This window comes from Acetobacter fabarum, from assembly GCF_029069195.1.
Lineage (GTDB): Bacteria > Pseudomonadota > Alphaproteobacteria > Acetobacterales > Acetobacteraceae > Acetobacter > Acetobacter fabarum_A.
This window is the reverse complement of record NZ_JARDYK010000006.1, coordinates 57,672-115,085: the sequence shown is the minus strand read 5'-3', so window position 1 is coordinate 115,085 and position 57,414 is coordinate 57,672. Positions and strand designations below refer to the sequence as shown.

Genomic DNA, 57,414 nt, shown 5'->3' with positions numbered 1-57,414 from the left:
ACGTATATTACACTGGGTATTGTGGTGGAAACCACCATATCCTCCCTGTTTCAGTACCAGCTTGGCCTGCGGGCCAGAAACAGGCTCGCCACCAATTTTGTACAGGCTCTTGATGGTGCGGTACCAGCTCTTGTGCGCCTGCTGGGGGGGGACCGCCGCGCGGTTGCCAATTCTCCCGCTGTGTTTACGACCATTGTGGGTCTGAGTGATCAGGTCGAGTTTGCGGAAGTGGAAATGGGCGAGCACCAGCATGAGGGTGACCATGCCCGGGCAGCCCTTGCCGCCATAGCGGTGCTGATGTCGCGCGGGCTGGACCTTGGTGCCCTGCTCTCCATGCCCGAAAGTCAGGGCAGGGAATATTTACAGGTTGCGGGGCAGGTGGCCGGTTTTTTAAAGACCATTCCCCAACGCCTGTCTGATGAGTCGCCCGTGGCCCCGGTCCTGCGGGACCTGACCGCCCTGCGTGCGACCTGCACCCAGCTTGCCGCCACCTGCCTTGAGCAGGAAATGATCGCGGCCACCAACCCGCCCATTGACGCGGCACAGGAGAGCAGCCTCTCGCGCGAGGGGCAGCTGCTCCACAAGCTGGGTGCCATTCTGGACGAATTGCAACAGGCTATCGAACAGTTCGAGATGAGCCGCAACCCGAAGCCGCATGACCATTTTCGATACCCCATGCGCAGCTACCGGGACTGGCGCATGGCCTTTACCAACAGTTTGCGTGCATCGGTGACCATTTTTGCTTCGGGGGTGATCTGGGTTGCCACGGGCTGGACCGACGGGCTGACCTTCATGATGTTTGTCTCCATTGTCTGCGCCCTGTTTTCCACGCTGGAGCAGCCCGCACTGGCCACGCAGGCGTTTTTGCATGGCACGGTTTTTGTTGTGGGCATGAGCGGGCTGCTCGACCTGTGGGTTATAGCTCAGCCAACAATTTACGAAACACTGGCCCTTTGTCTGGCCGTGCCCATGCTGGTGGGGGGGCTTGCCTTTGCCTGGACCCCGCTCGTACTGGCAGCGGTTGCGTATAACCTGTTCCTGCCCATTCTCATCGGTCCGATGAATCAGGGCCGGATGGATGAAATCCTGTTTTTCAACACCGCCCTGCCGCTGTTTCTGGCCATGGTTTTTGCCATGTGGATGTACCGTCTTTTCCTGCCGTTTGATCCGGATGGTCTGCGGTGGGATCTGCGCGTGAGTATTCTGCGCCGTCTGCGCAGGCTGGCCCAGAACCGCGCCCCCCCTCCCATGACCGAAGTGATCGGCCGGGGGGTGGATGGCTTTGTCAGACTGGCATCCATGACAACAGATGACGGAAACACCTACGTGCGGGACCAGTATGTGAGTGGTGTGCTGTCGGGTATGACCATAGAACTCAACCTCCTGCGCCTGCGGGTTATTCTGGCACGTAATATTCTGCCAGATGACGCACGGCACGCCACACAGGCAATGATGAACCGCATGCAGCAGTTTTCGGGCCGGTATGGTGGGCAGTATGGGCGTACAGCGCGGGCGGCCAGTCTGGCGGTGGAATACCTCTCGCGCATGGAACAGGCCGAAACCAACCTGTCCGTGCGCGAGGAAATGTTACGTGTGCTGGCCAGCCTGCATGTGATTGCAGCGGAACTTAAAGAGAATCAGGCGTTTTTTGACGCATCCTCCCCTTATCTGGACAGAGCGTTTATCTGACGCAATGTGGACCAGTTACGGGGGGAGCGGGCATAAGGGAGAAACATCATGCCAGATGCAGGAGTTGCATGGGATACCGTGCGGGCCAGAGCTTTGCTGCGCACCATGTTTGATGCCGCTGTAGCCAGTGCCGATCCGTTTGTGGTGCTGGCCGAACACCTGCCCCCCAAACCCCGAAGACGTTGCGTTGTGGTTGGAGCGGGCAAGGCCTCGGCTGCAATGGCTGCGGCTCTGGAAGCCGCCTGGCCTGATGTGCCGCTTGAAGGTGTGGTGGTCACGCGTGATGGGCATGCTGCCCCCACCCGCCATGTGCGTATTCTGGAAGCCTCCCACCCCGTGCCCGATGCGCGGAGTGAGGCAGCTGCCCGCGCCATTATGCATGCCGTTGCGGGGCTTGGGCCGGATGATCTGGTGATCGCCCTTGTATCGGGCGGGGGGTCGTCCCTTCTGGCCCTGCCCGCGCCGGGGCTGACGCTTGAAGATAAACGCCTTGTTGGGCGGCAACTGCTGCATTCCGGTGCGACCATTACGGAAATGAATACCGTGCGGCGGTACCTGTCCGCCATCAAGGGTGGGCAGCTGGCGCAGGCTGCCTACCCTGCACAGGTGCTGACACTGGTGATCAGTGACGTGCCGGGGGATGATCCATCGGTCATTGCCAGTGGGCCAACCGTACCATCATCGGGCACGGTGGCGGATGCGCTGCGGATTGTGGAACGGTATGGGCTGGACCTGTCCCCCGCCGTGCGTGGGGTGCTCGAACAGGCTGTGGTGGACCAGCAGGACCACAAACCTGTGGCGGACCCGCGTAACCGTGTGGCGCTGATTGCAACCCCGCTTAGGGCGCTTATGGCTGCAGCGGACGTTGCACGGCAGCAGGGGGTGACGCCTCTTGTTCTGGGCGATGCTCTGGAGGGGGAAAGTCAGGTGGCCGGTATTCTGCTGGGTGGCATGGCGCGTTCTGTTCATGCGCATGGTCTGCCTGTTTGTCCGCCTGCCGTGCTGTTAAGCGGGGGGGAGACAACAGTGACCATCCGCGCGGGGGAAGGGGCTGGCAAAGGCGGACGGAACACGGAATTCCTGCTCTCCTGCGCGCATTTTCTGGGTGGGGAGAGTGGTATCTGGGGACTGGCAGGCGATAGTGATGGCATAGATGGCACGGAAGATGCCGCCGGTGCCATTTTTGCGCCAGACACACTCGCCCGTGCAGCGCAGGCAGGCTGCCTGCCCGACCCATTCCTGCATCATCATGACAGCTACAGTTTTTTCAAGGCAGTGGGTGATCTGGTCATGACCGGGCCAACGCTGACCAATGTCAATGACATCCGTCTGCTCCTGATCACCTGAAAAACCTGTGTCTAGTCCTGCAACGCGCGGGCGACCTCGTGGCGCAGGGCAGGAAGGACGGTTGCCCCGAATGCGGGCGTACGCCGTTCCCACGCCCCTGTGCGCCATGAAGGATGGGGCAGGGGGAAATAGGTCGGCAAGAACTGTTCAAACCGGGTAACCCGTTCAAACACCCCGCCTTTGCCCAGCACGTAATTCTGCGCATAGGCACCTACCAGCAGGGTGAGCCGGATATTGGGCAGATGTTCCAGAAGACGTTTCCGCCACAACGGTGCGCATTCCGGCCTTGGGGGGCGGTCTCCCCCTTTTGGCAGTACGCCGGGGTAGCATAGCCCCATGGGTACAATGGCTATTTTTTCCGTATCGTAAAAAAGAGTGCGGTCCATGCCCAGCCATGCCCGCAGGCGATCGCCCGAGGCATCGTTAAAGGGAATACCCGTCTCATGGACTCGGGTGCCCGGAGCCTGCCCCGCAATCAGTAACCGTGCGCGGGGCGAGATATGGATTACCGGATGTGGTCCAAGTGGCAGCGCATGGGCGCAGGCCGAGCAGGCCCGCACCTGCTGGAGCAGGGCCTGTAACTTATGGTCCTCTTCTGTGTGCACCAGAATCTGGGTTCCTGCTGGTTTTGGGTGGTTGCACGGGTGTTTCATCTGCACTGGAGCGGGTGAGGCATCTTTGTATGTAGGGTCGGGAAATCTGGAAAAAAGGGCTGGAATATCTCCTTCCTGTATTTCTCCATGATTATGGGAGCACGGTTCCGGGGGTGGAGGAGCAGTATGGCTTCAAGCCATAAAAAAGCACCGCAGTGTTGCCACTGCGGTGCTTTTTGTAGTCTGGCCCATGACGTGAGCCGCAGAGGGAAAGGTCGGTAAACCTTACTGTTCTGCGTCCACCCCGGTATGGGTCTGTGGGGCAAAGGTCCAGCCAGCGCCGTAAGGCTGTGGCATGAACAGACCCCAGGTTGCCGTGGCGGACGTGGGATCAGCCCATCCGGTGGTCGGGATCGGAGCATGGTCCAGACGGAGTTTCTGAACGTCAGCTGCCGTTACGTTGGCCGGAGCCTTGTTGCCCCAGGCGGAGCGGACAAAGTTGACCACATCCGCCATCTGCTGGTCGGACAGAACGCTCTTGTAGTCCGGCATGGCAACGGCGGAAGGTGCCCAGTTGGTGGGCGGCAGAACACCACCGGCCATAACAATATGGGCAATGGAGGTCGGGTCATCCCCAACAACAACCGGGTTGCCAGCCAGCGGCGGGAACATCCGTGCAACACCACCACCATCGTTACGATGGCACGCCGCGCACTGTTCAACATAAACCCGGGCACCCGGGTTGTTGGCCGTGTTGCCAGAATCCAGAGCCTGCGCCGTGGACGGATCGTACGTGTAATCCCCCCGTGACGGCGGAACCGGTGGCAGGGCCTTCAGGTATTTTGCAATGGCGTGCAGGTCGGAATCCGTGAAGTACTGGGTGCTCCAGCCAACCACGTCGGCCATGCCGCCAAAGACTGCGGCGTGGTCGGTACGGCCGGACTTGAGGAACTGGAAGATGTCCTCTTCAGACCAGCGACCCAGACCTACAACCGGGTCGTTGCGCAGTGTCGGCGCAATCCAGTTGTCGATCGGAGCGCCACCGCCCAGGAAGTCCGGACCACCGGAAGCATCCAGAGCCTTCTCCTGCATGGCAAAGCCACGCGGCGTATGGCACATGCCGCAATGTCCCGCACCCGTTACCAGATACTCGCCACGGGCGATATCCGCATCCGTGCCCGGAGCAGGCGTAAAGTCCTTGGGGGCTGGTGCGAACATGGAACGCCAGATGGCCAGCGGCCAGCGCATGGACAGCGGCCAGCTGATGCCTGCCTCACGGTTTTTCTGGGCAACAGGCTGCACACCGTGCATGAAGTAGGCGTAGAGCGACTTTACATCGTCCTGCGTCATGCGGGAGAAGGCCGGATAAGGCATGGCCGGATAAAGCGTGCTGCCATCCTTGCGGATGCCGTGGCGCACGGCTTCATCAAATTCCTGCAATGTGTAGGTGCCAATCCCGTAGGTGGGGTCAGGCGTGATGTTGGTCGAATAGATCATGCCGATGGGGGTTTTGATCGCCAGCCCGCCTGCAAATTTCTGACCATTCAGTGCCGTGTGGCAAGCCACGCAGTCACCAAGACGGGCGACATATTCGCCCTTTTTGATCAGGTCTTCATCCGCTCCCTGCGCGTGTGCCAGGGAGGTTCCTGCCAGAAGCCCGACAGTGACCGCTCCAAGAGCGGCCTTGAGTCTGTTCATCATCATTTTTACCACTGTATCGCTTGTGTACCGAATGACGTCATGACTGCCGCTTATTGGGGCGTAATGCCCACGACAGGGGTCTGAGGAACTCCCTGAGCGTTCTTGCGGGCATCCGCTTCGCGCTGGTAGGTCTCGTTCGCCCTCTTGATGAGGTACTGACGAATGGATTCGATTTCTTCAGGCTTCATGCTCGTGTCAAAACGGTCCATGCCGTAAGCGGTCAGCGCACCACGGCCCACTACGTTGTAGAACGCATCATCGTGGCGGATGGCACCGGACCAACGCAGGTCAGGGAGCACACCCGAGCCTTCACCGTTGTCGCCGTGGCAGGTCTGGCAGTAGGTCTGATACTGGAAGTAGCCTTTGGCGGCTTCCTTGGTATCATATTCTGCAGGTGGTTTGACAGGGAGGAAGCCCAGTTCGTTCATGGCGGGCAGCTGGGCTTTGCCATCGAGCGAGAACACGGCCACGTAGGAGTGGTTGACGGTCCAGCCCGACGTCCGGCCCATGGCACCCATGGAGATCGGGTAGATGCCGCCCCAGCCCACTTCAACCGCAACATACTGCTTGCCGTTTACGCTGTAGGTCACGGGCGGAGCAATAATGCCGCTCTGTGCGTCAAACTTGTAAAGGTCGGCACCGTTGGTCGCGTCGTAGGCGTGGAATTCACCGTTGGCCAGACCCTGGAAGAGCAGGTCGCCGCCAGTTGCCAGAACACCACCGTTCCATGGGCCTTTGTGGTCGATCTTCCACACGGTTTCCATTTTGACAGGATCCCATGCGAGCAGTTCGCCCTTGAGGTCTTTCAGGTAAGCGGAGCGGGCTTCGGGCGAGTCTGGCAGACCGGTCTTGGTCATGTCCAGACCGAGGTTCCACGAATCCGGGTGGGGTTTGAAACCGCCCACCTGATTCTGATAGCCAAACGGAATCTGGTGCGCAGGCAGGTAGATCAGGTGAGTCTTGGGGCTGTACGCCATAGCCATGAAGTTATGGGCACCCAGCGGGCCGGGAATACCGTACCAGAAGTTGCCATTCAGGGTCCACAGGCCTTCAGGCTTGTAGATCGGGCGGCCGGTCAGCGGGTCCAGGCCACTGGCCCAGTTTTCGTACGTGTAGTTATTGCCAGCCAGGAATTCACCCGTCTTGGCGTCCAGCATGTAGAAGAAACCGTTCTTGGGGGCCTGCACAACAACGTGGCGCATTTCACCATTGATCGGCACATCAAGGGTCATGACCTGCTGAACAGAGGTGTAGTCCCACTGGTCCATGGTTGTGGCCTGGAAGTGCCAGACATATTCGCCCGTTTCGGGCTTGACCGCCACAATGCTGCCCAGGAACAGGTTGGTGCCTACCCCTTCGGAGCGGTATTTGTAGTTCCAGGGGGAGCCGTTACCAACGCCCAGATAGACCAGATCGGACACGGGGTCATACACAATGGAGTCCCATACGGTACCACCACCGCCCTGACGGACCCATGCCCCGTTGGGGCCCCATGTCCGGTAGGCTTTGGTCATCAGAACGTGATCCGACGCAGCATGGTCGGGTTCGTTCTTGTTGTTCGGAACCGTGTAGAAGCGCCATTTCAGCTTGCCGGTTTCCGCATCAAAAGCGGAGACAAAGCCACGCGCACCAAATTCCGCGCCACCGTTGCCGATGAGCACAAGACCCTTGGCAATACGGACAGCGCCGTCAACCGTATAGGAGCGCTGCTTGCCCAGAGAGGCATCGGCAGGAATGGTGTTGATTTCCCATACCTTTTTGCCGGTTTTGGCGTCCAGCGCAATCAGGCGGCCATCGAACGTGCCAAAATAGACCTTGCCATTCCAGTAGCCCGCGCCACGGTTAACCGTGTCACAGCAGCCCTTGTCGGCAACAATGCCGGGCACCTTGGGGTCGTATTCCCACAGCAGCTTGCCGGTTGCCGCATCAAGGGCTTTCATTTTGGACCAGTTGGTCGTGGCATACATGATGCCGTCCACAATCAGAGGCGTGCCTTCCTGACCGCGGTTGCTGTCCAGATTGAAGTACCAGGCCAGCTTGAGGTTACCCACATTGGAGCGGTTGATCTGATCCAGCGGGCTGTAGCGCTGTTCAGAGTAGGTGCGTCCATAGGACAGCCAGTTTTCGGGGTGCTCATCGGCATGGATGATGGCTTGTCCCGTGTCACTCTGACTGTCGGCACGGGCAGGAGCTGCTGCGTAAGGTAGGGCAGCGGCACAGATTGTTCCAGCCGCGAGAATTCCTAGCAGCGAACGTCTCTTGGCGGAGGCGGGGCGGGTCATGCGTTCATGTCCTCGACTGTGTATCAAGATGAGGAAAAATAGAGCCGGAAATCCGGTTTCTCACACATCAGCCAAGGCGGGCGCTGTATGTCAATCACGCCGAGAGAATAGCTGCATCCCCACGTATTCGTTCCGTGTAGAGATCAGGGGCGCGAAAGATCGGTTCCAGTGTGTGCCGGGGCGGGAACGGAACGATGGAAAAACAATGTTATAACAAGTTGGAGGGGGGGGTGAACCCCTCTGCAAACTGGTATTCCGCCATCACTTCCAAAAAGGGGTTTTCGCGGTTTTTTCCAGTCTTGAACACGGTGAATTCGCAAACTTCTTCCGTCCGGGCAAAGAGATGACGGTGGGTTGCAAGCCATAAACTGCACACATCGGGGTCTACATCGGTTATGTCTGCCAGAGCGATGCCTGAGGGGAGGAGGGAGCGCGTCGAGGGGACGCCAGCCAGTCGCGCGTGGTTTCTGATTTTCACGGAAAGGTGATCTATAACAGAGGCTTCTACCGTGGCTTCCAGCATGATTCGGTTCTGTTTCAGACTCACATCAAAACCCGTATGTCGCAGCCCGGCCGGGGCAGGTAGATGGAGAGTGTACAGTGTCTGGTCCAGTTCCTCCCAGACCTGGGGCTGCATGCGTCCAAAGGCCACAAGAGGCAGGTAGAGCAATGGCATGGGCTTCCAGTCCCGGGATGGCAGGAAGTCCTGAAAACCGCGGAGGAAAAGACGCATCTCCATTGGGAGCGGAAGACCGGCGATAAGGTGCATATCCGGGCCTTGTGGCTGGGGGCAGGAGGAAGCAGGCTACGAACCGGACGGATTGTCGGCAGGCCTTATATTATATGATGTGTCATACCCTTGACGGAAAGACAGGGCAGCCACAAGTATAAAGCAAAGCCAGCTTGTCTGGATAAGGAGTGTAGAAAACCATGTCGTTTAGTCGCGACTACCGTTCCCCCGCATCAGCGTCAGGCTGGAACGATCAGGCCAGTCTGGACGCTGGGCTGCGCAGCTACATGCTGCGTGTTTATAACTGGATGGCATCTGGCCTTCTGCTGACCGGGATTGTGGCTTACGTCATTGCCAACACCGGTCTGAGCAGCCTGTTTTTTCAGGTCTTCCAGACTGCTGCGGGTCCATTGCCGCGCCCCACTTTGCTGGGTGATCTGGCAATGCTGTCTCCGCTGGCGTTTGTTCTGGTCATGTCCTTCGGGATAAACCGCCTGTCTCTTCAGGGTGCGCAGGCGCTGTTCTGGGCGTTCTGCGCCGCCATGGGCGCCAGTCTGGCCAGCGTATTCGTTGTCTATACCGGGACCTCCATTGTCCGTGTGTTTCTGGTAACGGCCTGCATGTTCGGTGCGACATCCCTCTGGGGTTACGTGACCAAGGCGAACCTGATGCAGTTCGGGTCGTTCCTGGTGATGGGGCTGTTCGGTCTGATGATCGCCGGTCTGGTCAACCTCTTCCTCAAAAGCCCGACGGTGTATTACCTCTACAGTATTGCGGGTGTGTTTATCTTCACGGCGTTCAGCGCCTTTGATGCCCAGCGGATTCGGGTTACCTACCCGCAGTTTGCTGCGTATGAAGGCCCGGAAATGACCGCCAAGCGCAGCGTTTATGATGCGTTGAGCCTATACCTGAACTTCATCAATCTCTTTCAGTTCCTGTTGCAGTTCATGGGTGTTCGCAATTCCAGCGACTGACGTTCCAAGACAGCTTTCTTGGTTCTGCCAAAAGCAAAACCCGGCCCGTCATGGCCGGGTTTTTTGTATGGGCAGTTATGCTTGGTTCGAATGATGGCATGAAAATCAAGAATGGGTGCAAAAATGGTCCTGATTTCAATTCTTTAAGTTGTAACAGGGAAGTGAGGTTTTGTGCGGTCTCTAACAATATGAAATTTCAGACTAAATTTTGCCATTATTGAATTTATTGAAATATACAGAAACATTGCGTGATGTTCTGTTTGGATCATTCAGCCGCCTCAAAAATAGGCAAAAGCCATGCTCACAGCGGCTAACTGATTGTGACGAAAGGCAGATGGAACTTTTCTGACGTTTGAGAATCCCCGCGTAAGGAATAAAGTAGGCGTAATGCGTTTCCGTTGAGCATGGAGGGCTGCGCCTTAAGCAACATATTCGGGGTATTCATCTTGGATAACCAGAATGTGTGGCTGGTGCGGAGCAGAAAGGGCTCTTTATGCCGGAACGCGGTTTTTCTTGCTGTTGTCAGGCTTCTGTGGCAGCAGGACAAAAGTCTTTGTGAGGCTAAGTTGATGTCAGAACCAAGAGGCGTGCGATGAAAAACAAGTTACTGGCGAGAACGGCGCGATTGGGCGGCCTATCGTCAGCGTTGCTGCTTGCCGGGTGCGAACTAGACGTTCTGGACCCGAAAGGCCCGGTGGGAGAGGGGGTTAAATCTCTTATTACCACCTCTGTGATCGCAATGCTGATCGTAGTGGTTCCGACCATTATTCTGACACTCTGGTTTGCCTGGCAGTACCGCCAGTCCAACACGAGTGCCGAATATCTGCCGAAATGGAGCCATTCCAACAAGATTGAAGTGGTGATCTGGGGCATTCCAGCTCTGATTATTCTGTTTCTGGCAGTGATTACCTACCAGACCTGCCATTCTCTGGACCCCTACAAGCGGCTTGAGGCAGAAGCCAATACCAAGCCGCTGCATGTTCAGGTTGTGGCGCAGGATTGGAAATGGCTGTTCATTTACCCCGAACAGGGAATTGCAGTGGTTAATCAGCTGGCTATGCCGGTCAACACGCCTGTTGATTTCGACATCACCTCTGATTCTGTGATGAACTCGTTCTTCATCCCGCGTCTTGGTTCCATGATTTATGCAATGGCAGGCATGCAGACCCAGCTTCATCTGCTGGCAAGCGAGCCGGGCGATTACATGGGTGAATCCGCCAACTACAGTGGACGTGGTTTCTCGGACATGCGCTTCCATGCTCTGGCGATGAGCAATGACGAATTCAACGCCTGGGTCGAAAAGGTGCGTGCATCTTCCGAACAGCTGGATAGCCAGACCTATCCTAAACTGGCTGCACCGAGCGAAGCGAACCCTGTCGAATATTTCGCGCATGTTGAACCCGGCATGTTCAACACGATCGTTGCCAAATACAACAACGGCATGGTCATGGACAAAAGCACTGGCAAAATGATTCAGGTGCAGCAGTCCGCGATGTCCGACATGAATATGAAGGAATAGGATCTATGCTAGGGAGACTATCGCTTTCGGCCATCCCGTTGGATGTGCCGATCCTAGTAGGTACGTTCATCGGCGTTCTCATTGTCGGTGTCGCGGTACTGGGACTGATTACCTATTACGGCAAATGGGGCTACCTCTGGAAAGAGTGGTTTACCACTGTCGATCACAAGCGTCTGGCTGTCATGTACATTGTACTGGCGCTGGTTGCTCTGGCCCGCGGTTTTGCGGACGCCATCATGATGCGTACCCAGCTTGCGCTGGCTTACGCGGGTAACCCCGGTTATCTGCCTCCGCATCACTATGACCAGATCTTCTCCGCGCACGGGACGATCATGATCTTCTTCCTGGCCATGGCGTTCATGACCGGTCTGTTCAACTTCATTGTGCCGCTGCAGATTGGCGCACGTGACGTGGCTTACCCGTTCCTGAACAACCTGAGCTTCTGGATGACGGCTGTTGCGTTCATACTGGTGAACATTTCCCTGTTCATTGGTGAGTTCTCACAGTGCGGCTGGCTGGCTTATCCCCCGCTGTCCGAAATGCAGTTCAGCCCGGGCGTGGGCGTTGACTACTATATCTGGGCAATCCAGATCTCTGGTGTTGGCACGCTGCTGACCGGTGTGAACTTTTTTGTCACCATTGTTAAGATGCGCGCTCCAGGCATGACCTGGCTGAAGATGCCCGTGTTCACATGGACGGCTTTCTGCTCTTCCATTCTGATCATGGCAACCTTCCCCGTGCTGACGGTCGCTGTCGCCCTTCTGGGTCTGGACCGTTACTTCGGTATGCACTTCTTCACCAATGATGGTGGCGGCAACCAGATGCTGTACCTGAACCTGATCTGGGCTTGGGGCCATCCGGAAGTTTACATTCTTGTTCTGCCAGCCTTTGGTGTGTTCTCCGAAGTTGTGCCTGCCTTCTCTGGCAAGCCGCTCTTCGGTTACAAGACCATGGTTTATGCAACCTGCTCCATCATGGTGCTGTCCTTCCTCGTGTGGGTGCATCACTTCTTCACCATGGGTGCTGGTCCGGACGTAAATGCCTTCTTCGGCATTGCAACCATGATCATCTCCATCCCGACCGGTGTTAAGCTCTTCAACTGGCTGTTCACCATGTATAAGGGTCGCATCCAGTACCATGCCTGCATGTATTGGGCTGTTGGCTTCATGGTGGTGTTCACCATCGGTGGTATGACCGGTGTTATGCTGGCTATCCCCGGTTCCGACTTTGTGCTGCACAACAGTCTGTTCCTGATTGCTCACTTCCATAACGTGATTATCGGTGGTGTGTACTTCGGTTACGTCTGCGGCATGAACTTCTGGGCACCGAAGGTTCTTGGCTTCAAAATGAACGAAGCCTGGGGCATCCGTGCTTTCTGGTTCTGGCTCGTGGGCTTCTTCTTTGCCTTTATGCCGCTGTATGTGCTCGGCTTTGAAGGCATGACCCGCCGTATAAACCACTATGACAACCCGGCCTGGCATCCCTGGATGCTGATCGCTGAAGTTGGCGCAGTGCTCATCCTGTTCGGTGTTGTTTGCCAGCTGATGCAGATTTTTGTCTCCATCCGCGACTGCAACAAGCCTGAAAACCGTGACTTCACGGGCGATCCCTGGAACGGCCGTACGCTGGAATGGTCCACGTCCTCTCCTCCGCCGGTGTATAACTACGCCATTGTTCCGCATGTCAGCTCGCTTGATGCTTATATGCACGACAAGGAAAACGGCATTGATACCCGTCAGGCTGGCGCTCAGTACGAAGCAATCCATATGCCGAAAAACACGGCAGCTGGTATTTCGGCTGGTGCTTTTGCCCTGATCTTCGGTTTTGCCGCCGTGTGGTACATCTGGTGGCTGGCAGCCATTGGCCTTGTGGGTGTGATCGCAACGATCATTGCACGCAGCGCTAACAAGGATATTGACTACTATATCCCTGCCGAAGAGGTTGCCCGGATCGAAAACGAGCACACCCGTAAACTGATGGCACAGGCAGCAGAATAATGGCACAGAACACAACTGTTCCGACCGCAGGCCACGACGAACATCACCACGAAAATACGGTGGTGTTCGGGTTCTGGGTCTATCTGATGACGGACTGCATTATCTTTGGCTCCCTGTTTGCCACGTTTGCAGTTCTGCGTAACCAGTTCAATGGTGGGCCAACCCCGCACGAACTGTTTGAGTTTGGTGGGCTCGGGCTGGAAACAGCCCTCCTGCTTCTCTCCTCCATTACTTATGGGTTTGGCATGATTGCTGCCCATAAGACCCAGATCAGCTCGGTTATCATGTGGCTTGGCGTCACATTCCTGCTGGGTCTTGGGTTCGTTGGTCTGGAAGTGCGTGAATTTGCGCACATGATCGCGGATGGTGCTGGCCCTGACCGCAGTGCGTTCCTGTCTGCGTTCTTTACGCTGGTCTCCACCCACGGTCTGCACGTGACGTGTGGTCTGATCTGGATTGTTACCCTGATGGTTCAGCTGATGGGGACAACTGAAATTCCGGAACGCATGATGAACAAGCTCACCTGCCTGAGCCTGTTCTGGCACTTCCTGGATATCGTCTGGATCTGTGTTTTCACCTATGTCTATCTGGCGAGCATGATCTGATGAGCAATCCGAACACATCCTCCTCGGGCGAGAGCCACGGTAGCGTATCTTCGTACCTTATCGGCTTTGTTCTTGCCGTGATTCTGACGGTTCTGTCGTTTGGTGTGGTCATGAGCCACAGCCTTGCGCCAACCGGCACGCTGGCAGTGCTTTCTGTTCTGGCACTTGTTCAGGTTCTGGTGCACCTGCACTACTTCCTGCACATGGGTGGTGACTCTGAAAAGCGTTGGAACAACATTGCGTTTGTTTTCACCATCGCTTTCGTGTCCATCCTTATTGTCGGCACGGTCTTTGTCATGGCGAATACGTCCATGAACATGATGTCTCGCTGATATCATGTCGCTTCGCTGCTCTGGCTCAGGCCGGGGTGGCGGTCAGCAATAAAAAACCCCGGGGCTTAGGCTCCGGGGTTTTTTATTGGTCCTGTTGCCAGTCGGTCTCTGTGTGCAGGTGGTGCTGCGGCTAGCAAAAACTGCGGTCAACAAAAAAGGCACCGGAAAATCCGGTGCCTTTTTTGTTGAGTCAAACCCCTTGAATCTGGTGGGGTTTCAGTCTTTGTGCGGTTCGGGGGAGAGCAGCTCTGCCTTGTTGGGCTTGTCTTTCCAGTCCTGCGCATCAGCCGGTGGGGTGCCCTTGCGCGTAATGTTGGGCCACTGGCTGGCATACTTTGTGTTGATTTCTGCCCATGCTGCTGACCGGTCGTCGCTATCGGGGAAAATGGCTTCGGCCGGGCATTCTGGTTCGCATACGCCGCAGTCAATGCATTCGTCCGGGTTGATAACCAGAAAATTTTCACCGGCGTAGAAGCAGTCAACGGGGCAGACTTCCACACAGTCCATGAATTTGCAGCGGATGCAGTTTTCAGTGACCACGTAGGTCATTGCCATCTCCGAAATTATCTGGCGGTCGAGTGGGCTCGCCGCATGGGGTCAGATGGCCAACCAGCCGGTCGTGCCACCAAGGATGGCGCAGATATGATGGGCTTTTTGCACTATGGCAACCCGCTTGGACAAAAGGGAGCGCTTCAATGCCCGCAGGGCTGCTCCTACATTTGGCTCCGTAATGTGCGCAGAATGGCAAAAGGACTGTTATTTTGGGCAGTTTGTAGGTGTGTGCCGTGTCGGGAGCGGCGGGAGTGCGGTTTTCTTTTTTCTGCGCAGCGTGTTGGTAAAACCATAAAAGGAGCGGGCGGCCCGGCGTAACGCGGGGGTAAGGGGGCGGGGGGCTGCAGGCGAATTCCCAACCCCTTGAGCACAGAAGGCAGGTCTTTTTTGCTGATTCCCAGGCGGGATGCCATGGCGGGCGGCAAAGGTTTGGGGGAGCGGGCGCACAAGGTGCGCATGTCATGGACGAGACTGGCTGCAATATCGAGTCGAACCAGCGTGTTGTGGCTGAGCAGCCAGCCAAGGCTGGTCAGCAGTTCCTGCGTAGCAGGTGGTAACGGTGCGTTCAGGCGCACGGAAACCGCATCGCCGGGCAAAGGCTGTGTGACAGACTGACCTGTATAGAGGTGTAGCAGCAGGCTGCGTAGCGTCATGGCGTGAGGTTTGAGCAACGGCGCGCAGAACGCCAGCGTGCCGTGGAGCCGTATGGCCAGCCGCTGGAGCAGCAAGGCTTCCGGCGGAGGAAGAACGGGAGGGGTGGACAGGGTGGCAACGCCTCCATTTTCCATAACCGCATGCACAATACCGCGAAGCAGGGGGTAGGCTGCCACGGCCTGTTCCGCGCGAAAGAGCGGGCTGAGGGTCTGTGTAAGAACGGTGGTTATAAATTGCGTCAGCCGCTCGCGTATTCTGGCCTTATGAGCGGATTCCAGAAACTCCGTATCTTCAATATGGATCACCGGGTGCAGGACCGAAGGGCCTTTGCGTAAATGGGCGATCTGCTCCTCACGCCATAGGATGTGGCCAGTTTGGTTATCCAGCGTGATCTCGCTCTCAGGGGCCTGCAGAAAACGGGCAACAAGCCGGGGGATCTCGCTCCGGGCCGCACGCCGTGCGGCTTTGAGCAGAAGAGGCTGATCCGAGCGGGCGGCATCGGGGTCGGGCACAAAGGCAAAGCCGTGCATATGCCCTACGTCATGCCCTTCCACGCGTACTTCCCCTGCCTTGTTAATGGCGCAGAGCAGGGGGGCTCCATCTGCCTCTTCCAGCCTGCGGGCCAGACTGGCGGCGCGCTTGTCCACAAATCGGCTGGCCAGCCGTTCATGCAGGGCATCGGAGAGTGTGTCTTCGAGCATGCGGGTGTGGCGTTGCCAATGCTGGGCGTTTTCCACCCAGTCGGGGTGTGCCGCAACATAGGACCATGTACGAATGCCCATCAGGCGGTGCATCAGGTCTTCTATTTCGCCGCCTGCATGTTCCAGACTGGTGAGCCGCCCTTTGAGCCAGGTGGAAGGTAACGGCCCGTCTTTGGCCAGAATACTAAAAAGCTGGCCGCACAGGCGGATATGGCTGTCCAGCCCCAGTTTGCGAAAATCCGGTATCTGGCAGATTTCCCACAACAGGCGGGTACGCGCAGCGGTTGTGGCCAATGTGCGCACGGCAGGGGTCTGCATGAGCGCGCTGAGCGTCTGCATGTCGGCTGCGGGCTCGGCAGGGCGCAGGTTGGGGTGTGGGGTCTTCTGGCACAGACTGGCGTACAACGCCTGCGGAGAGGCAAAGTCGAGCTTGCTGCTACGCCACCACAAAAAGGGAAGCGGCTCAAATTTATGGGTTTCAACTGCCTCGGCCATGGCGTCTGGCAGGGGAGGGCACTCTCCGGTGGTGCCAAACGTGCCATCCCGCGTGCCACGACCAGCGCGGCCGGCAATCTGGGCAATTTCCGCTGCTGCCAGCATGCGGTGGCGCTGCCCGTCAAATTTGGACAGGCCCGCAAAGGCAATATGGTCGATATTCATGTTCAGCCCCATGCCAATGGCATCGGTGGCAACCAGATAATCCACCTCGCGGTTCTGGTACAGTACTACCTGCGCATTGCGGGTGCGGGGGGAGAGCTGGCCCATGACCACCGCACACCCGCCCCTTTTGCGCCGGATCAGTTCGGCAATGGCGTATACTTCGGCCATGGAAAAAGCGACAATGGCCGTGCGTGGTGGCAGGCGCGACAGGCGGGTGTGGCCAGTATGGCTCAGGCTGGACAGGCGCGGGCGGGTTTCAATGCTGATGTCGCGGATCAGGCTGCGCATGAGCGGGGCAATGGTATCAGCCCCAAGGAACAGGGTCTCGGACCGGCCACGGGCGTTGAGCAGACGGTCGGTAAAAATATGACCGCGTTCGGGGTCGGCGCAAAGCTGGATTTCGTCCACCGCCACAAAATCTACCGGATGGTTCATGGGCATGGCCTCAACCGTGCAGGAGAACCAGCGGGCCTGCGAGGGAATGATTTTTTCCTCCCCCGTTATCAGCGCGACCGAGCGGACCCCTTTAAGCCGCACCATGCGATCGTAGTTCTCACGCGCCAGAAGTCTGAGGGGGAAACCGATCACACCGGACGGGTGTGCCAGCATCCGCTCTAGTGCCAGATGCGTTTTGCCGGTGTTGGTCGGGCCCAGAATGGCGCGAACCGGAGCCCGATCGGCATATTGGGCCGGGTGCAGGGCAGGAGCTATCAGGCGGGAGGGAACCTTCATATCATGCATGGTCCGCTGCCCGGTCCCGAAAAGCAAGTCGGCAATGCGTGTAATCTCCCCGTTGCATGATGGAAAAGGGAGGCGCAGGGTGTGGGTAAAAGGAGGAATGCCATGCCTGTTCATGATCTGGACTGCCTGTGCGTTGCGCGCAGACGGAAGACACTCTGCACAGTTTATGCCGTGCGGGCCTGTGAGCGAGAGACATGGGTGGCATTGGCAGGCGAACCTGCGGTCCGCTTTGCCCAGAGCTGCGGCTTTGTCGCGCGGGCGGGGCAGCTTGTGCTGGTGCCTGGCCCCGGGGGCAAGGTGCAGGCGCTGTTTGGTCTGTCCGAAAAAAATACCACGCCGCGTGACCCGTTTGTATTTGGTCGGCTTGCTCAGGACCTACCCGCAGGGGACTGGACCGTGCAGGTGCCAGAGGATGTGGTGCGGGATGATGTTATTCTGGGTTTTTGTCTGGGCGCTTACTGCTACAGCCTGAAAACCGACGAGCAGGGAGAACACCCCCGGCTTGTGGTTACGGCGGCTGAGCGCAAGGGTCTGGCTGCACAGATGGCGCGCGCCATCTGCTTTGCGCGTGACCTGATCAATACCCCCGCCAATCTGCTTGGGCCGTCTGAACTGGCGCGTGAGGCCAAGGCCGCGCTTCGCCCGCTGGGAGCTGAGGTGGAGGTGATCAAGGGGGCAGTGCTGGACGAGGCTTATCCGCTGCTGGCGCATGTTGGCAATGGCTCGCAGCGTGCGCCCAGAGTGGTCGTGGCGCGCTGGCACGGTACACATGCAGGTAAGGATGCGCCGCTGATCTCCCTTGTTGGCAAGGGCGTGTGCTTTGATAGCGGGGGGTATGACATCAAACCCTCCAGCGGCATGCTGCGTATGAAAAAGGATATGGGTGGGGCTGCTACCGTGCTGGCGTTGGCTTATCTGGTTATGGCGCAGGATTTGCCCGTGCGGCTGGAACTGCGGCTGGGATGTGTGGAAAACAGTGTGTCCGGCCATGCCATGCGTCCGCTGGATGTTATTCGGAGCCGTTCGGGCCTGACGGTGGAAATTGGTAATACCGATGCCGAAGGGCGGCTGGTGCTGAGTGACCTGCTGCATGAGGCGGGCGAGAGCGAGCCTGACCTGCTGGTGGACGTGGCGACCCTTACAGGTGCTGCCCGTGTGGCATTGGGGCCGGACCTGCCTGCCCTGTTCTGCAATAATGACGCTACGGCCATACTGTTCGCGGAAGCGGCGGAACACGAGGCGGACCCCCTGTGGCGTCTGCCGCTCTGGCAGGGCTATGCAGGCTGGCTTAAAAGTACGGTGGCGGACCTGAACAATATTGCCTCCCGCCCCATGGCAGGAGCAGTTACAGCGGCCCTGTTTTTGGAACATTTTGTAAAACCAGACCAGCGCTGGGTGCATATCGATAGTTATGCATGGAATGATTCCAGCAGACCCGGACGGCCAGAAGGGGGAGATACCCCAGGGATTCGCGCACTTTTCCGTGTAATACGTTCTCTTTGTGGAACGAATCGGATGGAAAAAAGTTAGGGTTTTTACAAACCACTCTGGCGTAATATTTTTTTGTGACAGTGCTTTAAAAAATCGTTTCGGTGTCTATATAAAGCCCATCAGATTCATTCCGGTTTGCATATGGGCCGGAAAAACACTACCGGGCGGGCCAAGGCCCTGGTTCCCGGCACAAAAGGAAGTTGAACGTCATGGCACAGGCCGCGGAAAAGGCAGAGGATCTGGTCAAGACCCTGCGGGATACCATTGTTGCACTGGTGCGTGGAGAAGGGCCGGACCTGTCTGCCCGTCAGCTCGCTGTGTTCCTGACCTGCTATCTGGATGAGAGCGGGCATACGGTGCGCGGTCTGGCGGCAAGCCTGAACGTGTCCAAGCCAGCCATTACCCGGGCACTGGACCGTTTGACCGAACTGGATCTGGCGCGCCGCAAGGTAGACCCGCTGGACCGCCGCTCCGTGCTGGTGCAGCGTACCCCTAAAGGGGCTTCCTACCTGAAGGAAATTCGCTCCATTATGGGCGCAGCCGTGCATGATGCGACCCAGAACACCCAGCAGGAAGAAAAAGTGGCAACGGTGCGCCGCCTGCGTCGTGTTGCTGTAGCCTGATCAGCCGCCTTTACGTTTATACATTTACGCAAAAGGTTGCCGCGTTGCAGGCCTCGCACCATTCCAGAATGGGCACGGGGCTGTAATCGGCAACTTTTTTGCATGGAAAGCGTTGTTGTCCCTGATCCGTGTCAGATGTTTGCAACTGTCAGGTTGCAAACAGTCTTCTGGACACGCCTGCAAAGGGAGTTGTTCCATGCGTTTCTTTTCTTGTGTTGCTGCTGCTGCCACTCTGGCTGTGTCTGTTGCAGGCGTACCTGCCGCATATGCCGCTGACGCCATGGGTGCACCCACGGCCAAAATTACCCTGACCGCCAAATCGGCCGATATAGGGCTGGGCTATACCTGGGGTGAGGGAAAGTTGACCTATGGCGGCAAAACGCATGCTTTTTCCATTACCGGTGGAACCATAGCCGCTGTCGGTTTTTCCAAGATCGAGGGAACAGGAACGGTTTATAACCTGCACCGCCTGAAGGATTTTAGCGGCACCTATGCCGCCGCCCATGGTGAGGCCACGCTGGGTCAGGGGCTGGGGGGAGCTGTTCTGGAAAACAGGAATGGCGTTCGGATCAAGATCGAGACCATCTCGCAGGGGGCGCGGCTCGCCGGTTCTGCTCAGGGGCTGACGCTCACGCTCAAATAGCTGCCTGCCGGGGTGTGTGGCCTACCAGCGGCCAATTGCGTGCTGGCGTGCGCGCAGCACACCAAAAAGGGTCCATGTCAGTTGGGGCAACACAAGCAGGGTTGCCCCAGCCATACCGCTCCAGACTCCTGCCGTAGGGGCTACAAGGTAGGCTACGGCACCACCCCACAGGGTCATGCCCCATTCCAATAGGGAAACCGCAGGCACTGCTACGGCGCTACGGTAGATAATCTGGTAAAGATGCCCGCGATGGGCCTGCACAAGTGTCTGCCGCATGTAAAGGCGACGGATCAGTGTGAACAGTACATCGTAAAGCAGGGGAAATAGCAGGGCAGGGCCGAGCACCCATCCGTGTGGCAGGGTTGTATGGCTGGCGATATACAGGGTGGCAGTCCCGGCCAGCAGACCGCAGCCCTGACTGCCGACATCCCCCAGAAAAATCCGGGCATGGGGAAAGTTGAAGGGCAGAAAGCCCATCAGGCAGGCGCACAAGAGCAACGCGGGCCATTGCAGTGCCAGCACGCCAAAAAAGGGGGCAACAAGGGCCACGCACAGGGCCGCGCAGGCCATACATCCCGTAATAAGCCCGTTTAACCCATCCATGAAGTTGACGGCATTGCAGACAAAAATCAGCCACAGAACAGACAGGACCGCACCAGCTAGCGGTGTTGGCCAGTTCAGATGAACGCCGCCCGCTACAATCAGGCAGGCGGCAATGGTCTGTGCAGCAAATTTAAGGATGGGGTGCCACTGGTAAAGGTCATCCAGCCACGAGACACCGCACAGCAGCACCAGAGCACCCGCCGCCATAAGGCATGGGAAAGAGAGAACAGACTGGCCCGTCATGCCTTGCAGCACAGGGAAAAACAGCCCGAATGCCACCATAATCCCGATTCCGCCGCCTTTGGGGGTGGGGATGGTGTGGGCGCTGCGGTGGTCGGGATGGTCCATGACGGCCAGCCTGATCATGCACCGCACAATGGCCGCACACAGAAAGGCAGCGCAGGGCAGGCATGAAAAAGCCAGAATGGAAGAAAAAAAAGACATGAAAGAGAGGGTTGTCCAGTTTAGGCTGCTTCTAGGATGTCAGGCACTGGGCTATAAGCGTATGATCATGATATCGCAACGCTCTCAGTTCCAGCATCATTATGCAAAATTTTGGCCGCTGAACAGGATTGTCCTTAATATCCTGCTTGATGGCGGGCTGGCAGCGTTGGCAGCACTGTTCGCCTGCTGGTTGGCTGCGCCATATGGGAGCCAGCCTCATCCGCTATGGTTCGCTCTTATGGGGGGTGTCTCTCTGGTCGTAGGGGGGCTTCCTTTCAGGCTGTCGCAACAATACTGGCGCTTTTCGGGCATGCCGGACCTGCTGGGGCTTGCCGGGGCGTCATTCAGCAGCGCCCTGCTGCTTTCTACCGGGGTGGTGTGGGCGGGGCTGTCCCTGCCTACTGTTGCGTTCCCCTTTATAGACGCGCTGGTGCTGCTGGTTTTGCTCGGCGGGGTGCGGGTGTTCCACCGCCTGGCGCATAGAGCGGGCGGATCGCGGCCAGATGGGCAGAGCGTTCTGCTGGTTGGTTCGGATATGGCAGCGGACCTGTTTATTCAACTGGCGGAACACGGCAAGCACATGAATGTCCGCATTGTCGGGCTGGTGGGGGCGGACCGGCCACAAACGGGCCACCGGATTCGCAACGTGCCAATTCTGGGGTGTCTGGATGAACTTGCCCGTGTTCTGGCGCAGATGGACACAGCGGGGCAACTGCCAGAAGCACTGGTGGTGCTGGACCCTGACTGTAGGGGCCGTGCGTTAAGCCAGATGCTGGATGTGGCGGCAGAATACGGTCTGGCCGTGCTGAGAACGCCAGCCATGATGGACATGACCCCGGCAGAGCATGTGCGTTTGCAGCCTGTGCAGCCGCAGGATCTGCTGAACCGCCCGCAGGTGCCACTGGATCAGGTTGGTCTGGACCGTCTGATCAACCAGCGTTCAGTTCTGGTCACAGGGGCTGGGGGCACCATTGGCTCCGAACTGGCGCGCCAGATTGCGCGGCACGCTCCTGCCTGCCTTGTGTTGCTGGATCATGGTGAGTTCGCATTGTGGAGGATGGATGTTGAACTGGCTGAATGTGCTCCAGACATTATGCGCAAGGTCGTTGTGGCCGATGTGCGGGACGAGGAGCGGGTTAACGCCATCATGGCCCAGTACAAGCCCGATCTGGTGTTCCATGCCGCAGCGCTCAAGCATGTTCCGATTGTGGAGGCCAATCCGGAGGAAGGGGTTCTGACCAATCTGCACGGCACGCGCGTTGTGGCTGATGCCGCAGCCCGGCACGGGGCTGCGGCCATGATCGTGATTTCCACCGACAAGGCGGTTAACCCTTTCAATCTGATGGGTGCTACCAAGCGTGCGGCAGAAATGTACTGTCAGGCGCTGGATGTGCAGGCCCGTGCATCGGGGCGGCCGGAGGCCATGCGCTGCATTACGGTGCGGTTTGGTAATGTGTTGGGGTCCACCGGTTCTGTTGTTCCTCTCTTCCAGCGTCAGTTGGAGCGGGGCGGCCCGCTGACCGTAACCCACCCGGAAATGCGGCGTTATTTTATGACCGTGCCCGAAGCCGTTGGGCTTGTTCTGCAGGCATGTGTGCGAGGTATGTCCTGTGCAACAGGGACGGAGATGGAGGCCCTGCTCCGTCAGGGTGGTATTTTTGTGCTGGATATGGGGGAGCCGGTTAAAATTGTGGATCTGGCCCGGCAGATGATCCGTCTGGCTGGCCTTAAGCCCGATGAGGATATCGCCATTCATTTTACTGGTCTGCGTGCGGGGGAAAAACTGTACGAGGAACTGTTCCATGGGCGTGAGACCTCGGTGCCGACCGCAGCCCCCGGCCTGCTCATGGCAACGCCGCGCGTGGTCGAAATGGATGAAGTACGCAACGCCGTGGACCAGATTACCGCTTATGCCCGGCACGGAGACGTATGCGCGGCCTTGCAGGCTCTGCGTCGGCTGGTGCCCGAGTTTGACCACAACCCTAATGGGGATGTGCGAGCGCTGGCTCCGGCTCCGGCTCCGACTCCGGCTGGTGCAAACCCGCCGGGTGCTGTACAAGACGGGCAGATAGAGGCCGATGGCACGGAGCAGATGGCACCATGAGCAGTTCAGACAATCAGCCCATTGCGTTTCTTGACCTTGCAGCCCAGCAGAAGCGGATGGAGCCTGTGTTGCGCCAGCGTCTGGATGCTGTGTTGGCCCATTGCCGTTTTGTCATGGGGCCGGAGGTTGCAGAGCTCGAAGGCCGTCTGGCGGCATGGGCGGGCGCACGGGAGTGCGTGGGTGTGTCTTCCGGTACGGATGCGCTCCAGATTGTCATGATGGCCGAAGGCATAGGCCGGGGGGATGCTGTCTTTCTGCCCGCCTTTACCTACACCGCCACGGCGGAGGTGCCTTTGCTGCTGGGGGCAACTCCTGTTTTTGTGGATGTGGACCCCAAAACATTCCAGATTGATCCTGCGCATCTGCAACGCCGGATTCAGGCCGTGCGGGCTGCGGGCAAGCTGCGGCCGCGTGCCATTGTGGGGGTGGACCTGTTTGGTCAGCCCGCCCCGTGGCCGGAACTGCGGACCATCGCAGCACAGGAAGAACTGTTCCTTATGGCAGATTGTGCCCAGTCCTTCGGGGCGGAACTGGCGGGTAAACCGCTGGGGTGCGAAGCCACGGCAACCACCCTGTCTTTTTTCCCTTCCAAACCCCTGGGGGGATACGGAGATGGCGGAGCCATTCTGACGGACGACCCCGAGCGCGCAGCGCTGTACCGCTCCTTACGCACACATGGTGAAGGGGCAAGTCGGTATGAGGTTCTGCGCACGGGCATGAATGGTCGGCTCGATACTTTACAGGCGGCCGTTCTGCTGGCCAAGCTTGAGAGCTTTCAAGATGAGCTGGACCGGCGCGACGCCATAGCTACACAGTATGATGCAGGGCTTGCGGGCTGTGTGCAGGTGCCAGTGCGTGTGGCCGATAGCCGTAGCGCATGGGCTATTTACGCCATATTGCTGGCAGACACCGCCGAGCGGAACGCCCTGCAGGCGCGTCTACAGGGCAAGGGGGTACCTTCGGCCATTTATTACCCTCTGCCATTGCATAAACAGCCTGCCTATCGTGACCATCATGACGGGACGGTCCTTCCTGTTTCCGAAGATCTGGCGCAGCGTATTCTGGCCCTGCCCATTCACCCGGAACTGACAAACCAAGACGTAGCGCGCGTGATTGCCGCAGTCAGAGGTTAAGAAAGACATATCATGCGGAAAGAAACAGCGTTTATTATTGGTTTTCTGGTTTTGACGGTTAGTACATCGGTTGCAATCTGGACCTTTGCTATTCCTAACTTCAAACCTGTTTCATTTCCGCAGGTTGTCAGTGGTATTATTGATGTGGGGCCAATGCACCACCAGCGTCCGCTGGATAAGGATGAAGTGGCGGATCTGAATAAATGGCTTGCCGGGCATAAATCCGGCTGGGGGCCGTTGAGCCGTACCCCACCGTCTTCGGGGGATTCGCACCTGCTGCTCAAGGATGCTCAGGACAAGGACGTTCTGACCCTTACATTGTGGACCGGGATTAGTGCAGCCGATTGGAATGCTACGGTTTTTGTGGAATCACCCGATGGGTCATGGGTGCGCACGGAAACATTTTCCAACAAGGAATTTGCCCCGTTGCGCATGATGGTTGACCGTTACCCGTTCAAGCATTCCAGCTTTCCATAAGGTGGTTGCAAGGCGGCAGTGTTATAATTTTAACCTACTGTAAAAAGAGCCCTAGTTTGCTTTTTCTTCCTGATAATCATCATCAACATTAATCTTCCAGAGCTTGCTTTTATCTTGCTGACCAGAGCTGATCTGGTCGGCAGCTTCCTTGGCAGTTAACATGGAATGGTCCTGATTATTGTAACAGTGCATGCCATTCCGCCCGATCAGATAGAGATTTTCCACGGTGTCCAGCGAATCACGGAGTGTAGGAAAATTCTTGTAGGATTCGCCAAAATAACCAGGGTAGGCTTTGGGTACATGCACTACAACACTGTCTAGAGCGTCAAGTGTTGAAACAAGACCGATTTTCTGCATTTCAAAGCAGGCGAGTTTTATCATGTCCTGCTCGCTGAGAGACCAGAGATCGTTCCCTTCAGAGCAGAAAAACTCGAGTCCCAGCCATGTGGTTTCCGGGTTGGCTACCAGATAGGGACTCCAGTTATTAAAAATCTGCACACGCCCGACGTTGACACCCGGCTCCTGAATATAAATCCAGTTGTCTTTTAACTGACGTTTTATATCCGAAGAATTGTAAAGCAGTCCAACAGTAATAAAATCTCTGTATTGAAGGTTTTGTGCAATCTGCCGTACAGACGGAGAAAAGTAATTTCCGCTGGCAGCAACAAGATCTTTGATTGGCATGGTCGATACCAGAACATCGCACCTCTGACATTCCTGCCCGCCATCCTGATCTGTGACAGTGATGGACACAACACGATTATTATCAAAAACGATCTTATTGACATGATGATTGAGAAGAATGGTCCCCCCCATATCTGTAATATGCCGCGCAACAGTTTCCCACATCTGGCCTGGGCCGTATTTGGGATAGATGAATTGCTCTATGAGGGAAGTCTGGACGCTAGATTCTTTTTGCAGTCCCAGAGCTTTTTTGCAGGCATGCAGAATGGCGCTGGAAATAGACAGACTTTTAACCCGCTGAGCGCCCCATTCTGCACTAATGCTAGAGCACGGAACTCCCCAGACCTTTTCAGTATAATCTTTAAAAAACTGTTGGTACAGTTTGCGACCAAACCGATTTATGAAAAAATCTTCCAATGTCAGTTCAGGTGTAATTTTATGCAAACGGGTCCAGAGATAACTCAGCCCGAATACAAGGGTTTTACGCCATCCAAGCCTGGCCAGATTTTTTGGTGTGAGTTTGAGCGGATAGTCGAAAAACGTTTTATTATAATAGATGCGTGACAAGCGCGAGCGGACCAGCATGACGTCATCAGACTCAGAGGACTGGGGGTGAGGCTTTACAAGGTATTCTCGCTCTTTACCCTGATACTGTAAGGTAACATTCTGTTCGTTCGTTGCCGCAACTGGCAGAAAGCTCTCCCACCAGGACATGACCCAGTCGGACTTGGAGAAAAAACGATGCCCACCGATATCTATGCGATTACCATGATGCCTGATGGTTTTTGATATCCCGCCAACCTGTTTGTCACATTCGTAAACAGTAACATTTTTTCGGCCAGCTTTCAGGAGTTCGTAGGCAAGAGTTAGCCCAGCGGGTCCAGCACCGATAACGATAATTTTTTCATCTTGTGCCATGACGTTTCCTGTATTTACCTAATGTCTTATTTCTGAATATGAATATTTTTGGCCGGAAAGCTTGGTAGTAAATACAGGGTATCTGCAAGATTCAAAAGGTCAAATCAGTATATTTCTCAATTATGATAATACATTGGCAATATTAAATAAAAACAAATACAACAAAATAATTTTATGAATATTAATTTCGTAAAAAAATAAAATCAACATATATCTTTGTAATTCCATAAGTTGTAAAACAAACAATATTTTAATTCTAATGATTTCATAACGGGATTGTTGAAAATTTTTTCAATAAGTGAAGATAATAATTGGATTATTTGTTTAATGGGTTGCGGTGTCAGTAAACAAAAGGCAAAAGCTTCCAGCGGACCTGTTTTGACCAAAGAGACCATTCTGGATCTGTAAAAAGAATTTTTTCTTCCGCCTGAATACGCAGAATTTGTACAGACCACGCGCAAAATATTGTACAAATATTCCAAAGGCTAAAATTATAAAGCAGAAACCCCAAACTGGTTAACATATAGCCAGCATACATGGGATGTCGGATAATACGGTATGGTCCATAAGTTTTGACAACCCGTACGGCTGCAACAATCGCAAAGCTTCTTCCCAAGCAGATTTTGGCAGAAAAACTGACAAGAATTCCTATAAAAGACAGAATAAAGCAGAAGGTCACAGAAGCAAGATGAGTGTCACTAGCATGAGTAGAGACAATCTGGGCTGCGTAAGTTCCCAGAATAGCTAATATCCAGTCTGTTGTGTTATGGCTCATTTTCCCTGGCGTTCTGAATAATGTAAAAAAAAGCTCCAGAATCATTTCAAATAAATATAATATTGATATAATATTTACGCTAATAAATATTGATGAGTAATTGTGGTGTATGAAATAAATATATGGGATTATGATAATAATTTTTTCCACATATTCCTGAATCGGAGAATTTTTCATTTTATTAAATGTCATTGTTTTTACTATGCATTTCGCGGGTTTTTTTAAGGTAACGGTGACGACGTAAAATAAGACAAAAGAAAAGGGTGGCAACAATGGGCTCAGCAGGGAAATGATAATGCCAGGTTAAGGTTAATGTATAAAGAGGTGAAAAATATAAAATAATCAGGAAGGGTTTTTCCCATGAGAAAAATCCTGTCCGGGAAGTGGTATTGATAATCCATATTGCTGGTATCAGCATATATGTCAGATCATAATATAAAAGATATGGTGTGCATAAAGGAGATGCTGACAAGGATAGAACAATATTATTATAAATATTTTTACTTTTAAATGTGTTGTACAGAACGCAGGCTATGATAAGGAGCGAAAATATTATCTGTATCCAGAAAGCCATAATAAATGAGAGACCATGTACACTCAGGAAGCCAAAAATTGTAATAAAAAGCTGACACAAATAAACATTATGCAAAATACTGTTTTGCATAACATGAGAATATTCAAAAAAACGCTTCCAGGTTTCAAACCCGAATACGCAATAGGAAGCAATGATCAGGAAGGAGGCGGATGTAACTATACCTGCGACAATTCGCCATTTTCTCGAAAAAATCAAACAAAGAGGGACTAGAAAAACGACGTGAGGTTTAATGACAAGTAGCCCTAGGATGAGACCCGATAGAAAAGGTTTTTTCGTGAGATAAAAAAGACCTATCGCGAGAATAAGAGCAATCAGAAGACCATTCTGCCCGGTTAAAAGAGAGACAATGAATTGAGGGGAGAAAAAAGCAAAGGCTGTAATTGACCAGTTTTTGCATAAAAGGTTCAGAGTTTTAGCTGTTATGATTGGTGCGCTTAATGCCCAGAGCGTATAAGAGAATGAATATGTAAAAAAAGCAATTGGCCAAGTAAAAAAAAGCATAGGAGGTGGGTAAAGGAAGGGTAATTTATAAGAATGATCTAAAAATTGTCCGTGTTGCATGGCGGCTTCATGAGCGGCTGTATTATAAATATCAGAAAAATGTCCGTGAAGTATTTGCGAAGAGGCTGCCCAGAATAGGATAAAATCGCCGCCGATTTTAAAATCAGCCTGTAGATTTTTCCTGCCCATAAAATATGCGATAGAGAAGATAGCAAAAAAAACGAAAACATAAATCCTCAGATAAGCATCGCATCGATCTTTATTGAGAAAATTCATAAATCTTAATTCAAAATAAACATAATTTATTATTTTTTTTAAAAGACTCTTTGTGAACATTTATGTATGAACTCTAAAGAATATGAGGCTATGTGCTGATAACTTAAAAGGTTTTAGAAGAAATTACAACACCGGAGTAGATTATGTGTAAAAGTTTTTTGATTTTTTGATTTAAAGCAATTACTATGCATGGTGGGATGCTTTATATAGGCGTTCAGGTGTGTTATCTGGCCATAAGGCAGATTTCCTATTGGGTTTATTAGTTAAGGAGAGTGTGTATGTTGCGCGTAAATGAATATGCCGCTATTGTTGCTCAATTCTTTGCCGTTAAAGATAAGCGTGGTGTTACGGCAATCGAATATGGTCTGATTGCTGCTCTTATCGCTGTCGCGATCATTGTGGGCGCCCGTGCGGTCGGGAGCAATTTGAATGCACTGTTCAATTCAGTGGCGACTACGATTTCATCGTAATTGTAAAAGAGAAACTTGTGCTTCTATACTTATTGAGGCTGTTTAGGTTTCGAAGCACGAGCAGCTCTGTGTTTGGTGAGGTGTGGGGCTTATAGTGGTGTCGTGGTTTGTTATCATGGCCGCTTATGCCCTGCTTTGCCACGCAATGTGGGTTGATGTGCGAGTGCGGGAGATACCCGACTGGGTCAGTCTGGGTCTTCTGGTTCTTGCGATTTTGAATGGTACGGCAATCCATTGGGTTTCCCTTGCCTGTGGTGTTCTGATTTATCTCCTGCTTTTTTTCTTGTGGAGCATCGGAGTTATCGGGGGCGGAGACGTTAAGCTGATTGCTGCAACCTCATTGTTTTTTATGCCGTATGAGCAGCTTCTTTTTCTTTTGAATGTTGGTTTGGCTGGTGGTGTTCTGGCCATGCTGTATCTCTTTGGTCGGAATCGATTGCCAATCATATCAAAGAGGACAACGAAAATACGCGTTCTCCGCGTGGAGGCATGGCGGATTAGGCGGGGTATGCCCCTGCCATATGCTGTGGCTATTGCGGTTGGCTTTATTATGACGACCCTGAGGGGTGAGTGGTAGGCGGTAAGGAATGATCACGCGGATTGCGATGTTGTTCATTGGTGTGATCGGGTTGATTGGTCTTTTTGTGCTCGGGAAAGTTATGATGTCACCCGCGCCCGCGCCGCAGAAGGCTGTGCAACAGGAAGTTGTTGTTCATACAAAAAAACTGCTCACGGTTCGGAACGCCATGCATGCGGGTGATTTTCTCCGGGAGGCGGATTTAGTTACCTCTTCCATCCCTGATGATTATGTTCCTCCAGGCAGTCTGGAGGATACTCCAGAAAACCGGCAGGCTCTTGAGGGGGCGCTGCTTCGGGTAGATCTGCCCGCGGGTAGTGGGATTGTTGAGCAATCATTTCTTCGAGTCGGAGATCATGGTTTTCTGGCGGCGGTTCTTAAGCCTGGAATGCGCGCACTGAGCATTGGTGTGAATCTGGCTTCTGGTGTGTCTGGCCTTATCGAGCCTGGTGACAGAGTCGATGTGGTGATGACCGAGCGGGTTGGAGACGGTGCAGGAGGGAATGTTTCGCACCTTGTATCCAAAATTGTGCTTTCAGGTATTCGGGTTGTCGCCGTGGGTGGTTCCTTATCTCCTCGTGGGGGTAAAAATGTTGCCGAGCAGGCTGGTATGGATGTGCGAACAGTAACGCTGGAGGTTACGCCCGAACAGTCAGGTGTTCTGGGAACGGCCCAGCAGCTTGGTCAAATAGTGCTGACAGTTCAATCGCTTGGTGGCCCGCATGACGATCTTGCCACGCCCCCGGTCTGGGAATACTCTGTCTCTGCGTCTGATAGTCAGCGGCTGAAGGGCGGCGTAAAAGTTATGCATGTCTATAATGGAATTTCAGGCGCTCAAGATGTCCACTTTTAAAAGAACAGTAAGGGTTGTGCTGAGTGGCATCATATTGTTTGGCGTGTGTCCTTCAATGGAGGCATCAGCGCGAAAATACAAAACGCACCCGAGAAGACACCATAGGTTGATTCCAGCAAAGCGCCATGTCAGTCAGGCATCATCTCTTTCCGTTCTGACGATTGAAGTCGGAAATGGCAAGTTGGTTGAACTGTCCGGGTCGGCAGAAAATGTGTTTTCTGCTGATCCTAAAGTGGCGGAAATACGTCCGGCTAGCTCGCACAGCGTGTTTGTGTTTGGGCTGGCAGCAGGTCGCACAAATATTGTTGCTGTAGATGCTAATGGACAGGCCATTGACCATTATGCGGTGCGTGTTGAACCCTCTACCTATCCCGCCAACACGTTAGACAACTCGTCTGGTAAAATTGTGCCGATGCTACGGGCAACAGCCACACCGGACGGACTGAATATTGATGGGGATTCTGACAACCCTGAAAAAGCCTGGCGTTTTAGTGACCGGGCTCGTGGACTGGTCGGTAAAGAAGGTTTTGTATCTGATTACTCTAAAATACACGGCTCCATTCAGGTGAACCTCAAGATCCGTATTGTCGAGATGGATCGTTCATTGGTGCGTGAACTCGGGGTTGAGTGGCAGAACGTGAACGCGTTGGGAACATCGGCAGTAATTGGTCTTGCGACCTCAAGCCCTTTGGAAACATTGGCCACTACCAAAAGCAGTATTGGGTTTCTCTCGCGTTTTAAAGCCGGTAGCCAATCAGTCACACTGGAAACGGTTGTGGATATGCTGGCCAGAGATGGTCTGGTCCATAGTCTTGCCGAGCCAAACCTGACCACGATTAGTGGTCAACCTGCCAATTTTGTGGTTGGCGGGGAATATCCTGTTCCTGTCTCCAGTTACAATAACACGACTAACGTCAGCTTTAAGCAATATGGTATTTCTTTGGCTTTTGTTCCCACGGTGCTCGGAGATGGCCGTATCAGCTTGCATGTGAGGCCCGAGGTGAGTGCACTCTCTTCTAATGGGGCAGTGACGTTGTCGGCTGGGAATTCTTCTGTTCAGATTCCGGCTATTACTGTCAGGCGTGCGGACACGACTGTAGAAATGGCAAGTGGGCAAAGCTTTGTTCTGGCAGGCCTTATGTCGGATAGTACAAAAATTACGGGTCAGGGCCTGCCGTGGCTGGGGGATATTCCTGTACTGGGGGCGTTGTTCAAATCCTCAAGCTTCCAGAAAGATGAGAGCGAATTGGTTATTATTGCCACGCCGTATCTGGTCAAGCCGGTGAACAGCGAAAAAGAACTGCATACGCCAGATGAAGGATGGACTCCGCCAAATGACATGGAGCGTATTTTTATGATGCGTCAAAGCGGCACCGATGTTTCTCGCAGACGTCCCTGGCAGCGTCTGGAAACTGGCGATGCTGGTTTTATGGTGGAGTAGCACCTTATGTCATATAAAATCGTATCAGGCATTGCGGTTATTTGTTTGATGAGTTTGGCGGATTGTTCGGTTATGGATCCCCTAAACCAGTCCTATCACTGGCGGACGCTGGGGGTTTATGACGCCAATATAGCCGCGCAGGCTGATAATAAGAAAGATTTGCAGAGCGGTCGTCCACTGCCGCCGTCTGATGGGCAGACAGCTGTGGCTGCAGTCGAACGCTGGCGGGAGGACCGTGTCAAAAGTCTTGGTCGAAGTGGTTTGGCTGAGTTGTATATGAACGGTGAAGGCCAGACGGGTTCCGGAGGCGGGACGGCAGCAGCTGCCAGCGGCGGTGGCAGTGGTGGGGGAGGGCAATAACAGGTGGCACTTACCCCAGAACAGCTTCAAGAACAGCCCGGTGATACCGATAACGTAAAGTTGGGAAGCGTTCTTGCTTTTGTGCAGGATGCAGACACAGAAGCACAGTTAACTGAATGCTTTAAAGAACTTCGGTCAGGTACAGTACAGGTTTTGCGTGGATCTGGGGCGTTTGCGATCTCCTATCTGGGCAAACATGAATTCCCATCTTATCTGATTATTGATGTCGGTGGAGAAAGTGACGCATTAGGCGTTTTGCGTACAGTTACGGAATTATTGCCACCTGATGTGACCATCATGGTGTTGGGTGACCGGACCGATGCGGATTTCTACCGCAGCGTGACGCATGTGTTCGGGGCGGCGGAATACCTGTATCGTCCGTTCAGCCGCAACCTGATTTTGCGTATTTTCGGTCCGATTATTCTTCACGGGCGTGACACGCATCGCCTGATGGAAGGGGCCAGTCTGGTCGCCTGCATCGGGGTACGTGATGGTGTGGGGGCTACGACTCTCACCACAAATCTGGCTTACTTTCTGGCAGAAGAAGCCCGCAGGTATTCGTTGCTGATTGATTTTGACCTGCGTGCGGGCAAAATGGCAACATTGTTGGATATTACCACGAACGGCGGTTTTCGGTCTGCTCTGGAAACACCTGACCGAATGGACGAGTTGCTGCTTGAGCGTAGCATGCAGGCGGTCGGGGAGCGTTTGCAGGTTCTGTCGAGCATGGGGGATTTGAACACATTGCCCAAAATCGGGAGTAATGCTGTTACCCGGTTGATGGAGCTTGTGCGGCCTCGGTTTCGTTTTGTCCTGACAGAAGTAAAGTGGTCGGATGATGATGTGTATATGCGTGTTCTGGGGCAGGCGCAGCAGTATATATTGATCATGGATCCCAGTATTATCTCCGTGCGTGATGCATTGAGAGTCATGGCCAGCCTGCCGCGTGTTTCTCCTGTGAGCAAGCCGTTTATTGTTGTTAACAATGTAGGGCGGCCCGGGTCCCTGTCGTTGGATGAAATTACACAAAGCCTTGGTACAGCACCGGATATACTGATTCCCTATCTTCCAGCGGATTGCGGGAATGCTGAAATTGACGGCAAGCTGGTCATTACAAAAAACAAAGTGTACCGTCAGCTTATTGAGCAACTGGCGCATGGTGCACTTGCCGTTACGTTGAGTTCCTCCCTTTCCAAGGGAGGGCTGTTCACACAACTCAAAGAAAAAATAAAAGCTTTGGGAGCACGGTTTAAGAAATGAGCTCTAGCAAGCAAAGTGAAATTGTTGATCGTCTGCGCCGCATGCAGAATGTGCAAGACGATTTTAGTGCGCCTGCTGCTGGCACAACTGCTTCGCAAGACCCCGGGCCTGCCGCAGAGATTGAGAGTCCAACTCTGTCCGATCAGTCACTCATTTTGCGTCCATTGTGTTTAAACCGACTTGATCCAACAATAGTCTTATCTCTATCGGCTGACGATCTGCTTGCACAGGTAGAGCAGGTGGTTGATCAGGTTGCTACGGAGCAACGGATACAGCTCAATCTGCGTGAGCAGCGGCTTATAGCAACCGAACTTGTTCATGATATGAAGGGCCTGGGCCCTATTCAGCCATTGCTTGATGACGATAGTATTGCCGATATTATGGTCAACGGGCCCAATAGTATTTTTGTTGAACGGGCTGGTAAAACACTTCCGTCTAATATCCGTTTCAGAGATGCGCGTCATCTGGCATCTGTTTGCCAGCGTATCGCCTCTGATGTCGGACGGCGTGTTGATGAATCAAGCCCGATGGTTGATGCGCGTCTTAAAGATGGATCGCGTGTTAATATTGTTTTTCCGCCTCTGGCACTGGATGGACCCTATCTGTCCATTCGTAAATTTTCCCGCCATAAAATTAGTTTTCAGCAATTGGTTAATAATGGCAGCTGTACTCCTGCCGTCGCCAAAATTCTTGAAATTGCAGCACGGATTCGTTTGAATATTGTGATTTCTGGCGGTACAGGTTCTGGTAAAACCACGTTGCTGAATGCACTCTCACATTTTATCGATTTTGGTGAGCGTGTGATTACTGTTGAAGATGCCGCAGAACTTCAGCTTCAGCAGCCGCACGTTGTGCGCATGGAAACGCGCCCCATGTCGTTGGAAGGTAAGGGAGAGGTCACGCAGCGTGATCTTGTGCGGAATGCTCTGCGTATGCGCCCTGACCGTATCATTATTGGGGAGGTCCGTGGCCCGGAAGCGTTTGATATGCTTCAGGCCATGAACACCGGCCATGATGGCAGTATGTCCACGGTCCACGCGAATACAACGCGAGATGGCGTGACACGTATTGAAAGTATGGTGCAGATGGGCAATTTCGGTTTGCCTATTTCTGCTATCCGTAACCAGATTGTTGGCGCGGTCGATATGATTATTCAGGTCGGACGTCACAGGGATGGTGGTCGCCGGATTACTCAGGTTACCGATATATCTGGTGTTGAAGGGGATGTTGTTGTTCTGAATGATATTTTCAGGATGAAGTTTGATGGTGAGGATGCAGAAGGCAAGCTGCTGACAAGCTATGAAATTTCACGTATCCGTCCCAGTTTTTATGAAAAACTTGTTTATAATCAGATGGATGGTGTTTGGAATTCCGCTTTTGAAAGCGTGTCCTTATGACCAGTTTTTTTCTGGTTGCTGGGTTTTTATTTTTTGTAGGCATTAATGTTCTCGCGTATTTTCTTTATCAATCAAGCTTAGCTAAAGATCATCGAAACAAGCGTATCCATAAAGAAATAAGTTCTTATCTTTTGCATAATATCGAGCCGCGTCAACGTACGCCGGTAGAGTGGGCTGTATATATAGTTGAATCCGGGTTTATTAAGAAATTTTTGATCTGGGCCTCAAAGTACAACCCGCAACATTATGCGCATAGCGATGTGGGGTTGCTTAAGATATATTTATTTTCTTCTATATTGCCAACCATAACACTTTATTATCTTTTTTCTATTATGGGGTTGTGGAGTATTGTTATTAATTTCTTTATATGGGTTGCCACGATCAGATTTATTTGTAATTTTCTGCGGAATAGATACAAAAAAAAATTATATACACAATTTCCCGATGCAATTGGTATGATGGTCCGCTCGTTACGGGTTGGCGTACCTCTTTCGCGCTGCATGATTGTGGTCAGTGAGGAAAGTGACGAGCCGACGTGCAGGGAGTTTAAAGTGATTGCGAGCGAGGTTGCTGTGGGGCGCAGTCTGGGTGATGTTTTGCAGGCTGTGGCGGATCGGGTTGATGTTCAGGAATATCGGTTTCTGGCTACGGTAATCAGTATTCAGTCCTCTACCGGGGGGGCACTGGCTGATGTGCTGTCTTCTCTGGCTGATACCATCAGGCAGCAGATCGCTATTTACAAGCGGGGGCTCGCACTATCCAGCGAAGCCAAAATGAGTTCTTATGTATTGGCTGCAATTCCTTTTTGTATTGCCATTCTGTTGGAAATTGTTAATCCAGATTATATTAACCAGCTATTTTTAACGCAGTCTGGTCATTACCTGCTGGCATCTGCTATGCTCCTGTTTGTTGTGGGTATGGTAACCATGAGGGTAATTATTATTAAAGTTCTTGAACTGTAGAAATGCATTATTTAAACATCATCATTTTTTTCTGTCTGTTTGGGGTGTTTTGTGCCTCGGTCCTCATTCTGGTTGTCAAAACACGGAGTGATGACAGGCGCGCCAAGCGTTTGAGAGGTATTCTTGCCAGTGTGAACGAACTGGACCCGAATTTTGTTGAAGAGCAAAAAGGGGGAAGATTTTCAGTCATATTTCAAAAAATAGGCCAAATTGTTTTAAAAAGTGGAATGATAGATCAAAAAAGTATTCAGGCATTTACCGAAAGTCTGCGTGCCAGTTCTTATATAGGAAGTCACTATCTGGAAGTTTTTGTTGGATGTAAGCTGATTCTGTTACCGGTTGGTGGTTTTGTCGCCTGGTTTTTTTCCTATGATTTGTTTTCCAGACCGATGTTGCATATTGTCGCGCCTGTTGCGGGAGCTATTTTTGGATTATTGCTGCCAGACATTCTGATCCGGCAGTGGAGGAAAAGTTATCTTAAAGCGGTAGAAAAAGGACTTCCTGATGCTCTGGACATGTTGGTAATCTGCGCAGATGCAGGCCTGGCGATCGAAGCGGCCATTAATCGCGTTGCGCTGGAAATGAAGAATGTCAATCCTAGCACGGCTTTTGAGTTTCAAGTGACGGCTCAGGAGATGAATATGATTACTGATCGTCGGGAAGTTTTTCATTTGATGGCGAGTCGTACGGGGTTGCTGGATATGCGCCGCATTGCTAATTCCTTAAGCCAAACAATTCAGGTTGGGTCGTCGGTGACTCTTGCGTTGCGCGCTCTTTCTGTCGAAATTCGTAAAAATCGTATGATTGAGTATGAGGCCCGCGCCGCTCAGTTGCCGGTATTGCTGACGCTGCCTATGATCATATTTTTTCTGCCAATCGTGTTCATTATTGCTGCTGGACCAGCCTTCCTGCAGGTTATGGAAACGTTTTATAAATAATTACGGGAAGAAAAGAGTACAATAGATATGTACCGTATCAGACACATGAATGTTCTGCTGTTCTTTCTGTTTCCGTTGCTTGCAGGCTGCGGAACCCAGTCGGCGATGACTGATGAAGTTGTCAAGGCGGATGCAGAATTGCGAGACGGCGCCCCTCAGGCCGCTCTGGAAGTGCTGAAGCATTATCTGAACGAACATCCAGACGACCCTAAAGCCTTGATCGAACTGGGTAAGGTTAATGCCAGTATGGGTCGTAATCAGGCGGCGGCCATTTTTTTTGAGAAAGCTCTCCAGCACCAGCCCCATTCTTTGGAGGCGACCAAAGGTCTAGCCAAAATTAAATTGAGGGTCGATCCACCACAGGCCACGGTCCTGTTGCTGGATATGGTCAAGCGTTACCCGCGTGATGTGCAGGCATGGGTTGATCTGGGTGTTTCGTATGACCTGCAGGGCCAATATGTACCTGCGCAGGCGGCCTACCGGACAGCCATGGGGCTTGATCCTATGAAAGTTTCTGCCCAGAGCAATCTGGGTTTGTCTTATGTGTTAAGTGGGCAGTATGCTCAGGCTCTGGAAATTCTCGAACCTATTGCTGCTGCGCCGGATATGACGTCTAGCAGAGTGCGCGCCAACTTTGCTCTGGCACAATATCTGGCGGGGTACAGGAATAATGCCCGGAATACGCTGATGCAGGATATGCCAAGAGCGCAAGCGAACATTGTCATGGCGTCTTTTTCCAAATTCAGGACGCGTCCTTATGTTGCGCAATGATCGTCGTGGTGCAACCGCAATCGAGTTTGCACTGGCGTTTCTGTTTTTGATAATGGTTGTGGTGGGAACGATAGAGATTGGCTGGCAGTTGGAAACGGAGGCCGCGCTACGGAATGGCGTGGACGAAGCGATACGTTTTGCATCGACAGGGCAGTCGATTGTGCCAAATGTGAAGGCTTCTCCGACATGTCGTGCTCAAGCTATTGTTTTTCTTGTTACGTTACGTGCTCCCATACTTTTAAAAGCTGAAAATCTGCAAATAACATCAGCCGCAAATAATGCGACGGTTGTGCCTTCCGGTGGAAGTGGATTTGGTGGTGCTGGAGGGGATACAATGATTTATACATTTGTTTACACCCAGCCCTACCTTACTTTTTTTGGAAGGTGGATTATGCACTCTTCGAGTATGAAACATACAGTATCATCGTTGGTTAAAAATGAACCGTTCTCAGGCACGATTAGCTGCTGATCGCAAGGGCTCTGCCGCGCTGGAACTCGCGCTTGTTGCCCCGGTTGTTCTTTTGCTGCTGTTTGGCGCGACAGATCTGATTTTTGAATTCAGGAACTGGATGCGTCTGCATTCGGTTACAACGCAGGTGGGGCAGATTATTGCCCAGTGCCAGCATATTGCAGACCCGTATGACCTGAATGTTTTTTTTGCTGATGCGGCACAGATTGCCGCTCCCCTGGACATTACCGGCCCGACCAATGGTGCCGTTGTCATTACGGCAATAGGCCCGGATCAGAATAATAAGCTCTCTATTTACTGGCAGAGGCGGATTGGTTCCAGTGTGTTTAATAGTGGGATTACGTCAGCAAGCCTTTCGCAATATGCGATATCTGGTGTTTCCATGAATGCCGTTCAGACATTTGTTGTGGTGGAAGCTTTTGCCCGGCCTGGATTATGGCAATTTGCTTCGGCGCTTATAACCAATCGGGACACTCCAGTGCTTAGTAGCCAGTCTGTTTTGCCGGCCCGTTTTTTTGGCACCAATATTGGCGTTGGCAGGCTTGATACGACGGCAACAGCGAAAGAATGCACATGATGGATAGAAAGGGAGCTGTGGGGCTGGTTGTTGGGATCGCCATGTTTGCCATGGTTGCATCTGTTGCCATGGGTATTGATTTTTCCCGCACCTATCTGACACGCGTAAGGCTGCAGACCGCCATTGATGCGGCTGCGCTTACTGCAGGGAGGGAAGTCAAATCTTCCTCCCGTAACGCGGATGCTACTCTGGTTTTCTGGCAGAACTTTGCTGTCAATCATATTACCAATGGGCTTGGTCCTGTAGGATCGCAAACTCCTGGGCCAAAAATTACGTTTATCAATGCGTCTACGCTGAACATCTCGGCCACAGCAAATGTTCCCATGGTGTTTGCAAAAATTTTTGGCTGGAATCAGATTCCCGTAACAGCTCGGGCTCAGGTTGTTGCCGCCGGAGGCGGGCTTGAGGTTGCACTTGTGCTGGATAATACAAATTCACTGGGGCCGGATGGTATTGCAGCTCTTCAAACAGGCGCTACCAATCTGGTTGAGACGGTCTATGGGGACAGTACGACAACGACAACAACGTGGGTTTCAGTTGTACCGTTTGGTGGTGAAGTCAATATCGGGAGCGTGCATAAAGGCTGGCTGGATAGCTCCGCCAATATTTCCACTCTGAGATATGGCCAGAATGGCTGGGGTGGGTGTGTATTTGCGCGTTATGCAAGTGACGGCACGGCAGATATGAGTGAAAACCCGCCCGTTTCCAGCTATCGGTTCCAGCCTTTTTTCTGGCCGAGCACTTACCAGAAAACGCCTTATTCTTGTTCATGGTTCGGCTGTGGTTACCTTCAGGGTGATAATGACTGGAGTATCTCCGGCGGGCCGGGTATTACGGAAACGGCACCAATTACATTGTCTGCATCTGGTCCTCCGAATGTTTCGGCGGATGAGGTTGGCCCAAATTTAGGGTGTCCTCCGTTGGCATTGTTGCCTGAGACTGCGTCCAAGGCGACTGTTGAAACAGAAATCAGCCTTATGCCCATGTTGCAGCGTGGTGGAACACTGATCCAGAATGCATTGCAGACGGGTTGGTTTACCATAAGTCCCAAGTGGAAAAGACTGTGGTCCCAGTCCTTACCCGATATGCCGTATGATTATGGGCAGTCCAGTACAAAGAAGATTCTGGTGCTGATGACCGATGGCACCAATCAAATGTGTCCCTGTTTTATGGGATATCCTGATTATAATGCTAATGTCTGGGCGGGATGGTGGAATAGTGACGAAACGGCATTCGGGCGTTTGCTGGATAACAAGCTGGCAACTGTAAACGGATATTATAACGGGTTCCAGGACGTTGTCCGGCCGATACTGGATAATCTGGTTTTGCAGGTCTGCTCTAATATGAAGGCTGTGGGTATAGATATTTACGTGATTCTTTATACCCATCAGGGATCATCGGTGGATGATGCCGCAATTAACACAATGAAGGCGTGTGTGACGGATAGTCATCATTATTTTGAATCACCAAGTGCTGCGGATATGCAGGCGGCTTTTTCCCGTATTGCCGGAGAGATTTCAGCGCTGCGCCTTGCCCAGTAATCAGGCTGGCGTGATTTTCCCTAAATGTGGGGGAAGATGGGAGCGGATTTGAAGATAAGCGGCCTTTTGACCGCTTATCTGGTTTGATGTCTGGCTGATCTGTATTGGCTCTGTTTGGCAGAGAGTGGTTCTGATTGATCTATTTGTCTGTGGCATCAAAGCGGAAAGGCCTGCCGATCGCTTTGTCCGCCAGTGTGCCATCCCACATGACCTGCTGACCACGAATAATGGTGCCAATGGGTTTGCCGGTCAGTGTTTCGCCCGTAAAAGGGGACCATCCACAGCGTGAGGCCAGCCAGTCCTGCTTTATGGTCCAGCGGGCTTTCAGGTCCACAATGGTAAAGTCCGCATCATACCCAACCGCGATCCGGCCTTTGCGAACCAGACCAAACAGGCGCTGGGGGCCGGCGGATGTCAGGTCCACCAGACGACGCAGGGTCAGGCGGTGGTGGGCTACATGGTTGAGCATGAGGGGGAGCAGCGTCTGCACTCCCGGCATGCCAGAGGGGGAGGCCGGGTAAGGCTTGCTCTTGTTCGCCAGACTGTGGGGCGCATGGTCTGAGCCAATAACATCGGGCATGCCCTGTGTGACCCAGTGCCACAGCCCGTCGCGGTGTGCGGCTGAGCGGATGGGGGGGTTCATCTGGGCAAACGTGCCCAGACGTGGGTAGGCTTCCTCTGCCGCCAGCGTCAGATGCTGGGGGGTAAGCTCACAGGTGGCGATGTCACGGTGCTGGGCGATCAGTTCCAGTTCCGCAGGGGTTGTAATGTGCAGGATATGCACACGCCGCCCGGTTTTGCGGGCCAGATGCAGCACGCGGGCGGTCGCACGCAATGCGGTCTCATCATCCCGCCAGATGGGGTGGGAGGAGGGGTCACCTTCCATGCGTTCTCCCATGCGCTCGATCAGCCGGGCTTCATCTTCGGCATGAATGGCAACCCGGCGCTGACCCGAGCGCAGGACGCGTTCGAGCATGGCGTCATCGGAAACCAGCAGGTTACCTGTGGAAGACCCCATGAACACCTTGATCCCCGCAGTGCCGGGCAGTTTTTCCAGCTCTCCGCATTGGTCGGCGTTGTCGGATGTCGCACCAACATAAAATGCGTGCTCGCACCACATCCGGTCTTTGGCGCGGGCCAGTTTGTCGGCCACGGCCTCGGGCGTAGAGGTGGTGGGTCTGGTGTTCGGCATTTCAAAAACGCCAGTAACCCCGCCAAGCACGGCGGACCGGCTACCTGTTTCGAGGTCTTCGTTTTCGACTGCTCCGGGTTCACGGAAATGAACCTGTGTGTCGATCACACCGGGTAGAATGGTCAGGCCGCTACAATCAATAACCCGTGCGGCATCAGCGGTGCCGCCAATGGCGCTAATCTGGCCATTGCGCACATAAACCGTTGTCTCCACCGTGCCATCAGGCAGGACAACAGAGCCGTTCTGGAGCGCCAGATCATGCGCCTTGTGCGGAGTGTTCTGTGCGGATGCAGCCATGGAGCTTGTCCTTACTTGTCAGCTTTCGGGGTGGTGCGTGTGAGGGTGCGCATGGTCACCAGCTCTTCGGCTGAGGTGGGGTGAATACCAATGGTGCGGTCAAAATCGGCCTTGGTCAGTCCGGCAGTTACGGCAATGGCTACGGCCTGTAGCATTTCCGGCGCTTCGTCACCCAGAATATGCACGCCAACCACCTTCTGGCTCTGCTGGTCTACAACCAGTTTCATGACCGTTCTGCGCACGCGGCCAGCCAGTGTGTAGCGCATGGGGTTAAAGCGGGTCAGGTAAATATCCACCGCTCCGTTTTGCGTGGCTTCTTCCTCCGTCAAGCCAACCGTGGCGAGAGGGGGGGAGAAAAACACAGCCTTGGGAGTGGTTGCATAGCACCACTGGCGCGCGGGGGCCTGACCAAACAGGCGGTCGGCCAGATTATGCCCTTCCGCAATGGCAACCGGGGTGAGGTTGATGCGGTCGGTGACGTCTCCAATGGCGTAAATGCCCGGATGTGCCGTCTCGCTATTGCTGTCCACCTGAATGCGGCCGTTACCTGCGGTGGTAATGGATGTTCTGCCAAGCCCCAGCGCATCAATTTTGGGGCGGCGGCCTGTGGCCATGAAGATGCAGTCAGCACTCAGCGTCTGCCCGTTATCCAGTGTCAGAACCAGTTCTGCGCCGTTTTGGGTAATGCTGGTGGGGTGGGCGTGGCGGTGCTGGGTAATGCCACGGGCGTCTATGGCATCGGCCAGTGCGGTGCGCATGTCTCCGTCAAAGCCACGCAGGGGCAGGTCACGGCGGTAAACAAGGTCTACCTGAGAGCCAAGGCCCGCAAAAATACCGGCAAATTCAATGCCGATATATCCACTACCGATCATGACCACACGCTCCGGGCGCTGCGGCAGGGCAAAGGCTTCGTCCGAAGTAATGGCCAGTTCGGCTCCGGGAATATCCAGCTTGGTGGGGGTGGAGCCGGTGGCAATGACAATCCGCTCAGCGGTCATGGTCCGGGGCTGTTCCGTAGGGGCCAGCGGGGAGGGGGTTATACGCAGGGTATGCCCATCCACAAACTCGGCATGGCCGGTCAAGAGGGTAATGCCCGCTTTTTCCAGCATAGAGACGTAAATGCCGTTCAGGCGTGTAATTTCGCGGTCTTTGGCGGCAATCAGGGTGGGCCAGCTATGGGTGCCCGGTGCGGTGGACCAGCCAAAGCCATGGCTGTCTTCCACCATGTCGGCATAATCGCTGGCCATGACCATCAGCTTTTTGGGCACACAGCCAAGATTGACGCATGTGCCTCCCCAGTGGCGGCTTTCCACCACGCCAACACGCGCACCGTGGCTGGCGGCAATGCGGGCGCACCGAACACCGCCGGAGCCTGCTCCTATGACCAGAAGATCAAAGTCATACGTCATCGGGCAGGGCTCCTTGGGTGCTGGGTTGAGGGTCTTTTACAGTAAGGTGGGACTACCGTTACCGTTCGGCAAACGCTTTTTCCACCACGTAAGCACCGGGGGTGGACATGTTGCCTTCATCAAACCCGCGGGCCTGAAGCAGGGCTTCCGTATCGGCCAGCATTTCGGGCGAACCGCAGATCATGACGCGGTCATGCTCGGGGTCGAGGGCGGGGATGTTCAGATCCGTAAAGATCTTGCCGCTTTCGATCAGCTTGGTAATGCGGTCGGTTACGGCAAAGTCTTCACGCGTGACGGCGGGGTAGTAAAGCAGCTTGCCGCTGATGTCTTCACCAAGGAACTCGTGCCGGGGCAATTCGTGGCGGATGTGGTTGGCATAGGCCAGCTCGCCTGAAATGCGTACGGTGTGGCTCAGGATCACATGGTCGTAACGCTCATAGCATTCCGGGTCCTTGATCAGGCTCATGAAGGGGGCCAGACCCGTGCCGGTGGACAGGAAATACAGGTTCCGTCCGGGGCGCAGGTTGTCCAGCAACAGGGTGCCGGTGGGCTTGCGGCCGATCAGAACCGTGTCGCCTACCTTGACGTGGCGCAGGCGTGAGGTCAGTGGGCCATCAGGCACGGCAATGGAGAGGAACTCCATTTCGTCCGCATAATTGGGGGAGGCAATGGAGTAGGCGCGCAGCAGGGGCTTGCCGTCCACTTCAATCCCGATCATGGCGAACTGGCCGTTCTCAAACCGCAGGCCGGGGTCACGCGTGGTGGTGAAGGTGAACAGGCGGTCGGTCCAGTGATGCACGGTCAGCACCTTGGCCGGGTAGAGGTGACCGTACTCCTTGGTAGGGGGAGCAAGGTGCCACACACCGTCCTGCCCTTCTACCGGCAGCAGGCTGCTCGGCACTTCAGAGGCAGACATCCGGGGGAGAACGTCGTTATCAAGAATGGTTTCAGACATGGACCGCTTTGTACTCCGCTTATAGCAGATCAGATAGATGGCGCGCTTTTACCCAAAGGGGGCAGTGCTTCAACAGGCAAAAGGCAACCCTGGTGCTTTGGCGGCGTTTTTAAGGGGCAGGCGCGTGGGACGCCAGTGCAAATTCGTCACAAGACGTGTTCCTGCATCACACAGCAGGGCAGGAACAGCCTCGCTTGGAAGCCACAAACCGCCAGTGGCGGGCACAATGGGCACAAGGTGGCGGCCATATCAAGCGTATATTGTGCTGCTCGTCCCATTGCGGGGGGCAATGTTTGATTTTTCCATGAAGTATTGGGTTAGGCCCATTGTTCCGCCGCCCGGGATGACGCAAGAGTAGGGCATGACGTCAGATAGCCCCGCCTCCCCCGCGCGTGAAGCGCTTGTCCGTGCCGTGGCCCATACGGGCCTCCAGCTGGAACCCAAGGAAGAAACAGAGGTTCTGCGCCGCATTGCCCGCGCGCTTGAACCTGGAGCGCGCGAGGTTCCGGTTGAGGTCTATCGGGCTGCGCTGTGTCAGGTGCGGCGTAAAAAATGGATTTCCCGCCTGTTGGACCTTACGCGCCGTAGTGGCCGGATATGGATTACGCGGGAGGAAATAGAAGAGGCAGTCGGAGGGATTACGGACCCGGCAGCTGATGATCAGGCGCTTGAACACGCGTTGGCGCCAGTCAGTCTGGCACGCCTGCGGGGGTATGGAGCATCGCCTCATGCGGCGTTTGCCGCCATTCAGGCGGATCTGGTGGATATAGGGCGTGTGCCCTCCCCCGCCCAGACCGATCTTTTGCTTATGGCCGTGGCCATTGCCTTTGACCTGCCCGAAGGCGACCCGTTTCTGGAAACTGCCCGTAAGGAAGAAGCACAGCGCCAGCGGGCGGTCAGCCGGATTGAAAAAACCGCCCAGAGCAAACGTGCGCAGGAGGAAGAGCAGCTCAAGGCATGGGAAAGCAGCCTTGTGCCGTTCAATGAGGTGCCGCGACTCCTTCATTGCTCCCACCGTGAAGCCCTGCGCTGGATTGCCGAGAATCGGCTGCCCGTTGCGCGTAAGGTGCAAGAACCCGGTGGGCGGGAGCGGTGGGAGTTCGACCCTGCAGCGCTTGTGGCTTTGCGTACCAGCCTGTCTGAGTGGCGCCAGGATGAACGTGGCCCCGCAACAGGTCCGGGCAAGGCCAGGCACGCCCCGGATATGGGGCGCAAGGTGGCCAATGCCGTGATCGCCCGCGTGGCGGCGCTGGACAAATATGCAGCCCATTTCCGTACGGCGCGCGCACTCAACCGCCAGATTACGCTGGTCACAGGGCCAACCAACAGCGGCAAGTCCTACACCGCTCTCAATGCGCTGGCACAGGCAGAGAGCGGGCTGGCGCTTGCTCCCCTGCGTCTGCTGGCGCATGAGTTCCGCGAAGCGCTGGCCGCGCGCGGTGTTGAGGCCTCCCTGTCCACAGGGGAGGAACGTATTGAAGTCCCCGGAAGCAGGCATCTGGCCGCAACAGTGGAAATGTGTCCCTTTTACAGCCCCGTTGATGTGGCCATCATTGATGAAGCCCAGATGCTGTTTGATACAGACCGGGGTGCTGCATGGACCGCAGCCATTATGGGGGCACCTGCGCGGCATCTGTATGTGCTGGGGGCTCCGGACTGTATTCCCATGGTGCGCCGGATTGCCGAACTGTGTGGTGACCCGCTGGACGAAATCTCGCTTGAGCGCAAAAGCCCGCTCAAGGCTGCCAGCCAGCCTGTGCGTCTGGCCGACCTTGGTGCCGGGGATGCGTTGATTGCGTTTTCCCGCAGGGAGGTGCTGGACCTGCGGGCAGCCCTTATGCAGCACGGCAAGCGTGTGGCTGTGGTGTATGGAGCACTCAGCCCGGAAGTCCGCCGGGCCGAGGCGCAGCGCTTTAACAATGGCCAGGCTGATATTCTGGTGGCAACGGATGCCATTGGCATGGGGCTTAACCTGTCCATCAAGCGGGTGGTGTTTGCTGCGCTTAAAAAATACGATGGCCGCCAGACACGGGACCTGACCGTGCAGGAGGTCAAACAGATCGGGGGGCGTGCTGGCCGTTTTGGCAAGCACGAGACAGGCGTTGTGGCCGTTCTGGCCGGTGCGGGCAGCCCGAGTTTTGTGCGTCGCCAGCTTGATGCTGATGCAGAACTGCCAGATGACCTGCGCCCTTACGTGCAGCCTGATGCGGATATTGTAAAAGCCGTTGCATCCGAAATAGGCTCGCAAAGTCTGTATGGCGTGCTCTCACGCATTCACAGGGCGGTTCTGCGGAAGGATGACCCCAATTATCGCCTGTCGGATATGGAGCAGGCATTTGCCATTGCCTCGGCACTGGAAGGGGTGGAAGGGTTGGACCTGACCACCCGCTGGTCCTACGCCATGTGCCCGGTGGATGACCGCGATAACGGGATCAGGCGTCTGGTGGGATGGGCGGCGGATCATGCCGCTGGCCGTCGTGTGCTGCCACCGGGCACAGGCCCGCTGCCTGCCGCGGAACGGGCCGGGCGTGAAGAACTGGAGCGGGCCGAAAAACGCCACAAACGGCTGGTGGCATGGCGCTGGCTGGCGCTGCGCTTCCCCACCATTTACCCGGACCGGGAAGAGGCGGAAGACACAACCCGTAAACTGAATGACTGGATCGAACGTGTTCTGCGCCAGCAGAGCCGTGCGCGCCGCTCCACGCACGGGTAAGCGGTCTGGTTTTTACCAGGCCGTGTTGGTCAGCCGTTCCGAAACATCCCACAGGCGTGCGGCCAGGCTGGTCTTGCGTGCTGTTGGGGGCACAATGGCCGGGCCGGGTGGACCACGGCGTTCGCCCACTCCCTGAGGACCGTAGTAATCTCCATCCCGCGCCTGGGGGGCAAGGGCTGCGTAGAGCAGGGGTTCAGCCCCTTTGGCGGCGGACTGACCCATAATGCGCAGGATAGCCGTGCCAAGGGTCTGTTCGATCAGCCCCAGAGGTCTGGGCAGGGTGGCTGCCTGCCCGTTGGCCACAATGGAGGTAGCTGCCCACCCCGGATGGGCGGCGCGGGAATGAATATTCCAGCCTTGTTCCCCCGCCCTGCGTGACAGTTCCTGCGCGAAAAGCAGGTTGGCGAGCTTGCTCTGCTGGTACGCCCCGAACGGGCTGTATCTGTGGCGGAATTGCAGGTCGTTGAAGTGTATGGTGTTTTTACTCGCAGCAAGGCTGGCTACGGTTACGAGCACACCTCCACCCTCTGCTGCTTTCAGTAGGGGGCGCAGATGGGCGCTCAGGGCAAAATGGCCCAGATGGTTCACACCGAACTGAAGTTCGAATCCGTCCTCGGTTTCCATACGTCGTGAGGGAGCCATGACCCCTGCGTTGTTGATCTGGATATCAATCCGGTCTGTCAGCGCACCAACCGCACGCGCACATTCCGCCACGGAGCGGAGGGACCCCAGATTGAGAGGGAGCAAGGTCACATCCGCCCGGGGGCAGTCCGCGTGCAGGCGGCTCAGTGCATTCTGCCCTTTTTCGGGGTTGCGGATCGGTAGAATAAGTTTTGCCCCACGGTGGGCAAGAGCAAGTGCGGTCTCAAACCCCAGACCGCTGTTTGCGCCGGTTACAAGGGCTATGCGCCCATGGAGGTCGGGCTGTGCGCTGTTAACCCGCCAGGGATTGCGGCCCATCATGGCGGGGGAGCTTTGAGCTGCTCATCCTGCTCTGCTGCTGTCATGGCTTCCTCCGTCAGACGTTTTTCATTGTGCTTGATGAACATGAACAACACGCCAATGACCACCAGAGTTGCGGCCCCAAAACCTACGGCCAGCCAGCCGGAGAGTTTGGCAATCTCGCTCCCCAGCAGATAGGCGCACGTTGTGTACCCCCCAGCCCAGAACACGCCACCAAGCGCATTATAGAACAGGAACGTATGCCAGGGCATACGGTTCGCTCCGGCCAGTATGGCGACAAACATCCGCAGGATGGCTACAAAGCGACCAAAGAAAATAACCGGCCCGCCATGCTTGAGAAAAACATAGCGCCCCAGCAGCAGGCGTTCGGGGGTCAGTCCAAAGCGCGGGCCGTGCTTGCGTAAAAGACCAAGACCCAGGTAGTGGCCAAGCAGGTAGCCCAGATTGTCCCCCATGATCGCCCCTGTAACCCCGGCAACAATAATGCCTTCGATCTGGAGCTTGTGGGTGGTCGCGCAAAAAATTGCCCCGGTAATCAGCAGGCTTTCCGCAGGAAGGGGCAGGCCCATGCTCTCCAGCATGACAACCACACCAACCACCCCATAACCGTACCGGGTGAACAGGGTTGTCAGGTAATCAAGCGAAAAGATGGATTCCAGAGCGTGTAACAGGACAGACAATCCAATTCAGAGATAACATCGTCAGGAGTGGGGAGGAGCAGAGTCGCTCCTGTCATGTCAAGCCCACAGGAAAAAAACGCAGGTCCGTATATGTCCTGCCTAGCATGGAATGCAAAGCGGCACATGCCTTTCCGTTCAGGGCGTTTTGCATGATAAACCCGGAGTATGATGGAACAGAACAGTGCTCATGCTCAAGTACCCCAGCCCATGCGCTGCGGTAGCTGGCCTTCCCCCGTAACGGCTACTCTGGTGGCTGGTAAAAGCCTGACCTTCTCAGAGGTACGCAGCGCCGGACAGGCTGTGTTCTGGCTGGAGCGCCGCCCGGCAGAGGGAGGGCGAACCGTTCTGATGCGCTGGGCAGAACCGGATGGCGTAGCTGAGGTGCTGCCCGCGCAGGCCGATGTTGGCACCCGCGTGCATGAATATGGTGGGGGCGCTTACGCGCTTGCTTCTTGTGGTGTTGCGTATGTGGACAGGCGTACGGCGCAGGTCTGGCTGCTGGTGCAGGGAGAGGTGTCGCCCCGTCTGCTGGCCGGGGCAGAGGGCGTACGCTTTGCCGATCTGCGGTTTGATCCCGCCAGTTCCACGGTTGTTGCCGTGCGTGAGGACCACCGTGTGGACGGTGAACCACAGGGTGCCCTGGTTGCCCTTGGTGGGGCGGCTGGCCCGGTTGGGCTGGTGCTGCAATGTGGTGCGGATTTTTACATGTCTCCCACCCTCTCGCCCGATGGCGCGTTGCTGGCATGGATTGAATGGGACCATCCGAACATGCCATGGGACTCCACGCGCCTGTGTATGGGGCGTGTGGTGCGTGGGGCTGATGGCACCATTGCGGCACTTGAGGGCGTGCGGGTTCTGGCCGGACAGGCAGGAGGCGAGTCGCTGGTAGAGCCGCGCTGGACAGCAGATGGCCGCCTGCTTGTGATTTCTGACCGTGCCGAACTCTGGCGGGTATGGGAGGTGGTGCATCAGCCCGCCCCGCATCTGGTGGCGTATGCCATGCCAGAAGGGGAGATTGGTCAGCCCGCATGGGTGTTCGGTCAAAGCAGTTACCAGCCTTTGGCCGATGGTGGATGTGTGGCTCTGAGTGTGCGTGATGGAGAAGGCCAGTGTTTTGTGCGCACGGCCAATGATCAGACCCATCTTTTTGCAGGACGACCAGACCAATGCCCCGTTATGTTGGCGGATGGGCAGTTTGCATGGGTGCAGGCGCCTGTTGATGCCCTGCCCGCCGTGGTTGTGGGTACTGCCGAACAGGGTGTGCGGCAGGTACTCCGTCGTTCTGCCATGCTGGATTTGCCAGTGGCGGATATTTCTCGCCCTGAATCGGTGCGTTTTACGGTGGATGGGCCACCGGGCCCGCAGGGGCACGCTTTTTTCTATCCCCCAGCCAGTAGCCATGCCTGCGTGCCACAGAATGAAAAACCTCCGATGATCGTGCTGGTGCATGGAGGCCCAACCGCCCGTGCGCAGGATGGTTTTTCCTTTAAGGTGCAATGGTGGACATCCCGTGGTTTTGCCGTGCTGGATGTCAACTATGGCGGTTCCACAGGCTTCGGGCGGTTCTGGCGTAATCGGTTGCAGGGCCAGTGGGGTGTTGTGGATGTAGCGGACTGTATAGCGGCCTGCCGCCATATGGTGGCCACAGGCCGTGTTGACCCCAAACGAATCGCTATTCGTGGCTCCAGTGCCGGGGGGATGACCGTGCTTCTGGCGCTGGCGGCATCCGACCTGTTTGCGGCGGGGGTCAGCCTGTATGGTGTGACCGATCTGCGTGCACTGGCGCAGGAGACGCACAAGTTTGAGGCACGCTACCTTGACGGTCTTGTTGGCCCTTGGCCGGAATCTGAGGCTGTCTATGTAGCGCGCTCGCCTCTTTCTGTGGCCAGCCGGATAAGGGCGCCGGTGCTGCTGTTGCAGGGGATGGAGGATAAAGTGGTGCCGCCGTCTCAGGCCCATGCCATGGCGGCGGCCCTGCGTACGGCAGGTACCCCCTGCACCTTGCATGAATTCCCCGGTGAGGGACACGGTTTCCGTCAGGAAGCAACCATCCGTCAGGCATGGACCATGGAACTGGCGTTTTATGGCCGGGTTTTCGGGTTTGATCCCGCTCCCCCGATGGACGCCTGACAGAATACCTCCAGCCGAATCGAAAAAAATCAGTCCGCGTAGTGAGGGCTGTAGGTCAGACCTTCAATCCAGGCCCGAATGTCCTTCGGGCGTTCCACCGTGGCAGTGCCCTGATCAAAAATAAATTCGGCAATACGGGCGGCAGATGTTACCGATACCTCCAGAATATCGCTCTGGGGTGGGAACAGGCGACCCCGTTCGCGCGCTGCGGGGTCCACCTGATCTGCCAGTGCGCGGGCGGTTTCGATCACCATGTCATCGGTAATGTATTTGGGGCATGTGGCATATACAGCCAGTCCCAGAGCCGGGAAAATGTAGAAATTGTTGGCCTGGCCGGGGTAGAAGGTCCGTCCGTTCATCTCTACTTTGGGGAATTGCAGACCGGCTGCAAAAAGGGCCCGTCCCTGAGACCATTCATAAGCCTGCTCGGCCGTGCACTCCGCATTTTTCTGGGGCAGGGAGAGCGGGAAAATAATGGGGCGTTCGTTCAAGGTGCTCATGGTCTCCACGACGTCCTGCGTAAAGGCGCCCCCGCAGGTTGAAACACCAATAAGCACGGTAGGTTTGATAGCCTTGATTGTAGCCAGCAGATCACGCGAGGGGGGCATGGGTTTGGCATAGCGTTTCTGCTGCGCGCTCGGGTCCGTGCGTGAGGTTTCGAGCAGACCATTCACATCCATGAGTGTTATGCGCTCAATGGCGTCCTGCTCGCTTATGCCTTCCTGTTTTAAGGCGGAAACCAGCATATCCGCCGTGCCCAGCCCGGAGGAACCCGCACCAAGGAACAGAAAGCGCTGTTGCGCCAGTGCTTCGTTCTTGATTTTGAGCGCAGTAATCAGACCTGCCAGCGTAACGGCCGCAGTGCCCTGAATATCGTCATTATAGCACAGGGCCGTACTGCGGTATTTGTCCAGATAATGCAGCGCGTCCGTGCCTTTCCAGTCCTCAAAATGCAGGCAGCAATTGGGGAAAATATCCTTAACTGCGCTCATGAATTCTTCCACAAACCCGTCCAGCTCTTCTTGCGGAGGAGGCTCCCTGCGCAGGCCAAGGTAGAGCGGATCTGCGCGTAGAGCACTGTTGGTGGTGCCAATATCAAGCTGCACCGGCAGGAGTACCTCTGGGGGGACCGCACCGCAGGCCGTGTAAAGGTCTAGCTTGCCAATGGGAATACCCATGCCGTTCACGCCAATGTCGCCCAGACCCAGAATACGCCCCCCTGTGGTAACGCACAGGAAGCGCACATTATCCGTGGGCCAGTTGCGTAGCACGTCACGGATTCGGCCGCGCATGTCCAGACTGATGTACATGCCGCGTGGACGGCGGTAGATGTGACTGAACTGCTGGCAGACAGCCGCCAGAGTAGGCGCATACACAATAGGTACAAACTGCGCGGGGTTGGACATGAGCACCCGGTAGAACAGGGTCTGGTTCTGGTCGCGCAGACCGCTCAGGTAGATATAGCGTTCCAGATTGCTGGGTTTGGCTTCCAGATGCCTGTGGATTCGCTCAACCTGCCGGTCCAGTGTTTCCACCTGTGTGGGTAAAAGTCCTTCCAGTCCGTATTCCCGCCGCTCTGTCTCCGTAAATGCCGTGCCCTTGTTCAGCAGTGCATTGTTGAGAAGAGCTGTTCCTCTAAGAGTCGGGGCGGAAGGCATGGTCACTCCTTGGCAAAACAAAAATCACGCCAGGCTAACAGACAAAGGTACAACCCGGAACATGCCCAGGTGTTCCAAACGCCTGAAAGGGTTTGTTGTGTTTGCAAGGCAGATGGACGATGCGCATCGGCAATAAAAAAGGCGGCCCGGAGGCCGCCTTTAATTAAAGTCATGTTTGGATAGGCTGGAAAATTACAGCTTTTCGACCTGATTGAACTCCAGATCCACGGGAGTGGATCGGCCAAAGATCGAAACGCTGACTTTCAGACGGCCTTTTTCTTCATCCACTTCTTCAATGACACCATTGAAGGAGGTGAAGGGGCCATCAGCCACACGAATCTGTTCGCCCACTTCAAAGGTCACGGCGGAGCGGGGATGCTGCACGCCTTCCTCTGTCTGCCGGATAATCCGTTCGGCTTCTGCCGCAGAAATGGGGGTGGGACGGTTTTTGGTGCCCAGAAAACCCGTAACCTTGGGAGTGTCCTTGACCAGATGCCATGACTCGTCGGTCATTTCCATCTTGACCAGCACGTAACCGGGGAAGAACTTGCGTTCCGCATTCACCTTCTGGCCACGGCGGACTTCAATCACTTCCTCGGACGGGACAAGAATCTCGTCAATATGGTCGCTCAGCCCCTTCTGTGCCGCATCTTCGCGGATGTGCTGCGCGATTTTCTTTTCGAAGCCCGAATAGACGTGGACCACATACCAACGCTTGGCCATGCCGTTTCCTCAGCCTCCCAGCCCGAAAAGTTGACGCACGCCGAGACCGATCAACTGGTCAACGACGAAGAAGAAGATAGATGCCATACCTGCCATGGCCAATACGGCGCCGGTGGTGACAAACGTTGCGCGGCGGGTGGGCCATGTGACCCGTTCCGCCTCGGTACGCACATCATGCAGGAACTTACCGGGACTGAACGACACGAAGCACACTCTCCTTGTTCTGCCCCGCGCTATTGCCAAGGGGGCAGCCTTAAATCAACACCACTCAGATTGTACGATAAAGCCGCGTTTTACAGGTGAAAAGCGGAACCTTCCGTACACCACGAGAAAATCTGGCAGGGGTGGAGGGTCTCGAACCCACAACCTCCGGTTTTGGAGACCGGCACTCTAGCCAATTGAGCTACACCCCTGCAGCGTGTCCGCCACGGCTGGAAAAGACCTATAACGGAAACCCGTTCGTCTGACCAGCCACAATCTTGCGGGCATCACAGGAGGCGGAACAAAATATGTTGTGGCTCTAAAGTCAAGTGCCTGTTGTGGATTATTGTCGTGCCAGAGAAGTTTTGGGCGTAAAAAAATGACTGGGGGCTTGCGGTGCAGATGGGGGATGGATTATAAAAGCCACACCTTTGGCGTGCGGGCATAGCATAGTGGTAATGCTGTAGCCTTCCAAGCTACCGAGGAGGGTTCGATTCCCTCTGTCCGCTCCAAAGATTTCCCCTACAATCAAATCTGTTCAGCCTCACCGTTTCGTGAGTGCGGTGGCCTTGCGCGACCTTAAACTGGGCGCTCCGGATGCGGCTTTTTGTTGCCGCTGTGGTATATTCCCAGTGTTTAAAAGCTTTTGGCATGGTGTGCTGGCCAGCCAGAATGCGCGGCCAGGGGCTGGTGGAATAAAATAGGGTTGTTCAGCTAGTTGCGTGCCTGTTGTGGTCATGCTAGAGGCCGCGCCAACAGGTGCAGCAAAATCTGGATTCATCGCCTGATGGTCTGGGTTGCATCGTTGTCAGTGTGGAATGCCGGCGCGCACAGAAGGAAAGAACCAAAGAGTGGTGGCCTCGGGCGTAACGACAGCACAAGCAGTTGCTTTTGCGGCCAACGGTCTTGAAGGCCGTTACGCGATTGCGCTTTATGATCTGGCTGCCGAACAGCAGCAGCTGGACACCGTGCTTGATGAAGGTAGCGCACTTGCGCGCCTGATTGATGAGAGTGCGCCCCTGCGCACTGTTCTGGAAGACAGGCGTCTGGATGTTCTGGTGTCTCGCAAGGCTGTTCTGGCCGTGCTTGAGGCTCAGGGATTCGGCCCGATTGTTCGTAATTTTGTGGGTGTCGTGGCTGATAACCGCCGCCTGCCGGTCCTGCGCCGCATTCTTGCATCGCTGGATGCGTTGGCCGTGGCCCGCCGTGGCGAGGTCGTGGCCGAGGTCAGCAGCGCCGTGCCACTTACGGCTGAACAACGGGCCCAGCTTCAGGTTCGTCTGGCTGAAGCCGGTTATTCCCGTATCAATATTCGCGAGCGTGTTGACAGCGCCCTGCTCGGTGGTCTTGTCGTCCGCGTCGGGGCAAAGCTGTACGATGCCAGCCTCAAAACCCGCCTGTTTCGTTTGCATTACGCCATGAAGGGAGCCGCGTGATGGAAATCCGTCCCGCAGAGATTTCGGATATCCTCAAGCAGCAGATTGCCTCGTTCGACAAGGAATCTGATGTGGTCGAAACCGGCACGGTCCTGTCCGTTGGGGATGGTATTGCCCGCGTATTTGGCCTGCAGAATGTCATGTCGGGTGAGCTGGTGGACTTTCCGTCCGCTGGTCAGAAGGGCATGGCCCTGAACCTGGAAAGCGACAACGTCGGTATCGTTATTTTTGGTGATGACACCAATATCCGTGAAGGGGACAGTGTCACCCGTTCGGGTATGGTTGTCAGCGTGCCAGTTGGTAAAGGCCTGCTGGGCCGCGTTGTGGACGGTCTGGGTAACCCGATCGACGACAAGGGGCCACTGACCGACGTTGAACTGCGTCGTGCGGAAGTTAAGGCTCCTGGCATTATGCCGCGCCAGTCCGTGAGCGAGCCGATGCAGACCGGGATCAAGGCGATTGACGCTCTGGTGCCGATTGGCCGCGGCCAGCGTGAACTGGTGATTGGTGACCGTCAGACTGGTAAAACCACCATCCTGACCGATACCATTCTGGCCCAGAAGGGCGTGAATGAGCAGGGTGACGACAAGACGTCCCTTTACTGCATTTACGTGGCCGTTGGTCAGAAGCGCTCCACAGTTGCACAGCTTGTGCGTCTGCTGGAAGAAAAAGGCGCGATGAAGTATTCCATCGTCGTCGCTGCCACCGCATCCGATCCGGCTCCGCTGCAGTATCTTGCACCATACGCTGCTTGCGCCATGGGTGAATACTTCCGCGACAATGGCATGCACGCCCTGATCTGCTATGACGATCTGACCAAGCAGGCTGTGGCTTACCGCCAGATGTCCCTGCTGCTGCGTCGTCCGCCGGGCCGTGAAGCTTATCCGGGTGACGTATTCTACCTGCACTCCCGCCTGCTTGAGCGGGCTGCTAAAATGTCCGATGCCAATGGTGCAGGTTCTCTGACGGCTCTGCCCGTTATTGAAACGCAGGCTGGTGACGTGGCAGCTTACATCCCGACCAACGTGATCTCCATTACGGACGGGCAGATCTTCCTTGAGACCGATCTGTTCTACAAGGGTATCCGCCCTGCCGTAAATGTGGGCGGTTCCGTCTCCCGCGTTGGGTCCGCAGCGCAGATCAAGGCCATGAAGCAGGTTGCTGGCAAGATCAAGCTCGAGCTCGCCCAGTACCGCGAAATGGCAGCCTTCTCCCAGTTCGCATCCGATCTGGACCCGGCAACGCAGAAGATGCTTGCTCGCGGTGCCCGTCTGGTGGAACTGCTGAAGCAGCCACAGGCTTCGCCTCTCTCGGTTGAAGAACAGGTTGTTCTGCTGTTCGCTGGCACACGGGGTTTCCTTGATGGCATTGCGGCCAGTAAGGTTGTGGCTTGGGAACGCGCTGTGCTGAGCGATGTGCGGAGCGCGGGCAAAGACATTCTGGATACGCTGGGCAAGGAAAAGGCCATTTCCAAGGACCTTGAGGCGCGGCTGACCGAATATCTGACCGCCTTCAACCGCAACTTCGCCGGCTGAGGGAGCAGAAGCACTCATGGCTTCCCTTAAGGAACTACGCGCCCGGATCGGAAGTATCAAATCGACACGGAAGATCACGAGCGCCATGAAGATGGTGGCAGCGGCCAAGCTGCGGCGGGCGCAAGCCAGCGCAGAAGCTGCTCGTCCTTATGCGGCCGCCATGCGCCGTATGCTGGGTGAGCTGGCCGGTGCAACCAAGGGGGAGGACGGAGCGCCTCTTCTTCTGGCCGGTACCGGGCAGGACAAGGTTCATCTCCTTGTGCCCATGACCAGTGACCGTGGTCTGTGCGGTGGTTTTAACGCCAACGTGCACCGCCTTACGGTGCAGAGCATCCGTCACCTTCAGTCCGAAGGCAAAACGGTACGCCTGCTTCCGGTCGGTCGTCGCGCACTGAATTTTTTCATGCGCGACCATGCGGATCTGATCGTTGATCATGTGATCGGGACCAGTGCCAAGGAAATTCCTTTTTCTGTTGCCAGTGATCTGGGTGACAAGATCAATACCCTGCTTGAAGCAGGCGAGATTGATGTCTGTACACTTGTGTTCAACAAGTTTCGCAATGCGATGACACAGGTGCCGACATGCCAGCAACTGGTTCCCATGGTCGTGGAAGAGGCAGACGGTACGCTTGAAGCCTCTAACGATGTGGCACAGTATGAGTTTGAACCTGATGAAGCAACGCTGCTGGCCATGCTGCTGCCGCGTAATCTGCAGGTCCAGATTTATGCATCGCTGCTGGAAACGGTTGCGGGCGAAAACGGTGCCCGTATGACGGCCATGGATAACGCCACGCGTAATGCAGGCCGCACTATCGATAGTCTGACACAGGTCTATAACCGGACCCGCCAGACCAATATTACTAACGAACTGATCGAAATCATTTCGGGCGCACAGGCTGTCTGAGCCCGATCGTATGCCCCGCAGGAGCTGACCCATGTCGGATACCACAACCCAGACCCAGGCCCCTGCGGCCACGAAGACCAATGCTGTTGGCCGCATTACCACCATTAAGGGACCGGTTGTTGACGTGCAGTTCGAAGGTGAACTGCCTAAAATTCTGAACGCGCTGCATGTCAAGCTGGGCGATCAGGTTCTGGTGCTCGAAGTGGCCCAGGAAATCGGCGAACATGAAGTGCGCTGCATCGCCATGGACACGACCGATGGTCTGGTCCGTGGTACGGAAGTGCTTGATACCGGTGCACAGATTTCCGTGCCTGTTGGTCCTGAAACCCTTGGCCGTATCCTGAACGTAATTGGTGAGCCGATTGACGAACAGGGCCCTGTTCAGACCGCACGCCGCGCGCCGATCCACCGTGATGCCCCTGCTTTTGACGAGCAGGCTGCTGCATCCGAAATCCTGATGACCGGCATCAAGGTTGTTGATCTGCTCTGCCCTTACCTCAAGGGTGGCAAGATCGGCCTGTTCGGTGGCGCAGGTGTTGGCAAGACCGTTATTATTCAGGAACTGATCAACAACATCGCCAAGGCGCACGGTGGTGTGTCCGTATTTGCCGGTGTTGGTGAACGTACCCGTGAAGGGAACGACCTGTATTACGAAATG

Annotated in this window: 50 protein-coding genes and 2 tRNA genes (2 of these 52 running past the window's edge); 33 read left to right on the top strand and 19 right to left on the bottom strand. The window is 55.1% G+C overall.

Features of this window, described 5'->3' with window-relative positions; all coding sequences use genetic code 11:
• Both PY793_RS09315 and PY793_RS09310 read left to right on the top strand, forming a co-directional pair.
• A protein-coding gene (locus PY793_RS09315; RefSeq protein ID WP_275177814.1) for an FUSC family protein crosses the window boundary here: on the top strand, window positions 1-1,689 show its 3' portion. It extends 546 nt beyond the left edge of the window; 1,689 of the gene's 2,235 nt are visible here — the last part of the coding sequence; its start codon lies beyond the left edge, outside the window; its stop codon occupies window positions 1,687-1,689.
• Between the two features lie 48 nt (window positions 1,690-1,737).
• A complete protein-coding gene (locus PY793_RS09310) occupies window positions 1,738-3,036 on the top strand; it encodes a glycerate kinase type-2 family protein (RefSeq protein WP_275177813.1) in 1,299 nt (432 codons plus the stop codon).
• 11 nt (window positions 3,037-3,047) lie between these two features.
• On the opposite strand, the gene PY793_RS09305 is transcribed toward PY793_RS09310, so the two are convergent.
• The 4 genes from PY793_RS09305 to PY793_RS09290 all read right to left on the bottom strand — a co-directional run bounded on the left by PY793_RS09305 (window position 3,048) and on the right by PY793_RS09290 (window position 8,345).
• The gene (locus tag PY793_RS09305) at window positions 3,048-3,641 is read right to left on the bottom strand and encodes a uracil-DNA glycosylase family protein (protein ID WP_275177812.1); all 594 of its coding nucleotides are present in this window, start codon (window positions 3,639-3,641) and stop codon (window positions 3,048-3,050) included.
• Between the two features lie 273 nt (window positions 3,642-3,914).
• Entirely contained in the window at window positions 3,915-5,333 is a 1,419-nt protein-coding gene (locus PY793_RS09300; protein WP_275177811.1) for a c-type cytochrome, read from the bottom strand.
• 47 nt (window positions 5,334-5,380) lie between these two features.
• Window positions 5,381-7,612, bottom strand: a complete 2,232-nt coding sequence (locus PY793_RS09295) for a PQQ-dependent dehydrogenase, methanol/ethanol family (protein WP_275177810.1) — start codon at window positions 7,610-7,612, stop codon at window positions 5,381-5,383.
• 208 nt (window positions 7,613-7,820) lie between these two features.
• Complete coding sequence (locus PY793_RS09290) at window positions 7,821-8,345, bottom strand: hypothetical protein (protein ID WP_275177809.1); 525 nt, start codon at window positions 8,343-8,345, stop codon at window positions 7,821-7,823.
• 197 nt (window positions 8,346-8,542) lie between these two features.
• On the opposite strand from PY793_RS09290, the gene PY793_RS09285 reads away from it, so the two are divergent.
• From PY793_RS09285 to cyoD, 5 genes are all read left to right on the top strand, one after another.
• Entirely contained in the window at window positions 8,543-9,316 is a 774-nt protein-coding gene (locus tag PY793_RS09285) for a Bax inhibitor-1/YccA family protein (RefSeq protein WP_275177808.1), read from the top strand.
• Between the two features lie 592 nt (window positions 9,317-9,908).
• The gene (gene cyoA, locus PY793_RS09280) at window positions 9,909-10,835 is read left to right on the top strand and encodes a ubiquinol oxidase subunit II (protein WP_275177807.1); all 927 of its coding nucleotides are present in this window, start codon (window positions 9,909-9,911) and stop codon (window positions 10,833-10,835) included.
• A 5-nt stretch (window positions 10,836-10,840) separates the two neighbouring features.
• Complete coding sequence (cyoB, locus tag PY793_RS09275) at window positions 10,841-12,832, top strand: cytochrome o ubiquinol oxidase subunit I (RefSeq protein WP_275177806.1); 1,992 nt, start codon at window positions 10,841-10,843, stop codon at window positions 12,830-12,832.
• Entirely contained in the window at window positions 12,832-13,437 is a 606-nt protein-coding gene (gene cyoC, locus PY793_RS09270) for a cytochrome o ubiquinol oxidase subunit III (protein ID WP_086645068.1), read from the top strand. Before cyoB ends, cyoC begins: the two co-directional genes overlap by 1 nt.
• Window positions 13,437-13,769 carry a cytochrome o ubiquinol oxidase subunit IV gene (gene cyoD / locus PY793_RS09265; protein WP_275177805.1) on the top strand — a complete coding sequence of 111 codons (333 nt, stop codon included), beginning with the start codon at window positions 13,437-13,439 and terminating at the stop codon, window positions 13,767-13,769. Before cyoC ends, cyoD begins: the two co-directional genes overlap by 1 nt.
• Before the next feature lie 216 nt (window positions 13,770-13,985).
• Here cyoD and fdxA read toward each other — a convergent pair whose 3' ends face one another.
• On the bottom strand, window positions 13,986-14,318 hold the full coding sequence (gene fdxA, locus PY793_RS09260) for a ferredoxin FdxA (RefSeq protein WP_275177804.1): 333 nt from the start codon (window positions 14,316-14,318) through the stop codon (window positions 13,986-13,988).
• A gap of 164 nt (window positions 14,319-14,482) precedes the next feature.
• Window positions 14,483-17,068 carry a helicase-related protein gene (locus PY793_RS09255; RefSeq protein ID WP_275177830.1) on the bottom strand — a complete coding sequence of 862 codons (2,586 nt, stop codon included), beginning with the start codon at window positions 17,066-17,068 and terminating at the stop codon, window positions 14,483-14,485.
• Between the two features lie 111 nt (window positions 17,069-17,179).
• On the opposite strand from PY793_RS09255, the gene PY793_RS09250 reads away from it, so the two are divergent.
• From PY793_RS09250 to PY793_RS09240, 3 genes are all read left to right on the top strand, one after another.
• Window positions 17,180-18,607 carry a leucyl aminopeptidase family protein gene (locus tag PY793_RS09250; protein ID WP_275177803.1) on the top strand — a complete coding sequence of 476 codons (1,428 nt, stop codon included), beginning with the start codon at window positions 17,180-17,182 and terminating at the stop codon, window positions 18,605-18,607.
• Between the two features lie 170 nt (window positions 18,608-18,777).
• Window positions 18,778-19,191: a MarR family winged helix-turn-helix transcriptional regulator gene (locus PY793_RS09245; protein WP_275177802.1), complete on the top strand. Its 414-nt coding sequence runs from the start codon at window positions 18,778-18,780 to the stop codon at window positions 19,189-19,191.
• A 196-nt stretch (window positions 19,192-19,387) separates the two neighbouring features.
• Complete coding sequence (locus tag PY793_RS09240) at window positions 19,388-19,834, top strand: hypothetical protein (RefSeq protein ID WP_275177800.1); 447 nt, start codon at window positions 19,388-19,390, stop codon at window positions 19,832-19,834.
• A 21-nt stretch (window positions 19,835-19,855) separates the two neighbouring features.
• Here the strand turns inward: PY793_RS09240 and PY793_RS09235 are convergent, their stop codons facing one another.
• Window positions 19,856-20,881, bottom strand: coding sequence for an MraY family glycosyltransferase (locus PY793_RS09235; protein ID WP_275177799.1), 1,026 nt, complete (start codon window positions 20,879-20,881; stop codon window positions 19,856-19,858).
• A gap of 67 nt (window positions 20,882-20,948) precedes the next feature.
• On the opposite strand from PY793_RS09235, the gene PY793_RS09230 reads away from it, so the two are divergent.
• The 3 genes from PY793_RS09230 to PY793_RS09220 are packed head-to-tail and all read left to right on the top strand — an operon-like array spanning window position 20,949 to window position 24,595.
• Window positions 20,949-22,985 (top strand): polysaccharide biosynthesis protein, encoded by a 2,037-nt coding sequence (locus tag PY793_RS09230; RefSeq protein ID WP_275177829.1) that lies wholly within the window; start codon window positions 20,949-20,951, stop codon window positions 22,983-22,985.
• Complete coding sequence (locus PY793_RS09225) at window positions 22,982-24,118, top strand: DegT/DnrJ/EryC1/StrS family aminotransferase (protein ID WP_275177798.1); 1,137 nt, start codon at window positions 22,982-22,984, stop codon at window positions 24,116-24,118. Before PY793_RS09230 ends, PY793_RS09225 begins: the two co-directional genes overlap by 4 nt.
• A 12-nt stretch (window positions 24,119-24,130) precedes the next feature.
• The gene (locus PY793_RS09220) at window positions 24,131-24,595 is read left to right on the top strand and encodes a hypothetical protein (RefSeq protein WP_275177797.1); all 465 of its coding nucleotides are present in this window, start codon (window positions 24,131-24,133) and stop codon (window positions 24,593-24,595) included.
• A 51-nt stretch (window positions 24,596-24,646) separates the two neighbouring features.
• Here PY793_RS09220 and PY793_RS09215 read toward each other — a convergent pair whose 3' ends face one another.
• The 3 genes from PY793_RS09215 to PY793_RS09205 form a co-directional block, all read right to left on the bottom strand.
• Entirely contained in the window at window positions 24,647-26,197 is a 1,551-nt protein-coding gene (locus PY793_RS09215) for an NAD(P)/FAD-dependent oxidoreductase (RefSeq protein ID WP_275177796.1), read from the bottom strand.
• 340 nt (window positions 26,198-26,537) lie between these two features.
• Window positions 26,538-27,164 carry a methyltransferase family protein gene (locus PY793_RS09210; RefSeq protein ID WP_275177795.1) on the bottom strand — a complete coding sequence of 209 codons (627 nt, stop codon included), beginning with the start codon at window positions 27,162-27,164 and terminating at the stop codon, window positions 26,538-26,540.
• Window positions 27,154-28,404, bottom strand: a complete 1,251-nt coding sequence (locus PY793_RS09205; protein WP_275177794.1) for a glycosyltransferase family 87 protein — start codon at window positions 28,402-28,404, stop codon at window positions 27,154-27,156. The genes PY793_RS09210 and PY793_RS09205 overlap by 11 nt, the downstream gene beginning before the upstream one ends.
• 218 nt (window positions 28,405-28,622) lie before the next feature.
• Here PY793_RS09205 and PY793_RS09200 point away from each other — a divergent pair, with 218 nt between their 5' ends.
• The 13 genes from PY793_RS09200 to PY793_RS09140 all read left to right on the top strand — a co-directional run bounded on the left by PY793_RS09200 (window position 28,623) and on the right by PY793_RS09140 (window position 39,960).
• A complete protein-coding gene (locus PY793_RS09200) occupies window positions 28,623-28,814 on the top strand; it encodes a Flp family type IVb pilin (RefSeq protein ID WP_275177793.1) in 192 nt (63 codons plus the stop codon).
• 115 nt (window positions 28,815-28,929) lie between these two features.
• On the top strand, window positions 28,930-29,391 hold the full coding sequence (locus PY793_RS09195; RefSeq protein ID WP_275177792.1) for an A24 family peptidase: 462 nt from the start codon (window positions 28,930-28,932) through the stop codon (window positions 29,389-29,391).
• Window positions 29,392-29,401: 10 nt separating this feature from the next.
• Window positions 29,402-30,244 (top strand): Flp pilus assembly protein CpaB, encoded by an 843-nt coding sequence (cpaB, locus tag PY793_RS09190; RefSeq protein WP_275177791.1) that lies wholly within the window; start codon window positions 29,402-29,404, stop codon window positions 30,242-30,244.
• Window positions 30,210-31,685 carry a type II and III secretion system protein family protein gene (locus tag PY793_RS09185; RefSeq protein WP_275177790.1) on the top strand — a complete coding sequence of 492 codons (1,476 nt, stop codon included), beginning with the start codon at window positions 30,210-30,212 and terminating at the stop codon, window positions 31,683-31,685. The genes cpaB and PY793_RS09185 overlap by 35 nt, the downstream gene beginning before the upstream one ends.
• Window positions 31,686-31,691: 6 nt before the next feature.
• Window positions 31,692-32,045 carry a hypothetical protein gene (locus PY793_RS09180; protein WP_275177789.1) on the top strand — a complete coding sequence of 118 codons (354 nt, stop codon included), beginning with the start codon at window positions 31,692-31,694 and terminating at the stop codon, window positions 32,043-32,045.
• Window positions 32,046-32,048: 3 nt separating this feature from the next.
• Window positions 32,049-33,305 (top strand): CpaE/TadZ family protein, encoded by a 1,257-nt coding sequence (locus PY793_RS09175; protein WP_275177788.1) that lies wholly within the window; start codon window positions 32,049-32,051, stop codon window positions 33,303-33,305.
• Window positions 33,302-34,702 carry a TadA family conjugal transfer-associated ATPase gene (locus tag PY793_RS09170; RefSeq protein WP_275177787.1) on the top strand — a complete coding sequence of 467 codons (1,401 nt, stop codon included), beginning with the start codon at window positions 33,302-33,304 and terminating at the stop codon, window positions 34,700-34,702. The genes PY793_RS09175 and PY793_RS09170 overlap by 4 nt, the downstream gene beginning before the upstream one ends.
• On the top strand, window positions 34,699-35,664 hold the full coding sequence (locus PY793_RS09165; RefSeq protein WP_275177786.1) for a type II secretion system F family protein: 966 nt from the start codon (window positions 34,699-34,701) through the stop codon (window positions 35,662-35,664). The genes PY793_RS09170 and PY793_RS09165 overlap by 4 nt, the downstream gene beginning before the upstream one ends.
• 131 nt (window positions 35,665-35,795) lie before the next feature.
• Complete coding sequence (locus PY793_RS09160; protein ID WP_275177785.1) at window positions 35,796-36,602, top strand: type II secretion system F family protein; 807 nt, start codon at window positions 35,796-35,798, stop codon at window positions 36,600-36,602.
• A 105-nt stretch (window positions 36,603-36,707) separates the two neighbouring features.
• Complete coding sequence (locus PY793_RS09155) at window positions 36,708-37,373, top strand: tetratricopeptide repeat protein (protein WP_275177784.1); 666 nt, start codon at window positions 36,708-36,710, stop codon at window positions 37,371-37,373.
• Window positions 37,360-37,842, top strand: a complete 483-nt coding sequence (locus tag PY793_RS09150; RefSeq protein ID WP_275177783.1) for a TadE/TadG family type IV pilus assembly protein — start codon at window positions 37,360-37,362, stop codon at window positions 37,840-37,842. The genes PY793_RS09155 and PY793_RS09150 overlap by 14 nt, the downstream gene beginning before the upstream one ends.
• Complete coding sequence (locus tag PY793_RS09145) at window positions 37,811-38,419, top strand: TadE/TadG family type IV pilus assembly protein (RefSeq protein WP_275177782.1); 609 nt, start codon at window positions 37,811-37,813, stop codon at window positions 38,417-38,419. Before PY793_RS09150 ends, PY793_RS09145 begins: the two co-directional genes overlap by 32 nt.
• Window positions 38,416-39,960, top strand: a complete 1,545-nt coding sequence (locus PY793_RS09140) for a TadE/TadG family type IV pilus assembly protein (protein ID WP_275177781.1) — start codon at window positions 38,416-38,418, stop codon at window positions 39,958-39,960. Before PY793_RS09145 ends, PY793_RS09140 begins: the two co-directional genes overlap by 4 nt.
• A 139-nt stretch (window positions 39,961-40,099) precedes the next feature.
• On the opposite strand, the gene PY793_RS09135 is transcribed toward PY793_RS09140, so the two are convergent.
• From PY793_RS09135 to PY793_RS09125, 3 genes are read right to left on the bottom strand one after another with little or no spacing between them, the layout of a single operon-like run.
• On the bottom strand, window positions 40,100-41,449 hold the full coding sequence (locus PY793_RS09135; protein WP_275177780.1) for a dihydroorotase: 1,350 nt from the start codon (window positions 41,447-41,449) through the stop codon (window positions 40,100-40,102).
• Between the two features lie 11 nt (window positions 41,450-41,460).
• Window positions 41,461-42,858, bottom strand: coding sequence for a glutathione-disulfide reductase (gene gorA / locus PY793_RS09130; protein ID WP_275177779.1), 1,398 nt, complete (start codon window positions 42,856-42,858; stop codon window positions 41,461-41,463).
• A 58-nt stretch (window positions 42,859-42,916) separates the two neighbouring features.
• Window positions 42,917-43,813 carry a ferredoxin--NADP reductase gene (locus PY793_RS09125; protein WP_275177778.1) on the bottom strand — a complete coding sequence of 299 codons (897 nt, stop codon included), beginning with the start codon at window positions 43,811-43,813 and terminating at the stop codon, window positions 42,917-42,919.
• Between the two features lie 361 nt (window positions 43,814-44,174).
• Between PY793_RS09125 and PY793_RS09120 the strand changes: the two genes are divergently transcribed.
• Window positions 44,175-46,526 (top strand): helicase-related protein, encoded by a 2,352-nt coding sequence (locus tag PY793_RS09120; RefSeq protein ID WP_275177777.1) that lies wholly within the window; start codon window positions 44,175-44,177, stop codon window positions 46,524-46,526.
• A gap of 12 nt (window positions 46,527-46,538) precedes the next feature.
• Here PY793_RS09120 and PY793_RS09115 read toward each other — a convergent pair whose 3' ends face one another.
• A complete protein-coding gene (locus PY793_RS09115; RefSeq protein WP_275177776.1) occupies window positions 46,539-47,489 on the bottom strand; it encodes an SDR family oxidoreductase in 951 nt (316 codons plus the stop codon).
• Window positions 47,486-48,070 (bottom strand): DedA family protein, encoded by a 585-nt coding sequence (locus tag PY793_RS09110; RefSeq protein WP_408744697.1) that lies wholly within the window; start codon window positions 48,068-48,070, stop codon window positions 47,486-47,488. The genes PY793_RS09115 and PY793_RS09110 overlap by 4 nt, the downstream gene beginning before the upstream one ends.
• A gap of 267 nt (window positions 48,071-48,337) precedes the next feature.
• Between PY793_RS09110 and PY793_RS09105 the strand changes: the two genes are divergently transcribed.
• Window positions 48,338-50,299, top strand: a complete 1,962-nt coding sequence (locus PY793_RS09105) for a prolyl oligopeptidase family serine peptidase (protein WP_408744696.1) — start codon at window positions 48,338-48,340, stop codon at window positions 50,297-50,299.
• A gap of 29 nt (window positions 50,300-50,328) precedes the next feature.
• Here PY793_RS09105 and PY793_RS09100 read toward each other — a convergent pair whose 3' ends face one another.
• From PY793_RS09100 to PY793_RS09085, 4 genes are all read right to left on the bottom strand, one after another.
• A complete protein-coding gene (locus tag PY793_RS09100; protein WP_275177774.1) occupies window positions 50,329-51,957 on the bottom strand; it encodes an NAD-dependent malic enzyme in 1,629 nt (542 codons plus the stop codon).
• Window positions 51,958-52,149: 192 nt separating this feature from the next.
• Window positions 52,150-52,680 (bottom strand): transcription termination/antitermination protein NusG, encoded by a 531-nt coding sequence (nusG, locus tag PY793_RS09095; RefSeq protein WP_166114019.1) that lies wholly within the window; start codon window positions 52,678-52,680, stop codon window positions 52,150-52,152.
• A gap of 9 nt (window positions 52,681-52,689) precedes the next feature.
• The gene (gene secE, locus PY793_RS09090; RefSeq protein ID WP_059024606.1) at window positions 52,690-52,884 is read right to left on the bottom strand and encodes a preprotein translocase subunit SecE; all 195 of its coding nucleotides are present in this window, start codon (window positions 52,882-52,884) and stop codon (window positions 52,690-52,692) included.
• Between the two features lie 132 nt (window positions 52,885-53,016).
• Window positions 53,017-53,093 (bottom strand) — tRNA-Trp (locus PY793_RS09085).
• A gap of 226 nt (window positions 53,094-53,319) precedes the next feature.
• On the opposite strand from PY793_RS09085, the gene PY793_RS09080 reads away from it, so the two are divergent.
• From PY793_RS09080 to atpD, 5 genes are all read left to right on the top strand, one after another.
• Window positions 53,320-53,393, top strand: a tRNA-Gly gene (locus tag PY793_RS09080).
• A gap of 306 nt (window positions 53,394-53,699) precedes the next feature.
• Entirely contained in the window at window positions 53,700-54,317 is a 618-nt protein-coding gene (gene atpH / locus PY793_RS09075) for an ATP synthase F1 subunit delta (RefSeq protein ID WP_275177773.1), read from the top strand.
• Window positions 54,317-55,852: a F0F1 ATP synthase subunit alpha gene (gene atpA, locus PY793_RS09070; RefSeq protein ID WP_275177772.1), complete on the top strand. Its 1,536-nt coding sequence runs from the start codon at window positions 54,317-54,319 to the stop codon at window positions 55,850-55,852. Before atpH ends, atpA begins: the two co-directional genes overlap by 1 nt.
• Before the next feature lie 16 nt (window positions 55,853-55,868).
• Complete coding sequence (locus PY793_RS09065) at window positions 55,869-56,756, top strand: F0F1 ATP synthase subunit gamma (RefSeq protein ID WP_275177771.1); 888 nt, start codon at window positions 55,869-55,871, stop codon at window positions 56,754-56,756.
• A gap of 31 nt (window positions 56,757-56,787) precedes the next feature.
• Window positions 56,788-57,414, top strand: the 5' end (the start) of a protein-coding gene (gene atpD, locus PY793_RS09060) for a F0F1 ATP synthase subunit beta (protein ID WP_275177770.1). 846 nt of this gene lie beyond the right edge of the window; the window shows 627 of its 1,473 coding nt (coding positions 1-627); its start codon is at window positions 56,788-56,790; its stop codon lies off the right edge, out of view.

Excerpts from the sequence above, each read along its gene's own strand:
- PY793_RS09310 (WP_275177813.1), top strand. The coding sequence starts at position 1,738 with ATGCCAGATGCAGGAGTTGCATGGGATACCGTGCGGGCCAGAGCTTTG.
- PY793_RS09300 (WP_275177811.1), bottom strand. The coding sequence starts at position 5,333 with ATGATGATGAACAGACTCAAGGCCGCTCTTGGAGCGGTCACTGTCGGG.
- PY793_RS09295 (WP_275177810.1), bottom strand. The coding sequence starts at position 7,612 with ATGACCCGCCCCGCCTCCGCCAAGAGACGTTCGCTGCTAGGAATTCTC.
- PY793_RS09290 (WP_275177809.1), bottom strand. The coding sequence starts at position 8,345 with ATGCGTCTTTTCCTCCGCGGTTTTCAGGACTTCCTGCCATCCCGGGAC.
- PY793_RS09285 (WP_275177808.1), top strand. The coding sequence starts at position 8,543 with ATGTCGTTTAGTCGCGACTACCGTTCCCCCGCATCAGCGTCAGGCTGG.
- cyoA (WP_275177807.1), top strand. The coding sequence starts at position 9,909 with ATGAAAAACAAGTTACTGGCGAGAACGGCGCGATTGGGCGGCCTATCG.
- cyoB (WP_275177806.1), top strand. The coding sequence starts at position 10,841 with ATGCTAGGGAGACTATCGCTTTCGGCCATCCCGTTGGATGTGCCGATC.
- cyoC (WP_086645068.1), top strand. The coding sequence starts at position 12,832 with ATGGCACAGAACACAACTGTTCCGACCGCAGGCCACGACGAACATCAC.
- cyoD (WP_275177805.1), top strand. The coding sequence starts at position 13,437 with ATGAGCAATCCGAACACATCCTCCTCGGGCGAGAGCCACGGTAGCGTA.
- fdxA (WP_275177804.1), bottom strand. The coding sequence starts at position 14,318 with ATGACCTACGTGGTCACTGAAAACTGCATCCGCTGCAAATTCATGGAC.
- PY793_RS09255 (WP_275177830.1), bottom strand. The coding sequence starts at position 17,068 with ATGAAGGTTCCCTCCCGCCTGATAGCTCCTGCCCTGCACCCGGCCCAA.
- PY793_RS09250 (WP_275177803.1), top strand. The coding sequence starts at position 17,180 with ATGCCTGTTCATGATCTGGACTGCCTGTGCGTTGCGCGCAGACGGAAG.
- PY793_RS09245 (WP_275177802.1), top strand. The coding sequence starts at position 18,778 with ATGGCACAGGCCGCGGAAAAGGCAGAGGATCTGGTCAAGACCCTGCGG.
- PY793_RS09240 (WP_275177800.1), top strand. The coding sequence starts at position 19,388 with ATGCGTTTCTTTTCTTGTGTTGCTGCTGCTGCCACTCTGGCTGTGTCT.
- PY793_RS09235 (WP_275177799.1), bottom strand. The coding sequence starts at position 20,881 with ATGTCTTTTTTTTCTTCCATTCTGGCTTTTTCATGCCTGCCCTGCGCT.
- PY793_RS09230 (WP_275177829.1), top strand. The coding sequence starts at position 20,949 with ATGATATCGCAACGCTCTCAGTTCCAGCATCATTATGCAAAATTTTGG.
- PY793_RS09225 (WP_275177798.1), top strand. The coding sequence starts at position 22,982 with ATGAGCAGTTCAGACAATCAGCCCATTGCGTTTCTTGACCTTGCAGCC.
- PY793_RS09220 (WP_275177797.1), top strand. The coding sequence starts at position 24,131 with ATGCGGAAAGAAACAGCGTTTATTATTGGTTTTCTGGTTTTGACGGTT.
- PY793_RS09215 (WP_275177796.1), bottom strand. The coding sequence starts at position 26,197 with ATGGCACAAGATGAAAAAATTATCGTTATCGGTGCTGGACCCGCTGGG.
- PY793_RS09210 (WP_275177795.1), bottom strand. The coding sequence starts at position 27,164 with ATGACATTTAATAAAATGAAAAATTCTCCGATTCAGGAATATGTGGAA.
- PY793_RS09205 (WP_275177794.1), bottom strand. The coding sequence starts at position 28,404 with ATGTTCACAAAGAGTCTTTTAAAAAAAATAATAAATTATGTTTATTTT.
- PY793_RS09200 (WP_275177793.1), top strand. The coding sequence starts at position 28,623 with ATGTTGCGCGTAAATGAATATGCCGCTATTGTTGCTCAATTCTTTGCC.
- PY793_RS09195 (WP_275177792.1), top strand. The coding sequence starts at position 28,930 with ATGGCCGCTTATGCCCTGCTTTGCCACGCAATGTGGGTTGATGTGCGA.
- cpaB (WP_275177791.1), top strand. The coding sequence starts at position 29,402 with ATGATCACGCGGATTGCGATGTTGTTCATTGGTGTGATCGGGTTGATT.
- PY793_RS09185 (WP_275177790.1), top strand. The coding sequence starts at position 30,210 with ATGGAATTTCAGGCGCTCAAGATGTCCACTTTTAAAAGAACAGTAAGG.
- PY793_RS09180 (WP_275177789.1), top strand. The coding sequence starts at position 31,692 with ATGTCATATAAAATCGTATCAGGCATTGCGGTTATTTGTTTGATGAGT.
- PY793_RS09170 (WP_275177787.1), top strand. The coding sequence starts at position 33,302 with ATGAGCTCTAGCAAGCAAAGTGAAATTGTTGATCGTCTGCGCCGCATG.
- PY793_RS09165 (WP_275177786.1), top strand. The coding sequence starts at position 34,699 with ATGACCAGTTTTTTTCTGGTTGCTGGGTTTTTATTTTTTGTAGGCATT.
- PY793_RS09155 (WP_275177784.1), top strand. The coding sequence starts at position 36,708 with ATGACTGATGAAGTTGTCAAGGCGGATGCAGAATTGCGAGACGGCGCC.
- PY793_RS09150 (WP_275177783.1), top strand. The coding sequence starts at position 37,360 with ATGTTGCGCAATGATCGTCGTGGTGCAACCGCAATCGAGTTTGCACTG.
- PY793_RS09145 (WP_275177782.1), top strand. The coding sequence starts at position 37,811 with ATGAACCGTTCTCAGGCACGATTAGCTGCTGATCGCAAGGGCTCTGCC.
- PY793_RS09140 (WP_275177781.1), top strand. The coding sequence starts at position 38,416 with ATGATGGATAGAAAGGGAGCTGTGGGGCTGGTTGTTGGGATCGCCATG.
- PY793_RS09135 (WP_275177780.1), bottom strand. The coding sequence starts at position 41,449 with ATGGCTGCATCCGCACAGAACACTCCGCACAAGGCGCATGATCTGGCG.
- gorA (WP_275177779.1), bottom strand. The coding sequence starts at position 42,858 with ATGACGTATGACTTTGATCTTCTGGTCATAGGAGCAGGCTCCGGCGGT.
- PY793_RS09125 (WP_275177778.1), bottom strand. The coding sequence starts at position 43,813 with ATGTCTGAAACCATTCTTGATAACGACGTTCTCCCCCGGATGTCTGCC.
- PY793_RS09120 (WP_275177777.1), top strand. The coding sequence starts at position 44,175 with ATGACGTCAGATAGCCCCGCCTCCCCCGCGCGTGAAGCGCTTGTCCGT.
- PY793_RS09115 (WP_275177776.1), bottom strand. The coding sequence starts at position 47,489 with ATGATGGGCCGCAATCCCTGGCGGGTTAACAGCGCACAGCCCGACCTC.
- PY793_RS09110 (WP_408744697.1), bottom strand. The coding sequence starts at position 48,070 with ATGCTGGAGAGCATGGGCCTGCCCCTTCCTGCGGAAAGCCTGCTGATT.
- PY793_RS09105 (WP_408744696.1), top strand. The coding sequence starts at position 48,338 with ATGGAACAGAACAGTGCTCATGCTCAAGTACCCCAGCCCATGCGCTGC.
- PY793_RS09100 (WP_275177774.1), bottom strand. The coding sequence starts at position 51,957 with ATGCCTTCCGCCCCGACTCTTAGAGGAACAGCTCTTCTCAACAATGCA.
- nusG (WP_166114019.1), bottom strand. The coding sequence starts at position 52,680 with ATGGCCAAGCGTTGGTATGTGGTCCACGTCTATTCGGGCTTCGAAAAG.
- atpH (WP_275177773.1), top strand. The coding sequence starts at position 53,700 with ATGCCGGCGCGCACAGAAGGAAAGAACCAAAGAGTGGTGGCCTCGGGC.
- atpA (WP_275177772.1), top strand. The coding sequence starts at position 54,317 with ATGGAAATCCGTCCCGCAGAGATTTCGGATATCCTCAAGCAGCAGATT.
- PY793_RS09065 (WP_275177771.1), top strand. The coding sequence starts at position 55,869 with ATGGCTTCCCTTAAGGAACTACGCGCCCGGATCGGAAGTATCAAATCG.